The organism is Agrococcus sp. Ld7 (assembly GCF_045064095.1).
In the GTDB taxonomy this organism is placed as follows: domain Bacteria; phylum Actinomycetota; class Actinomycetes; order Actinomycetales; family Microbacteriaceae; genus Agrococcus.
In genome coordinates, this window is sequence record NZ_JBISGY010000038.1 from 1 (window position 1) to 57671 (window position 57671).

Sequence of the window (57671 nt, forward strand, 5' to 3'; positions counted from 1 at the left end):
CCGGCCCCACCTCGCCCCCGGGCCCCGGCCTGCCGCGAACCGGACCTCAGTTCGGCGCGCGGACCCAAGATCTCGGGTCCGGATGCCGAACTTGGGTCCGGATGCCGGACCGGGATGCGGAGGCTCGGCGCTCAGACCTCGATGAGGCGGTGCTCGTAGGCGAGCGCGATGAGCTGCACGCGGCTCGCGACGCCGAGCTTCGTCAGGATCGCGCGCATGTGGGTCTTCACGGTGGTCTCCGCGACCCACAGCTGCGTCGCGATCTCAGCGTTCGAGCGACCGCGAGCTGCGAGGGCGAATAGCTCTCGCTCCCGCTGCGTGAGCTCAGCCAGGATCGAGGTGTCGGGCGCGGGCCGCACGGGGGCGAATGCCCGCAGCAGGTCGAAGGTTTCGGCGGGCGCGATCACCTGCTGCCCGTCCACCACTGCGCGGATCGACTGCACGAGGAACTCGGGCCGAGCATCCTTGAGCAGGAAGCCGCTCGCGCCCGCTCGCAGCGCATCCACCACTGCCCGGTCCTGCCGAATCGTCGTCAGCACGATCACGTGCGGGGGCGGCTCCGGCGACGCACGCCGGATCGCAGCGGTGGCGGTGACGCCGTCGAGCACCGGCATGCGGATGTCCATCAGCACGACGTCGGGCTGCAGCTCGCGTGCGCGCGCGATCGCCTGCTCGCCGTCGAGGGCTGTGCCCACGACCTCCAGCCCCTCCTGGCTCTCGAGGATCATGGTCAGGCCCTGGAGGAAGAGCTCCTGATCGTCGACCAGCAGCAGCCGGATCACTGCGGCGCCCGGTCGGGCGCGGCGGGGTTGCGGATGCGCCCGTCGGGCAGCCGGGCGGGCGTCAGATCGACCGTGGTCGCCTGCGACCACGCGCGCGTGGGCTGCGCGTCGCCCGCTGGGCGATCCGACTGCGGGTGCCGCTGCTCGTACAGCCGCGTCGCCTCGACGATCCAGGGCGCCACGACATCCTCGGGCCGAGGCTGCGTCTGCACGGGCAGCGTGAAGAGCTGCTCCTCGGTGAGCGGCGGGGTCGGCTCGTGGCTGATCGGTTCATACGGCAGGTAGGCGCTCACGACGAAGCTGTCGCCGTCGGCGTCGATCTCGACCGTGCCGCCGGCCAGGCGCGCGCGCTCGTGCATGCCGGCGATGCCGCGACCGGCGGGCTTGAGCGCCCCGCGGTCGTGGATGGGGGAGGCAACGGCGAGCGAGAGGCCCGGCCCTGTCCAGGTCAGCGCGACGACGATGTCGATGTCGGCGCCACCGTGACGCAGCGCGTTCGTGAGGCTCTCCTGCACGATGCGGTACGCCGCGATGTCTGCCAGCCGCGCGAGGTGCCCGTGCGCGCCGATGTCGTGCAGTGCCACGCGTGGGCCCGCGGAGCGCAGCTGCGCGACCAGGCCCGGGATGTCGGCGCTTGTCGCCTGCGGCCGGCGCGCGTCGTCGTCGACCCGCTCGAGCAGTTGCCGCACCTCGACGAGCGCGAGACGCGCCGTGTCGCTGATCGTGGTGAGCACCGGGTCGATGCGCTCCGGATGCTGCGTGTGGCTCAGGCGCAGGCCCTCGGCCTGGGCGGCCAGCACCGCGAGCGAGTGCGCCATCACGTCGTGGAAGTCGTGCGTCAGATCGGCGCGCAGCCGCTCGTCCCGCAGCTCACTCTCGACCACGGTCGTGCGCGCGACGGCCTGCTGCTTCGCCGACTCGGCACCCGCCGCTTCGACGATCGCTCGGGCTGCGAGCGTCGCGCCCCACGTGAGCACGGCGAGGATGCCCCAGAACACGCCCCAGAACAGAGCATCCGTGGGTCCCAGCCAGTCGAAGCCGCCGACCCGCTCTCGCAGGGAGCCGGCGATCGCCAGCGCCGCGATGATGGTGGCCATGAGGGGGATCGTGAGCCAGCCACGGGAACGCAGGCTCTCGACGCCCCACATCGCCACCGACGCGGCGGCAAGCGCGATCAGCATCGGGAACCAGCCGGTCCGAGGCGCGAGGCTGCCGAGGATCGCGGCGACCAGCGCCGCCCAGAAGGCGGTCCTGGGGAAGGCGCGGGCGACCGCGAACGCTCCGCAGGCGCCGAGCAGCGCCAGCACGCCCATCGCGTCATCGGCGAACAGTGAGCGCTGCAGCTGCGCGACGGCGACCACCAGAGCGATCGGCGCGGGCCACCAGCGGGCGGCCCGGCGGAGAAAGAGGGTCGTGGTCATGGCCACAGGCTAGGCCGGTGCGCACGGCCGGTGCACCGCATCCGCCGCCATCTCGTCCCGAAGGACGAGACCGATGCCCCGCCGGACGAGCCGTTGCGGGATCGTGACTGTCAAGAGCCTAGGTTTTCGCCGTGTGCGGACTAGGTTGGAGCACACGCACGCTCGCCGCGGAGTCGCGGTGTGCGCGAACGGTCCCACAAGGAAAGGTCCAGCACCGTGATCTCACCCGTACAGCGGCGTCTGCTCGCAGGCCTCGCCGGAGGCGCAGCCATGACGCTCGTGCTCACCGGCTGCGTGCAGAGCCAGCGCACCGACGACGGCGATGCCGAAGGCACCGCCGCCGCCAGCGACGTCGACTCGACGTTCATCTTCGCCGGTTCGTCGGACCCGTCGGGGCTCGACCCCGCGTTCGCCAACGACGGCGAGTCGTTCCGCATCTCGCGCAACATCTTCGAGGGCCTCATCGGGGTCACCCCCGGCACCGCCGACCCCGAGCCCCTGCTGGCCGAGGACTGGACGACGACCGAGGACGGCCTGTCGACCACCTTCAACCTGAAGTCGGATGTCACCTTCCACGACGGCACCGAGTTCAACGCGGAGGCCGTCTGCACGAACTTCGAGCGCTGGTACAACTGGACCGGCATCGCCGCGACCGAGAGCCTCTCCTACTACTACGGCTCGCTCTTCGGCGGCTTCGCAGGCGACGAGAACGCGCTCTACGAGTCCTGCTCCGCAGACGACGAGCTCACGGCCACCGTGAACCTCACCCGCCCGTTCTCCGGCTTCATCCCCGCGCTGTCGCTGCCGTCGTTCGCGATGCAGAGCCCGACCGCCATGGAGGAGTACGGCGCCGATGATGTCGGTGGCTCGGAGGAGGCACCGGAGTACAGCGAGTACGCCGAGGCGCACCCGACCGGCACGGGCCCGTTCACGTTCGACTCCTGGAACCCCGGCTCAGAGGTCGTCCTGCAGGCCTACCCCGACTACTGGGGCGAGCAGGGTCAGGTGCAGGAGGTCATCTTCCGGGTGATCGATGACCCGACCGCGCGCCGCCAGGCGCTCGAGGCCGGCGACATCGACGGCTACGACCTGGTCGCGCCCGCCGACACCGCGGCGCTCGATGAGGCTGGCTTCAACGTCATGCAGCGCGACCCGTTCACGGTCCTCTACCTGGCCTTCAACCAGCAGGTCGAGGAGTTGCAGGACCCGCTCGTGCGCGAGGCGATCGCACACGCGATCGACCGTGACGCGCTCGTCACCCAGGTGCTCCCGGAGGGCACGCAGCCGGCGACGCAGTTCATCCCGCCGGTCGTCAACGGCTACAACGAGGACGTGACGACGTACGACTACGACCCCGCGCGTGCCGAGGAGCTGCTCGCCGAGGCTGGCTACGAGGACGGACTGGAGCTGACGTTCAACTACCCGGTGAACATCTCGCGCCCGTACATGCCGAACCCGGAGGAGATCTTCGTGGCACTCTCGGGCCAGCTCGAGCAGGTCGGCATCACCGTGACGCCGGTCGCCGACGAGTGGGTCGACTACCTCGACAAGATCCAGGGCACCGACGACCACGGCATCCACATCCTCGGTTGGACGGGTGACTACAACGACACCGACAACTTCGTCGGCGTCTTCTTCGGCCAGCAGGGCAACGAGTGGGGCTTCGACAACCCCGAGCTGTTCCAGGCGCTCGAAGAGGCACGGCAGATCCCCGACCTCGAGGAGGCGGGGGAGCGCTACCAGGAGATCAACGAGCAGATCGCGCAGTTCCAGCCCGGTGTGCCGCTCGCGCACCCGGCGCCGTCGCTGGCGTTCGACCCGCGCGTCACGTCCTACCCGGCGAGCCCCGTCAACGACGAGGTGTACAACATGATCGAGCTGAGCGAGTAGTCTCGATCGGTCACGCGGATGCCGTGGGGCGACTCGTCCCACGGCATCCGTTGCGCCCGGCCCCGGCCGGCCATCCCAGAATCCACTGACGGAGAGACGACGTGCTGCGAACCATCGGCAGACGCCTGCTGCTGCTGATCCCGACGCTGTTCGGGCTCACCGTGCTGCTGTTCTTCTGGGTGCGGGCACTGCCGGGAGGTCCGGCCGCTGCGCTGCTCGGCGAACGCGCGACACCGGAAGCCATCGAGCGGATCAACGAGGCCTACGGATTCAACCGGCCGCTGCCGGAGCAGTACCTCACCTGGCTCGGCAAGCTCGTGCAGGGCGACTTCGGCAACTCGATCGAGACCCGTCGGCCGGTGCTCGAGGAGTTCACCAACCGCTTCCCCGCAACGCTCGAGCTGTCGGTGCTGGCCCTGATCCTCGCGGTGGGCATCGGCATCCCGCTCGGCTACTGGGCGGCGCGCAACCACGGCCGACTCTTCGACCATCTCTCCGTCGGCCTGAGCCTGCTCGGCATCACCGTGCCGGTCTTCTTCCTCGCGTTCATGCTCAAGTGGCTGTTCGCGGTGCAGCTCGGCTGGCTCCCGACCACCGGGCGTCAGGATCGGAGCGTCGATGCCACGCATGTGACGGGCTTCTACATGCTCGACGGCTTCCTGACCGGGGAGTTCGATGCGAGCTGGAACGCGTTCATCCACCTGCTGCTGCCGGCCATCGCGCTCGCGACCATCCCGCTGGCGATCATCGTGCGCATCACTCGCGCATCCGTGCTCGAGGTGGTGAACGCCGACTACGTTCGCACCGGACGCGCGAAGGGCGTCTCGCAGCCCCTCATCCGCAACCGCTTCGTGCTCCGGAACGCCATGCTGCCGGTGGTCACGACGATCGGATTGCAGGCGGGGCTGCTCGTCTCGGGGGCGGTGCTCACCGAGACGGTGTTCGCCTTCCCAGGGATCGGGGCGTTCCTCGCCAACGCGATCTTCGCGCGCGACTTCCCGGTGCTGCAGGGCTTCGTGCTGTTCATCGCGGTCGCGTACGCGCTCATCAACCTGCTCGTCGACATCTCCTACAGCTTCATCGACCCGAGAGTGAGGATCCAGTGAGCGCCGCAGACGTCCTCCCCCCGGCATCCGAGCCGGATGCCGCCGACGCGAGCGCACCGCGCCGCAGCGGCAGCTTCTGGGGCGATGTCCTCCGCCGCGTGCGCAAGAACCCGGCAGCCTGGGTCGGCGGCATCATCGTGCTGCTGTTCATCCTCGTGTCGGCCTTCGCGCCGCTGCTCGCGCCCTACCCAGAGCTCGCCACGCCCGCTCGCGAGTTCCTGCGACCCACCTCGCTGCCGGGCATCGGCGACATCCCGGAATTCCCGCTGGGCATCGACCGCTTCGGCGGGGACGTGCTCTCGAAGCTCATCTGGGGTGCGCAGGCTTCGCTCATCATTGGCGTCGTCTCGACGTTCTTCGGGCTGCTCGGCGGCATGGTGCTCGGCGCCCTCGCCGGCGCCTTCGGCGGCTGGGTCGACAGCGTGATCATGCGCTTCGTCGACATCCTGCTGTCGGTGCCGCACCTGCTGCTCGCGGTCTCGATCGCCGCGATCCTGGGCCGCACGCCGCTCGCGATCATGATCGCCATCGGTGTCGCTCAGGTGCCGATCTTCGCGCGCCTGCTGCGCTCGTCGATGCTCGGCCAACGGGGCTCGGACTACGTGCTCGCTGCCCGCACGCTCGGGCTCGGCACCGGTCGCGTCACCATGACGCACCTGCTGCCCAACTCGGTCGGCCCCGTCATCGTGCAGGCCACGCTCACCCTCGCGACCGCCGTCATCGACGCCGCTGCGCTGTCCTTCCTGGGATTGGGCGGCGGGCGCCCCGAGACAGCGGAGTGGGGCCGCATGCTGACCTACGCGCAGAATGAGCTGGCGATCGCGCCGTCGCTCGCGTTCCTGCCGGGTGTCTGCATCATGATCACCGCGCTCGGCTTCACCCTGCTCGGCGAGTCGCTGCGCGAGGCCATGGACCCCCGCACGCGCAAGCGCTGACCGCCGCTCCTCGGCAGCCCGCAGCCAGGCCCGTAGGTCGAGAAGCCCGCGCGCAGCGCACGCGTGACCCTCGTAGGTCGAGGAGCCCGCGCGCAGCGCGGGCGTCACGAGACCGGACGGTCCCCGCCGCCCCAGCCGCTCAGCTTGCGATCTTGAGCTCGTTGCCCGGGATCGATGCGAGCAGCGTGCGCGTGTACGGGTCGCGCGGATTCGTGAAGATCTCCTCCGACGTCGCGGCCTCCACGAGCTTGCCGTTCTGCATCACCGCGACGTAGTCGCTGATGAGGCGCACGACGGCGAGGTCGTGCGAGATGAAGAGGTAGCTGAGACCGAGCTCCCGCTGCAGGTCGCCCAGCAGCCGGAGGATCTGATCCTGCACGAGCACGTCGAGCGCCGAGACCGGCTCGTCGCACACGATCACGTCGGGGCTGAGCGCGAGCGCGCGGGCGATCGCAACGCGCTGGCGCTGCCCACCCGAGAGCTCCGACGGGTAGCGGCGCGCCATGTCGCTGGGCAGGGCGACCTGGTCGAGCAGCTCGCGCACTCGCCGCTCCCGATCTGCGCGCGAGCCCTTCTTGTAGAACGACAGCGGCTCCTCGATGATCTTCTCGATCGTGAACATCGGGTTGAGCGACGAGTACGGATCCTGGAACACCGGCTGCACGCGCTGGCGGAACGCCTTCTGCTCCTCGCGCGAGAGCCCGAAGACGTCCTTGCCCTCGAAGCGGATCGTGCCGCTCGTGGGCTCGAAGGCTTTCAGCAGCATCCGCGCCGTCGTGGTCTTGCCCGAGCCGGATTCGCCCACGATCGAGACGGTGGTGCCGCGCGGCAGCGAGAGCGAGACGTCGTCCACGGCCTTGAAGGGCTCGCGGCTGCCCCGCACCGGGAACTCCTTCGTCACGTTCTCGAACTCGACGATCGTCTCGCGCGCCGAGCTCTCGGCTTCCGCCGGAGCCGCCGCATCCCGATCCTTGGTCGCGAAGTCTGCCGGGCGCAGGCGCGCCATCGCGACCGACGGGGCCGCCCTCACCAGCGACTGCGTGTACGGATGCTGCGGGTCCTCAAGGATCTGCCGCGCCGGCCCCTGCTCGACCACGCGGCCCCGATGCATCACGACCACCTGCGAGGCGCGCTCGGCCGCGAGACCGAGGTCGTGGGTGATCAGCAGCACGGACGTGCCGAGCTCGCGCGTCATCGAGTCGAGCTGGTCGAGGATCGTGCGCTGCACCGTGACGTCGAGCGCGCTGGTGGGCTCATCGGCGATCAGCAGCTGCGGGCGGCAGGCGAGGCCGATGGCGATGAGGGCACGCTGCCGCATGCCGCCGGAGAACTCGTGCGGGTACTGCTTCGCGCGGGCAGCTGCGTCGGGGAGGCCCGCCGCCTCGAGCGTCTCGACCACCTTCTCTGTGACGTTCTTCCGGTTGGCGAGGCCGTGCGCGAGCAGCGTCTCGGCGACCTGCGTGCCGATCTTCGCGACCGGGTTCAGGTTCGACATCGGATCCTGCGGCACGAGCCCGATGCGCCCGCCGCGGATGGGCCGCATCTTGGCCTCGTTGGCGCCCACCAGCTCTTCGCCGTCGAAGCGGATGCTGCCCGCGGTCACGCGGCCATTGCCGGGCAGCAGACCGATGATCGCCATGGCGGTCGTCGACTTGCCGGAGCCCGACTCACCCACGATCGCCAGCGTCTCGCCGGCCGACAGCGTCAGGTTCGCCTCGTGGACCGCGGTCACCACGCCGTCCTGCGTGGTGAACTCGATCTTCAGGCCAGAGACTTCCAGCAGAGGCTTCGACGCGTCGCTCATGGCGACCATCCTGCCCTGTCGTCGACGATTCTGCTGACTCAGCGCACCGAGATCACGAGCTTGCCGCGCACGTGCCCGCCCTGCAGCGTCTCGAAGGCCTCGTGCACCCGATCGAGCGGATAGACCTGCTGCACCTCGACGTGCACGTCCCCGGCGTCGATGAGGCGACCGATGATGCCGAGGTTGGCGCCGTCGGGCTCGACCTTCACCGAGGATGCGCGCAGCCCGCGCGCGGCAGTCGCGGCCGCGTAGTCGGGCCACGACCCGGTGGGCACGTTGAGGTACAGACCGCCGTGCTTGAGCACGTCGAGCGAGCGAGATCCGGTGTCGTCCTGCACGTTGCCGATCAGGTCGACCACCACGTCGACCTTCTGCAGCACGTCCTCGAAGCGGTCCTTGCGATAGTCGACCACCTCGTCGGCACCGAGACCGCGCACGAAGTCGATGTTGCGCTCCGAGGCGGTGGCCGCGACGTGGGCACCGAAGTACTTCGCGAACTGCACCGCGAAGTGACCGACACCACCGGCGCCGGCGTGGATGAGGATGCGCTGACCAGCGCGCGCCTTGGCGATGCGCACCACCGCGTCCCAGGCCGTGAGCGCGGCGCACGGCACTGCAGCAGCCTCCTCGAAGCTGAGCGACTCGGGCTTCGGTGCGAGCGCCAGGCTCGGCACCGCGGCCTGCTCCGCGAAGCTGCCGCGCGTGCGCCAGTGGTCGACGAGCCCGAACACGGCGTCCCCCGGCTGCACGTCGTGCGCCTCATATGGCGCCTCTGCCACGACTCCCGCCATGTCGCCGCCGGGAATCCACGGCAGCAGCGGCTCGACCGCCTTCGCAGCGCCCTTGCCGATGGTCGTCTTGTAGTCGATCGGGTTCATCCCGGCGGCGTGCACATCGACGATCACCTCGGTGCCGAGCTTCAGGGGCGCCTCGATCTCGCCGATCTCCACCTGGTCGGTCGGGCCGAATGCCCTCACCAGCACTGCTCGCATCTCGTCTCCTCCTGCGTCGCCTCGACGGTATCGCAACCCCTCGACGAGCTGGGGGACGTGTGACGGCGTATGACTCGCTGGAGCACCCGCCGCTACAGTGCTGATGTGCTCCAGCGCCTCCGCTCCACCGATGCGCTGCTCGCGGTGCTCGCGACGGGCTGCATCGTCGCCGGCGCCGTCGTGATCGGGCACGCGCGCGCAGCCGCCGGACGGTTCCTCTACATCTCGGAGCTCGGCGCCCTGACGATGCCCACAGCCGCAAGCTTCCAGGTCGGCTTCGTGCTCGTGATCGCCGGCATCCTCGTCGTCGCGGTCGTGCTGCGCGACGTCCGCACGCGGCTGCCGCTGCTGCGGCGCTGGGCTCCGGCTGCGGCGCTGGTCACCGCCGGCGGCTGCTTCCTCGTCGCGGCGGCAGTGCCCTGCTCCATGGGCTGTCCATCGCTGCTGTCCGATGGTGCCCAATGGCGCGATTGGGTGCACATCGCTGCGGCGGTGCTCGGGTTCGCCGCCGGCTGCGTGGCGATGCTGCAGTTCGCGGCCGCCGGTGACCGATGGGTGGCGCGCCTCTCCATCGTCGACGGGCTTGCCGTCGCCACCATCGCCGCGACGGGAGGCATCATCTCGCTCGCCAGGGGCAACACCGACATCGGTTCCACGCTCGAGTACATTGCGGCGGGGATCGGCCTCGTGTGGCTGCTCGCGATGGGCGTCGTGCACGCCCTGCCGCAGCGACCGGTCCCGGCGCCCGCTCCCGCTCTCGACGACGCTGGGCTGGCTAGCGGATACCGGTGAGGAAGTTGCCGAGCTGCTGCTGGAACCACCGCATCATCGCGTCCTCGCCGTCGTCCCTCGCGGGCGAGACGAGCATCCGCGTGCCGAGCTCGTCTGCCCACGCCTGTGCGACGTGCAGGGGATGCACCGGGTCGCGCGGGCTCGCCAGCACCACGGTCGGGGCCGGGATGCGCGGGTCCAGAGGCAGTGCCAGCGCGTTCCGCGGGATCTCGGTCAGTCGGATGCGGCGCTCGGCCGCCTGCGGCTGCGTCACCTGCGTCTCGAGGTAGCGGGCGTGCGCGAGCGACTCGTGCGCGATCGAGCGCCACGCGCCGGAGGCTCGCAGGTGCGCGAGGGCGCGCTGCGGGCTGTGCTCGCCCAGCAGCCGCCCGATGAGCGGGAAGACGGCGAGGTTGGGCGGCAGCGGCTGGTGCGTGAACGCGGGGCGAACGATTGCGACGCGATCGAGTGGCAGGGTTCCGGATCGGGCGATGATGGTCGCGAGCGCAGCGCCCAGTGAGACGCCGACGATCGAGACCGGTGAGCCGTCTCCCACCTGGATGAGTGCGCTCGTGACATCGGCGGCCATCGCCTCGAGCGCGAAGTCCTCGGGCTCGCCGAGCCGCCCGTCGGCGCCGTGCGCGCGCAGATCAGGAGCGAAGATCCGAACCCCGGCCGGCACAGCCCCGGCGAGGTACTCGCGCAGCGCGCTCGAGTCGGAGCCGAGCCCGTGGAGCGCCAGCAGCATCAGCGGCGCAGCAGCTCGAGCAGCAGATCCGCGCGATTGACGAGCGCCGCGATCTCGTCCTCGTCGCGCTCGACCCACTGGTGCTTCGGTCGGCCGATGGGGACGAACTCGTGGTGCTCCTCCCAGACGAACAGCGTGCGCTCGGCACCGAGCACATACTGCTGCCACCAGATCTGCCGCAGGTACGACTTCGGGATGCGGTCGAAGGGCTTGGAGGTCGTCTTGATCTCGGCGAGCACGGCACCGTCGTCGCTGATGCAGTCGGGCGTGGCGAGGTGGCGGCGATCGGGCACCGAGTGGAAGAGCGCATCGGAGGGCGAGAGGGAGAAGTGATCGTGCACCCAGCTGGCGATGTGCGGCTCGCGGGCGCGGCCGTGCTCGGTGAACGCGTTGCCGGTGAAGCCGCGCAGGCTGAACTTGTCGCGCGCGACGGTCTCGATCGAGCGCTGCGTGCTGAGCTTCGCCGCGTCGGTCGCGGTCACGCCCTGCGAGCGTGCGCGCAGCCAGGCGATGCGGTCGCTCGAACGGGCGACGATGCGCTGCACGTGACCCGAGATGACCACGCGCGGCGCTGCCGGGTGCGGCGCGGTCGCGACGGGTGCGACGACCGTCCTGCGCGCGGCCGGTGCTGCGGCCGCGAACGGTGCCGCCGCGATGATCGACACTGTCTCGGACGGAGCCGTCGGCTCGAACGTCTCGGCGAGATCGCCGAAGATGTCGAGCTGCAGATCCACCCGCTCATCGTCCCACGAAGCACCGCCGCCGCGGACCCGGCGCGCCCTCGGGACGCATCCGCCCGCGAGCCGCGAGCACTGCGCCTGCACGCGAGTCCGCAATCGGCCGGGGTAAAAAGGAGACGCACAGGAAGGGCATAGAATGAGTGCGGATCGATCCATAGGAGACTCTGGCGCAATGGAACGCATGACCGACACCGCTCAGCAGCAGCTGCGGGCTCAGCCCCGCCTCACCCGCCAGGACGGCTCGCCCATCCGCGTCGTCGTCGTCGACGACGAGCAGAGCCTCGCAGACCTCGTCGCCATGGGCCTCAAGTACGAGGGATGGGATGTGAAGACCGCGGCCAATGGCCAGCAGGCGTTGCAGGCCGTGCGCGAATTCCGCCCCGACGCGGTCGTGCTCGACATCATGCTTCCCGACATCGACGGGCTCACAGTGCTCCAGCGCCTGCGCTCAGCCGGATTCGACGTCCCGGTGCTCTTCCTGACCGCCAAGGACTCGCTCGACGACCGCGTCGCCGGGCTCACGGCCGGCGGTGACGACTACGTCACGAAGCCCTTCGGGCTCGAGGAGGTCGTGGCGCGGCTGCGCGGGCTGATCCGCCGCACGGCAGCAGCGGCCGAGGAGTCGAGCGTGCTCTGGGTCGGCGACCTGATGATGGATGAGGACTCCTACGAGGTGCGCCGTGGCGGTCAGCAGGTCGATCTCACCGCGACCGAGTTCGAGCTGCTGCGCTACCTCATGCGCAACCCGCGTCGCGTGCTCTCCAAGGCGCAGATCCTCGACCGTGTCTGGTCCTACGACTTCGGCGGTCGCGCGAGCGTCGTCGAGCTCTACATCTCCTACCTGCGCAAGAAGATCGACACGCTCGGGCCGGCCATGATCCACACCGTGCGCGGCGTCGGCTACCAGCTGCGCGCGGCCGAGTGATCGGCGGGAGCTCCGCGGCGTGACCCAGGCCGCGACATCCGCCGCCCAACTGGGCAGGCGCATCCAGAACCCGTCGTCGTGGTCGCTGCGTCGACGGCTGCTCGTCGTCGTCGCGCTGCTGTTCGCGGTGCTCACCGCGGCGGTCGCCATCGCGAGCGTCATGACCATGCGTGTGGTGCTCGAATCCCGCGTCGACGAGCAGCTGCAGGAGCTCTCGGATCGCACCTCCGTGGCCGTCGAGCGCGCGCTGGCCACAGGGGTGAAGCAACCGCTCGACCCGCGGATGTCGGGCGCGCTCGTGGTGGTCGAGCACGACGGCGATCTGCTGGACTACTTCGTCTTCACGCGCACCGGCACCCGACAGGCGCTCGCGACGACGGATGTCGATGCGGTCATGGATGCGCCCGTCGGTGCACCGGCCAACGCCGCGCTGCCCGGATACGGCAACTACCGCGTCATGGCGACCGACGTCGGCGAGGCGCGCGTGATCGTGGGGATGTCGCTCTCCGACACCAACCAGACGCTCGCAGCACTGGCGTTCGTGATCGCCGTCGCGGCGATCGCGGCCGTCACGATCGTGCTGCTGCTGGGCGACGTGATCATCCGTCGGGCTCTGCGCCCGCTCACCTCGGTGATCGCGACCACCGAGCGCATCTCGCAGCTGCCGCTGGCTTCCGGCGACGCACAGCTGACGAACCGGGTGCGCATCGAGGAGCCTGCGAGCGAGGTCGGGCGCGTGCAGGAGTCGATGAACCGCATGCTCACGCACATCGAGGAGGCGTTCGAGGCGCGTGCCCTCAGCGAGCGGCGCGTGCGCCAGTTCGTCGCGGATGCGTCGCACGAGCTGCGCACGCCGCTCGCCGCCGTGCGCGGCTACGCGGAGATCACGCAGAAGCACGAGTCCAACCTCAGCGACGACTCCCGCGCATCGCTCGAGCGCATCGAAGCCGCTGCGCACAGGATGCAGGCACTGGTCGACGACCTGCTGCTGCTCGCGCGGCTGGACGAGGGCCGCGAGATCGAGCGCGGCGAGGTCGACGTGTCGCTGCTGGTGGTCGAGGCGGTCGCCGATGCGCAGGCCGCGGGGGACGGGCATCCGATCTCCCTGGAGCTGCCGGAGGAGCCGGTCATCGTCGGCGGCGACCCCCTGCGCCTGCAGCAGATCGTCGCCAACCTGCTCGCGAACGCCCGTGTGCACACGCCCGTCGGTACGGCGATCGATGTGCACCTGCGGGCGGAGGCGGGCGACGCCGTCATCGACGTGATCGATGCCGGCCCGGGCATCCCGCAGCAGCTGCAGCACACCGTCTTCCAGCGCTTCGCGCGCGGCGACTCCAGCCGCTCCCGCGCCACCGGCTCCTCGGGTCTGGGCCTCGCGATCGTGCAGGCGCTCGTCGATGCGCACCACGGCAGCATCAGCCTCGAGAGTGCGCCCGGGCGCACGGCGTTCAGGGTGCGGCTGCCGCTGTGGCAGCCGGTCGTGCGCGGTGAGGCGTCGGTGAGATCGGATGCCGCCTCGGCCCACGACTAGCCGTCGCGTCACGCGGCACCCGGTTTGCACCACGCAGCCGTGGCGCGGTAGAGTCTTCGCATACCAAAGACCGCTGGTCGCTGGCGCGTGCTCGAAAGGCGCGTGTCAGCCGAAGGTTTGCTCGTGAGAGCGCCGGCCTGCGCAGGTGCGAATGTCCCGTCGAGGACCGAGCTCCGTGCGCTGCCGCCGGAGCTCTTTTTCATGGGTGAGCCAGGGAAGCCGGCAACGAAGCTAGGAGCACCATGGCGAACAAGGAAGCTGCGGTCGCCGAGCTCTCGAATCTCTTCGAGACCTCGAACGCCGTTCTGCTGACCGAGTACCGCGGTCTCACCGTCGGCCAGCTGAAGACGCTGCGCCGTGCGATCAGTGAGCACGCGACGTACGCCGTGGTGAAGAACACGCTCACCAAGATCGCAGCCAACAACGCCGGTATCACGGCGTTCGACGAGTCGCTTGTCGGCCCGTCCGCGATCGCATTCGTGCACGGCGACCCTGTCGCCGTCGCGAAGGAGATGCGTGCCTTCGCCAAGGCGAACCCGGCGCTCGTGGTCAAGAACGGTTTCTTCGACGGGAACCCGCTCACGGCCGACGACGTCGACAAGCTCGCAGACCTCGAGTCTCGGGAGGTGCTGCTCGGCAAGCTGGCGGGCGCCTTCAAGGCCTCGCTGTTCGGAGCTGCATACATGTTCAACGCACCGCTCGCTCAGGCCGTTCGCACGGTCGAGGCGCTGCGTGCGAAGCAGGAGTCCGCGGCCGAATAGGTCGCGGTCGGAACCAGAAACAAGGAGAAGACGATGGCAAAGCTGTCGACTGACGAGCTGCTCGAGCAGTTCAAGGAGCTCACGCTCATCGAGCTCAGCGAGTTCGTGAAGGCATTCGAGGAGACCTTCGAGGTCACCGCTGCGGCCCCGGTCGCTGCTGCTGCAGCTCCGGCTGCCGGTGGTGGCGCTGCTGCTGAGGAGGCTGAGGAGCAGACGGAGTTCGACGTCGTCCTCGAGTCCGCCGGCTCGGCGAAGATCCAGGTCATCAAGGTCGTGCGTTCGCTCACGTCGCTCGGTCTCGGCGAGGCCAAGGCACTCGTCGATGGCGCTCCCGCCAACGTGCTCGAGGGCGCGAAGAAGGAAGACGCTGACAAGGCAAAGGCTGACCTCGAAGAGGTCGGCGCGACGGTGACCGTCAAGTAGTCACCTGCTGCTGCACGAAGGGCCGCGTCCATCTTGGACGCGGCCCTTCGTCATCTGCAGGATGCGGCTGACGGAGCCCACCGGGAGATCCGTGGCGCTGGGGCCACGTGACTGGATGATCCGGCTCTACTGGCTGAGGACCCTGGATCCGGCGAAGCATCTCCCGCGCTCAGGCCATCTTGCGGGATTGTGCAGCCGGATCCGCTGAGCTCCGGAGATCCGGACCGTCCCGTGGCATGCTGGCGAGCATGTCGACGCGAGACACCCCGGCTCAGAACGGCGACCTGCCCGAGATCGGCCGCCCTGCGAACCGGGCGCTGCTGGCCATCGGCGTCACGACGCTCGACCAGGTCGCAGCGATGCCTGAGGCCGAGCTGCTCGCGCTGCACGGCGTCGGACCGCGCGCGATTCGCCTCCTGCGGAAGGCGCTCGAGCAGCAGGGCAGGGGCTTCGGCGCCTGAGGCGCGGTGCACGACGGCGCGCGCGGCGGCATCACGTGCCTCGACGCTGGGTCGCTTCGCTGTCGCGGGGCCGAGTTGCGCAGCGCCATCGATCAGGCGCCGCGCGGAGGGGATCAGCGGCGCGTCGGCCAGCGGGCTGAGCCCCGCGCGACGAACGCGAGCACCCGGTCGCAGAACTGCGCTGCGGCGGGCTCGAGCGCCTCGTCGCAGGCGTCGCAGCCGCAGAGCGGCGCAGCCTCATCCACGTCTCCGCCGAGCGCTGCGCACACGCCGGGGAAGCTCGTCCAAGCCATGCGGAAGGCCGGGCCACCGGCGGGGCGCATCCGCACGGCGCGAGTCTCGTGCGCCTCGGTGGCGTCCTCCTCGGCGACACAGTCGTACTCTGCGAGCAGGTGCGCCACGAGCGCATCGGCAACACGGTGCAGCGGTGCGTAGCGCTCGGGATGCGTGACCCGCGAGTACGCGTCCTCCGGCGGCCCCTCCATGCCCCAGCGGCGTCCGAAGGGGATCTCGCACCCTGCGTCGTCGAGCCATCGACCCGCAGGCAGCGGCGGCATGACGAAGGCGGTGGGAACGGACATCGGCTCATCCTGGCACTTGCGCATCGGGTGATGCCGAGCAGCGGGGCCGGGGCGGCAGAGTGTTGCCGACGCGCGGCGCTACGGTTGCCCCTATGAGCATGCGGATGGGCGGACGCGTCGCGATGCGCGATGAGAAGGCGCAGCGGCGGGTCAACGCAGACGCTCCCCGCGTGCCCGACCTGGGCAAGCGCATCCTCGCCCTGTTCGCACCCCACAAGCGCCAGATCATCCTCACCATCGCACTCGTGGGGGTGGTGGCGTCGATCTCGGTGTTCCCACCGCTGCTGACGCAGCGCGTGTTCGATGAGGCGCTCTTCCCGCCCGCAGGCGGCGTCGACCTCGGGCTGCTGTGGACGCTGGTGGGCATCATGGTGGCGCTGTGGGTCTCCGCGAGCCTGCTCGGCATCTGGCAGACGTGGATCACCTCGCGCGTCGGCAACCGGGTGATGGGTCAGCTGCGCACGTCGCTCTTCGACCGGCTGCAGGGCATGGAGCTCGCGTTCTTCACCCGCACGAAGACGGGCGTCATCCAATCGCGATTGCAGAACGACGTCGGCGGTGTCGCCAGCGTGCTCTCGAACACGGTCTCCTCGGTGGTCGGCAACACCGTCACCGTCATCGCCAGCCTCGTGACGATGCTGATCCTGTCGTGGCAGCTCACGATCGCCGCCGTGCTGCTGACGCCGGTGCTGATCATCCTGCAGCGCAGAGTCGGGCAGGTGCGCGCCCGCATCGCCACGAAGACGCAGGAGTCGCTCAGCGAGATGACCGCGATCACGCAGGAGTCGCTGTCGGTCTCCGGCATCCTGCTCGCCAAGGCGTTCGGACGGCAGACCGATGAGTCGCGTCGCTACCGCGACGAGAACGACCGGCAGATCGACCTGCAGGTACGACTGACGATGAGCGGTCAGACCTTCTTCGCACTCGTGTCGATCTTCATCTCCATCCTGCCCGCGGTCATCTACGTGATCGCCGGCTACTTGCTCACCGGGCAGGCACCGGGGGCGGAAGAGGGAGTCACAGCGGGCACACTCGTGGCCTTCACGACGGTGCAGGCGAGGCTGCTGATGCCGCTCATGGGCCTGCTGCGAGTCTCGCTCGACCTGCAGACCTCCTCTGCGCTGTTCGCTCGCATCTTCGAGTACCTCGACCTGACGCCGGCGATCGTGCCCGCTGCCGACCCGGTGCCGCCTGTCGCAGCGCGGCTGGGGGAGGTGGAGTTCGACGCGGTCGAGTTCCGCTACCCGGATGCGCGCGAGAGCGAGGCGAACACCTTGGACGGCGTCTCGTTCACGCTCGACCCGGGCACCTTCGCCGCGTTCGTCGGCCCGTCCGGGGCAGGCAAGACGACCATCGGCTACCTGCTGCCGCGACTCCACGAGGTGACCGGGGGAGCGGTGCGCTTCGCGGGCGTCGACGTGCGCGACATCGAGCCGTCGGCGCTCACCGACCACATCGGCATCGTCAGCCAGGAGCCGTATCTCTTCCACGCGACGATCGCCGAGAACCTGCGCTACGCCAAGCCCGATGCGACCGATGCGGAGCTCGACGTCGCAACACGCTCGGCAAGCATCTACGACACGATCCACCGCTTCCCGGACGGGTACGACACCGTCGTGGGCGAGCGCGGCTACCGGCTCTCCGGCGGCGAGAAGCAGCGCATCGCCATCGCACGCGTACTGCTCAAGGACCCGGCGGTGCTCATCCTCGACGAGGCCACCAGTGCGCTTGACACGGTCTCGGAGCGTGTCGTGCAGGGCGCACTCGACGAGGCCGCCAGGGGCCGCACGACACTCGCGATCGCCCACCGGCTCTCCACGATCCGCGACGCCGACGTGATCTTCGTCGTGGATGCCGGTCGCATCGTCGAGCGTGGCACCCACGTCGAGCTGCTGGCGCTCGGCGGCACCTACGCGTCGCTGTTCGCGCAGCAGGCCGCGCTCTGAGCGACATCCGCGAGTGCCGGCAGTCTGCCGTTCGGAGACTGCGGGCGCCTCGGTGCAGCCCGCCCGCTCAGTGCGGAGACTGCGGGCGCCTCGGTGCAGCCCGCCCGCTCAGTGCGGAGACTGCGGGCGCCTCGGTGCAGCGCGCCCGCTCAGTCGGACGCGTCGGGGGCCATCGCGTCCGGGTCCGGCAGCTCTGCCACGGCGGCGCGCCACCGCAGCGCCAGCTCGTCGACATCGACGGCATGGTCGTCGTAGCGGCATCCCCGCCCGTTCGGCTTCAGCGCGATGCGCTCCACGCGCCAGTGCGGCAGCGCACGTTCCAGCACATCGGCGGGGTAGTCGCCCGAGTGGTTCGTGATGCGCCACCAGGGGACGCCGTCGCCGTAATGCCGCAGGATCGAGCCCACCTGGCGGGGGCCGATGCCGCAGATGGCCGCGATCGCCCCGTATGCGGCCACGCGCCCCGCGGGCACCAGCTCGACGCAGCGCAGCACGCGTTCGATCACCAGCTCGCGGCGCGCATCCATCCACCCATCCTGCCCCGAGCTCCGACCGCCCCGCACAACGCAAGCCCGCCGACAGCAGCTCGCGGCTGCGAGGACGCCTCTTCCTGGAGCGCCCCGAAACTGCCGCCGCTGGCTTGCGTTGTGCGGGGGGGTCGGAGCTCGGGGCAGGATGGGTGGATGGATGCGCGCCGCGAGCTGGTGATCGAACGCGTGCTGCGCTGCGTCGAGCTGGTGCCCGCGGGGCGCGTGGCCGCATACGGGGCGATCGCGGCCATCTGCGGCATCGGCCCCCGCCAGGTGGGCTCGATCCTGCGGCATTACGGCGACGGCGTCCCCTGGTGGCGCATCACGAACCACTCGGGCGACTACCCCGCCGATGTGCTGGAACGTGCGCTGCCGCACTGGCGCGTGGAGCGCATCGCGCTGAAGCCGAACGGGCGGGGATGCCGCTACGACGACCATGCCGTCGATGTCGACGAGCTGGCGCTTGGGGGAGAGCGGTGGGGCGGCTCAGGCGAGCAGCAGACGGCCCACGGCGCGGCGGGCGAGGCGGGCGGATGCATCGGGCAGCGTCGCGTCCGACACGAGGGCGTCGAGCTGCTCCAGCGCGGCGAAGGCGGCGAGGCCCTGCACGCCCCACTTCGAGGCATCCGCGAGCACGACGGTCGTCCTGGCGGCGGCCATGAGCGCACGATTGGTCTCGGCCTCCGCGAGGTTGGGCGCGGTGCAGCCGCGCTCGGCGTCGATGCCGTGCGTCCCCAGGAAGAGCGCATCGAGCCCGATCGAGGCAGCGGTGCGGTTCGCGACCGGGCCCACCAGCGCGTCCGAGCGCGTGCGCTCGCCACCGGTGAGCACCACCTGATCCCGGCCGGGCAGCGCCAGCGCGACCGGCAGCGAGTTCGTCACGATCGTCACGCCGGGCGCGTCGGCGAGCAGGCGAGCGAGGGCGAGCGTCGTCGTGCCGGCGCCGATGCCCACCGCCGTGCCGGGACGGACGAGCGTCGCTGCGACCCTGGCGATGCGCTCCTTCTCGTCGCGATGCAGTCCGGCCTTCGCGAGCGGCGCCGGCTCATCGACGACCCCCGCTCGCACGATCCGGATGCCGCCGCGCACACGCTCGACGCGCTCCTCGGCGACCAGCCGGTCGGCGTCGCGCCGCACCGTCATCGCCGAGACGCCCAGGCCTCGTGCGAGGTCGGTGACGCGGGCGGCTCCCTCGCGCCGCAGGAGCGCGAGGATGCGCTCGCGCCGCTCGACGTCGAGCAGTCCGGCCTCGAGCGCAGCCCCGCCCCGCGCCGCCCGCCCTGATCGTTTCGACTCCATGCGCACACTTTCGCACAGACACGAGCATCAGCGCACGCGCTGCGGCATGATCGAGGGGTGAGTGCCATCAGACAGACCACCGCGCAGCTGGCGGACGGCCGCGACATCGTGTACTTCGACGATGCGGGCACCCAGCCGCGCGAGCGCCGGCTCGACCGCCGAGCGCTCGATGAGCGCCCCGCAACGCCGACGATGCGGCTGGATCCGCTGAGCGCCGAATGGGTGACGATCGCGACCGCCCGGCAGAGCCGCGTGCACCTGCCGTCCGCCGACGCCGATCCGCTCGCGCCGCAGTCGCCGACGAACCCCAGCGAGATCCCGGATGACTACGACGTCGCGGTGTTCGAGAACCGGTCACCGTCGTTCGGTCCTGCGAGCGCCGATGACCTGCAGGAAGAGGCCGCGAGCGACGCTGAGCGTGGAGCAGCGGCGAGCGACGCCGAGCCGGCAGCGGCCGTGAGCCCCGTCGCCATCGGCGCAGCGCGCCCGGCTGTCGGCCGCTGCGAGGTGGTTGCCTTCAGTCCGCAGCACGACGGCTCATTCGGCACGCAGCCGACCCTCCGCGCGCGCACCATCGTCGAGGCGTGGGCCGAGCGCACCCGAGCGCTCTCGGCCGTGCCCGGCGTGCAGCAGGTGTTCCCCTTCGAGAACCGCGGCATCGAGATCGGTGTCACGCTGCCGCACCCGCACGGGCAGATCTATGCCTACCCCTACCTGCCGCAGCGCATCCGCCGCATCGCGCAGTCCGTGGAGGACTACGGGCCGGGGCTGTTCGCCGACATCCTCGACAGCGAGCGGGGCGGCCCGCGCGTGCTGCTCGAAGGCGAGCACTTCACCGCCTTCGTGCCCTTCGCGGCGCGCTGGCCGGTGGAGGTGCAGCTGATGGCGCACCGGCAGGTGCCCGACCTGGCGGCGACGACCGACGAAGAGCGCGCCGAGCTCGCGACCATGACGCTGCGCCTGGCGCGCGGCCTCGACGCGATCTACGACGCGCCGCTACCGTACATCGCCGGATGGATCCAGGCGCCGGTCGCGTCCCACCGTGACGAGGTGCGGCTCACATGGCACGTCACGAGCCCGCGCCGCGCCGCGGACAAGCTGAAGTTCCTGGCCGGCAGCGAGGCCGCCATGGGCGCATGGGTCGGCGACATCGCCCCGGAGGACGGCGCTGCACGACTGCGCGACGCGATCGCCAAGGCCGACGCGTCGAACCCGGTCGAGCCGCTTGGCGGCATCCGCACGGAGGCGACGGATGCGTGACGCGTTCCGGGCAGCCTTCGGGTCCGTGCCGGACGGCGTGTGGTCGGCGCCCGGCCGCGTCAACCTGATCGGTGAGCACACCGACTACAACGGCGGACTCGCGATGCCGTTCGGCATCGATCGCCGCACACGGGTCGCCGTGCGGCTGCGCGACGATGCGCGCATCCGAGTCGCCACGGACTTCGTCGAGGAGGGCATTGCATTCGGCGTCATCGAATCGACGCTCGACACCGCGAGCGAGGCGAGCGGCTGGAGCCGCTACCTGCTGGGTGCGGCGCACGTGCTGCGGCGAGAGCTCGGCGTCGAGGGTTCGGGCTTCGAGGCGCTGGTCTCGAGCGACGTGCCGGTCGGCGTCGGCGTCTCCTCCTCTGCCGCGCTCGAGTCGGCGACCATCGTCGCCCTCGACGAGCTCTGGGGCACGGGGCTCGACCGCCGCGAGATGGTGCGGCTCGGGCAGCTGGTGGAGAACGAGGTCGTGGGCGCCCCGACCGGAACGCTCGACCAATCCGCCGTGCTGCTCGCTGAGCGCGACCACGCCGTGCTGCTCGACTTCCCTGCCGACACCGCCGAGCAGGTGCCGCTGGGATTCGAGGCGGCGCAGCTCGAGATCCTGGTGATCGACTCGCTCGTGCGTCACGACCATGCCACCGGCGGCTACGGCGAGCGCCGGCGGGAATGCGAGCGTGCCGCCGAGATCGCGGGTGTCTCGACGCTGCGTGAGATCAACGCGGCGGATGTCGACGCCTGGGCCGATCGCATGCCCGCGCACGTGCACCGGCGCATGCGACACGTCGTCACCGACACCGAGCGCGCGCGACGCGTCGCCGAACTGGTGCGGCAGGGACGCGCCCGCGAGATAGGGCCCATCCTCACCGATGGGCACGCGTCGCAGCGCGATGACTTCGAGAACTCGGTGCCAGCGATCGACGCGGCTGTCGATGCGGCCGTCGCGGCCGGAGCGCTCGGCGCCCGCATGACGGGCGGCGGCTTCGGCGGGGCGGCGATCGCGCTCGTCGACGTGACCGAGGCCAGCCGCATCGCGAGGGAGACGGCCGATGCCGTCGTGGCTGCGGGTCACGTGCGCCCGGTGATCTTCTCCGTGCATCCGTCCGAGGGCGCGCGACGCGACCCCTGACGGGTGACGCGCCGCGCCGCAGCAGCGGACAGCCGCGCTACAGCAGCGGCTTGCCGCGCTGCTCGGGGATCGTCCAGGCGGCGGCTGCCGCGATCGCGAAGGCGAGTGCGAAGGCTCCGAACAGCACGAGCGGACCACCCGCGCTGAGCAGGAACGGCACCGCGAGCGGCGCGATGATCGAGGCGATGCGGCCGAAGCCAGCCGCGGCGCCCGTGCCGGTGCCTCGCACGTTCGTGGGGTAGAGCTCCGGTCCGATCGCGTAGAGCGCGCCCCACGCGCCGAGGTTGCAGAACGAGAGCGTGCAGCCGGCCGCGATGATCATCGCCTCACTCGACGCGGTGCCGTACCAGGCTGCTGCGCACGCCGACCCGATGAGGAAGACGGTGAGGGTGGGGCGTCGGCCCCACTTCTCGATCAGGAAGGCGGCGGTCGCGTAGCCGGGCAGCTGCGCGACGGTGATGATGAGCGTGAACTCGAACGAGCGCACGAGCGAGAAGCCCTGCTCGACCAGCAGTGAGGGAATCCAGATGAACGCCCCGTAGTACGAGAAGTTGATGCAGAACCACACCGTCCAGAGCGCGATCGTTCGGCGGCGCAGCGACGCCGACCAGATCGAGACAGCGGGCTCGGCTGCGGCGGGTGCGATGCCAGCGACCGCCGGCTCCGCGCGAGCCGACGGCAACGCATCCGGCTGCCTGCCTCGCGAGGGTTCGTCCGGTGCGGGGATGCCCGCCGCTGCTTCGAACTGCCGCACGGTGCGCTCGGCCTCGTCGACGCGCCCCTTCGACAGCAGGAATCGCACCGACTCCGGCATGCCCCAGCGCACCACGATGGAGAAGATCGCCGGTGCCAGACCGATCGCGAGGCCCCAGCGCCAGCCGTCGTCGGAGGCGCTGATGACGAAGGTGCCGATGATCGCCGCCAGGATCCAGCCGACCGCCCAGAAGGCCTCGAGCCAGACCACGACGCGCCCGCGGATCTTCTTGGGCGCGAACTCGCTGATGAGGGTCGAGGCGACCGGCAGCTCCGCGCCCAGGCCCAGCCCCACCAGGAATCGCAGCGCCAGCAGTGCCGCGAGCGAGCCGACCAGGGCGGATGCGCCGGTGGCGATGCCGTAGACGAGCAGCGTGAGCGCGAAGACGCTGCGGCGACCGATGCGGTCGGCGAGCAGACCGCCGACGGTGGCGCCGATCGCCATGCCGACGAAGCCGATCGAGGCGATCCAGCTCGTCTCGATGCTCGTGAGCTGCCACTGCTGCGCGAGCGCGGCGATCACGAAGGAGATGAGGCCGACATCCATCGCATCCAGCGCCCAGCCGATGCCGGCAGTGCCGAGCAGGCGCCCGTGCTTGCGCGTGAAGGGCAGCCGGTCGAGCCGCTCGGAGCGGGTCGGGCCGGTGGTGGGCAGAGCGCTCATGCTGTGGTCTCTCATCGAGGGCGCGGTGTTCGCCGGACGGCACAACGATAGTGCGATGGGCATCCGGCCCGGATAGCGTGGCGGCATGAGCGAGCGCATCGAGATTCCCGACGACGTCGAGCGTGCCGAGATCGATGCCTTCGTCGTGGCTGCTGCGGATGTCGTGTGGGGACTGTGGACCACGCGCGAGGGTCTCGAGCAGTGGTGGTGGCCGCAGTTCGACGATGCCCACTACGAGCTCGATGTGCAGGAGGGCGGCATGTACCGGTTCCGCACCGCGACCGGTGGCTTCGGCGTGCAGGGCCGCTACCTGCAGCTCGACGCGGGGAAGCGCATCGTGCAGAGCTGGGATTGGCTCGGCGGCGGCGAGGAGCTGCAGACCGAGGAGCAGCTCGTCGTGGTCGAATTCCGCGAGACCGGGGACGGCACGCATGTGCGCGTCACGCAGACTGCGCCGCTCGACGAGCTCGACGACCTGCGCGAGGGCTGGCAGGACACCTTGACGCGGCTCGAGGAGCACTTCGACGACTGAGGGCCGTGATCCGTACCCCAGCGGCCGGGCTTCTGCCGTGATCGCGATCGGCGCGGCGAAACGGTCACTTCGTGCCATGCTGACTGCACGGCACGGGTGATGGGAGGCGCGGCATGGCACGACCGGCCAACAGGCGACCGAACATCCGCGACGTTGCCGCGCTCGCAGGCGTCAGCTACCAGACGGTCTCTCGGGCGCTCAATCGTCACCCCAACGTCCGGCCCGAGACGCTTGCCCGCGTCGAGGCGGCAATCCTCGAGCTGGGCTATCAGCCCAATGCTGCGGCGCGGGCGCTCGTGCGGCAGAGCTCGCGAACGATCGGCCTGCTCACGCTGCCGACCACCGACTACGGTCCGCAGACGCAGGCGATCGCCATCGAGACGGCCGCCAGGGACGCCGGCTACCGGATCGTCATGACCATCGCGGTGTCGACCAGCGTCGAGGATCTCGCCGCCGGTCTCCGGTTCCTGCGCGAGACGAGCGTCGATGCGGTGGTCGTGAGCGTCGCCGAGACATCGATGCTCGAGGCGCTCGCGCAGCTGTCGATCGGCGTCCCCTATGTCACGCTCGAGCCCACCGGGCTCGCGTTCGGTCACAGCGTCGCGATCGATCAGCGCCTCGGCGCTCGCTTGGCCGTCGATCATCTCGCCGCGCTCGGGCACCGGAGGCTCTGGCACCTGCGCGGTCCGGCGGGATCCATCGACGCGAGCGCGCGTGCGCGCGGCTTCCAGGATCGCGTCGGCGAGCTCGGCCTGGAGGCAGCCGGCGCCGACGAGGGCGACTGGACGGCCGATTCCGGGTATCGCGCCGGGCGGGTGCTGCTCGAGCAGGGCGCACGGGCGATCGTGGTCGGCAACGATCAGATGGCGCTCGGACTCATGCACGCCTGCCGGGACGCAGGACTGTCGGTGCCGCGGGATGTCTCGATCATCGGCTTCGATGATGTGCCGGAGGCGCCGCACTACCCGACGGCGCTGACGACGGTGCGGCAGGAGTTCGAGGAGGTGGGCGCCGCCGCGATGCGGGTGCTGCTCGATGACCTCTCCGGGCGCGCCGGCCTCGTGCACCTGCGGATCGCGCCGACGCTCATCGAACGGGAATCCACCGCCGCTCCGACCGCCTGAGCGCTCACGATCAGCGGCGCACGTGGCCCGCGGTGCTCGCTCACGTGATCGTCAAGGTCACGGTTGCATCACGGGGTAGCGCTCTTGTGACCGTTTCGCCTACAGTGTTGCCAGCATGGTGCGGGAGGTCCCGCGCCGACGGATCCTGAGGACGACGGAGTCTCCAATGAGTGCACTGCCGAATGCCACTGCCGGCGCCGACCGCGCCCAGCATGTCGTCGGCATCGATTTCGGCACGCTCAGCGGGCGCGCGATCGTGGTGCGGGTCAGCGACGGCGCCGAGCTCGGTGCCGCCGTGCACGAGTACGCGCATGCCGTCATCGACGACCGCTTGCCCGTGTCGGGGGAGCGACTCCCTCCGGAGTGGGCGCTGCAGGAGCCGAACGACTGGCTCGAGGTGCTGCGACGCGCCGTGCCCGCGGCCGTTGCCGATGCCGGCGTCGATCCCACCAGCATCATCGGCGTGGGCACCGACTTCACCGCGTCCACGCCGATGCCGGTCATGCACGATGGCACGCCGCTGTGCCGCATCGACGGCCTCGCGGCGCGTCCGCACGCCTACCCCAAGCTCTGGAAGCACCATGCGGCGCAGGCGCAGGCCGATCGCATCACCGCGCTCGCCGCGGAGCGCGGCGAGCCGTGGCTGCCGCGCTACGGCGGCGCCATCTCGAGCGAGTGGGAGTTCGCGAAGGCGCTGCAGATCCTCGAGGAGGATCCAGAGGTGTACGCGCGCATCGACCGCTGGGTCGAAGCGGCCGACTGGATCGTCTGGCAGCTGGCGGGTCGCTACGTGCGCAATGCCTGCTCCGCGGGCTACAAGGGCATCCTGCAGGACGGCGCGTACCCCTCGAGGGAGTACCTCTCCGCGCTCAACCCGGCGTTCGCCGACTTCGCCGACAAGCTCGACGCCGAGATCGGCCCGCTGGGCTCCAGCGCCGGGCGACTGACCGCGGAGGCGGCAGCGCTCACCGGACTGCCCGCGGGGATCCCCGTCGCGGTCGGCAACGTCGACGCGCACGTCACGGCGCCCGCGGCGAAGGCGACCGCAGCGGGCAGCATGCTGGCGATCATGGGCACGAGCACATGCCACGTCATGTCGAGCGCGACGCTCGCCGAGGTGCCCGGCATGTGCGGCGTGGTCGACGGCGGCATCGTCGATGGACTGTGGGGGTACGAGGCCGGGCAGTCCGGCGTCGGCGACATCCTCGGCTGGTACGTCGACAACCAGGTGCCGCCCGCGATCCACGATGCCGCGAGCGCTGCCGGCCGCAGCGTGCACGAGCACCTCACCGAGCTCGCCTGGCTCGAGCCGGTGGGCGCTCACGGGCTGCTCGCCCTCGACTGGCACAGCGGCAACCGCTCGGTGCTGGTCGACACGAACCTCTCGGGCCTTGTGCTCGGCGTGACGCTGGCCACGCGCCCGGAGCACATCTACCGAGCGCTCGTCGAGGCCACCGCGTTCGGCACCCGCGTGATCGTCGAGGCGTTCAATGCCTCCGGCGTTCCGGTCGAGCGTTTCGTCGCGGCCGGCGGCCTGCTGCGCAACCGTCACCTCATGCAGACCTACGCCGACGTGCTGCGGATGCCGATCTCGGTCATCGCGAGCACGCAGGGTCCCGCGCTCGGCGCCGCGATCCACGCGGCGGTCGCCGCCGGCGCCTACCCCGACACGATCACGGCGGGCGAGGCGATGGGCGCTGCGGATGAGAACGCGTATGTGCCCGACGAGGCCGCCGCAGACGCGTACGACGCCCTGTTCGCCGAGTATCGGACGCTGCACGACCACTTCGGTCGCGGGGGCAACGACGTGATGCGGCGGCTGAAGGCCATCAAGCGCGAAGCGCTCGAGGCGTCGTCGTGAGCGAGGCAGCGATCCGCGCCACGCGCGAGGAGGTCGCCAGCCTGCACGCCGAGCTCGTGCGCGCGGGCCTCGTGGTCTGGACGGGCGGGAACGTCTCTGGCCGGGTGCCGGGCGAGGAGCTCTTCGTCATCAAGCCCAGCGGCGTCTCCTACGACGAGCTCAGCCCCGCGTCGATGATCCTCTGCGACCTCGACGGCGTGCCGGTCCCCGGCAGCGAGGGCTCCGAGCGCACTCCGTCGAGCGATACCGCGGCGCACGCCTACGTCTACCGCCACATGCCGCAGGTCGGCGGCGTCGTCCACACGCATTCCACCTACGCCACCGCGTGGGCGGCGCGTGCGCAGCCGATCCCGTGCGTCATCACCGCGATGGCCGACGAGTTCGGGGGCGAGATCCCCGTCGGCCCGTTCGCGATCATCGGCGACGACTCAATCGGCCGGGGCATCGTCGCGACCCTGACGGGCCATCGCTCGCGCGCGGTGCTCATGCAGAACCACGGGCCCTTCACCATCGGGAGCGATGCGAGGGACGCGGTGAAGGCCGCCGTCATGTGCGAGGACGTCGCGCGCACGGTCCACATCGCTCGCCAACTGGGCGATCCGGTCGCGATCGCGCCCGAGGCCATCGACTCGCTCTTCGACCGCTATCAGCACGTGTACGGCCAGAGCGAGGGGCATCCGCAGTGACCAGCATCATCCCCGACCCCTCGACGCGCGTCGTCTGGTTCCTCACCGGCAGCCAGGGGCTGTACGGCGAGGAGACGCTGCGGCAGGTCGCGGAGCAGTCACGCGAGGTCGCCGCGATGCTCGCGGAGGCCGACGAGGTGCCGGTCACGGTCGAGCATCGCCCGGTGCTCACCTCCCCGGAGGCGATCCATCGCGCCGCGCTCGAGGCCAACGCCGACGAGCGCGTGGTCGGCGTCATCGCCTGGATGCACACCTTCAGTCCCGCCAAGATGTGGATCGGCGGGCTCGGCGCGCTCGCGAAGCCGCTGCTGCACCTGCACACGCAGCACAACGTCGCGCTGCCATGGTCGGAGATCGACTTCGACTTCATGAACCTCAACCAGGCTGCGCACGGTGACCGAGAGTTCGGCTACCTCGCCGCTCGCCTCGGCACGCCCCGCACGATCGTGGTGGGGCACGCATCCGCCACGCGCGTGCGAGCGCAGGTGGGCACCTGGGCGCGTGCGGCGCTCGGCACCGCCGCGCTGCGCACCCTGAAGGTCGCGCGCTTCGGCGACAACATGCGCTTCGTCGCCGTCACCGAGGGGGACAAGACCGAGGCAGAGATCAGGCTCGGTGCGCAGATCAACACCTGGGGCGTGAACGAGCTGGCGGATGCTGTGGCGAACGCGCCGCAGGAGACGGTCCGTGCGCTGGTGGACGAGTACATCGCCAGCTACGACGTGGCGGCGGAGCTGCTGCCGGGTGCGGACCGCCACCAGTCCCTCATCGACGGGGCTCGCATCGAGGTCGGCCTGCGCTCGTTCCTCGAGGGCGGCGGCTTCGGCGCCTTCACCACGAGCTTCGAGGATCTGGGATCGCTGCCGCAGCTGCCCGGCCTCGCCGTGCAGCGCCTCATGGCCGACGGCTACGGCTTCGGCGCCGAGGGCGATTGGAAGACCGCGATGCTCGTGCACGCGGCGTCCCACATGGGCGCGGGTCTACCGGGCGGGGCGAGCCTGATGGAGGACTACACCTACCACCTGGTCGAGGGGGAGGAGCTCATCCTCGGCGCGCACATGCTCGAGGTGAGCCCGTCGCTCAGCAGCGCGCGCGCGCGGCTGGAGGTGCATCCGCTCGGCATCGGCGGCAAGGACGACCCGGTGCGCCTGGTCTTCACCGCTGACGCCGGACCCGCGGTCGTCGTGGCGCTCAGCGACATGCGCGAGCGCTTCCGGATGGTGGCGAACGCCGTCGAGACCGTCGCGCTGCCGGAGCCGATGCCGAAGCTGCCGGTCGGTCACGCCGTGTGGCGTCCCGCACCGGATCTCGCGACCTCGGCGACCGCCTGGCTCACCGCCGGTGCTGCCCACCACACCGTGATGTCGAACCAGGTCTCCATCGACGCGTTCCGTGAGCTCGCCAGGCAGACCGGCATCGAGTTCCTCGCGATCGACGACGCGACCACCGCGGAGGCGTTCGAGCGCGAGGTCCGCTGGAACGCCGCCTACCACCGACTCGCACAGGGACTGGGCTGACGCCCACCCCTTGCCCGCGACCCACGTCGCACCACCCCTCGCCGCATCGCGGCACCCAGGAAAGGAACCACAGTGAAGAAGCACCGCATTCTCGGCGCTGTCGCTGCTGCCAGCATGATCGCGCTCGTCGCGACAGGCTGCGGCCGTGGCGGCTCGGGCGACCCCGAGCCCACCGACGCGGCAGCCGAGCCGGGCGGCCAGGGTCAGATCGTCGGCGTCGCGATGCCGACGCAGCAGTCGGAGCGCTGGATCGCCGACGGCGACAACGTGCGCACGCAGCTGGAGGACCTCGGCTACACCGTCGACCTGCAGTACGCGAACGACGACATCCCCACCCAGGTGTCGCAGATCGAGAACATGATCTCCTCGGGTGCTGAGGCCCTGATCATCGCCTCGATCGACGGCACCACGCTGACCGATGTGCTCGAGCAGGCGGGCGCCCAGGAGATCCCCGTGATCGCCTACGACCGCCTCATCAACGGCAGCCCGAACGTCGACTACTACACGACCTTCGACAACTACCAGGTCGGCGTGCAGCAGGCGACGAGCCTCCTGCAGGGACTCGGCGTGGTCGACGAGAGCGGCGAGCGCACCGACGAGGCCGGCCCGTTCAACATCGAGCTCTTTGCAGGCAGCCCTGACGACAACAACGCGACGTTCTTCTGGAACGGCGCGATCGACACGCTGCAGCCGCTGATCGACGACGGCACGCTCGTCGTGCCCTCCGGCCAGACCGAGTTCGAGCAGGCCGCGATCCTCCGCTGGCTGCCCGCGACGGCGCAGGCGCGCATGGAGAACCTGCTGACCGTCATCGGCGACACGAAGCTCGACGGTGTGCTCTCGCCCTACGACGGCCTCTCGATCGGCATCATCTCGGCACTCACGTCCGGCGGCTACTCGACGAGCGACCTCCCCATCGTGACGGGTCAGGACGCAGAGGTCGGATCGGTGCAGTCGATCATCGCCGGCGAGCAGTACGCGACCATCTTCAAGGACACGCGACTGCTCGCAGAGCAGGCCGTCGCCATGGTGGACGCGCTGCTGCACGGCGAGGAGCCCGAGGTGAACGACACCGAGACATACGACAACGGCGACCACATCGTGCCGTCGTACCTGCTGGAGTCGACGATCGTCACCGCGGAGAACTATGAAGAGGTGCTGGTGGAGTCGGGCTACTACGAGGCGTCCGAGCTCCAGTGACGGAACGGGGCGGGGGCTCACGCTCCCGCCCCGCATCCTCGAACCCCGGCGCTTGCGCCGACCATCATGGGAAAGGGAGGCCCGCCATGACGGCGATCCTCGAGATGCGCAGCATCACGAAGGAGTTCCCGGGCGTGAAAGCGCTCTCCGACGTCACGCTCACCGTCGAGCGCGGCGAGGTGCACGCCATCTGCGGCGAGAACGGCGCAGGCAAGTCGACGCTCATGAAGGTCCTCTCGGGTGTGTACCCGCACGGCACCTACGAGGGCGAGATCGTGTTCGAGGCCGAGCCCGTGCGGTTCCGCGGCATCGGCGACTCGGAGCGGGCAGGCATCGTCATCATTCATCAGGAGCTCGCGCTCAGCCCGCACCTGTCACTCGCCGAGAACATCTTCCTGGGCAACGAGATCGTCGGCCGCACCGGCCTGATCGACTGGCACCGGACGAACGACGAGGCGCAGAAGCTGCTCGCTCGCGTGGGGCTGGGAGACAATCCCGGCGTCCGCGCCAACGAGGTCGGCGTCGGCAAGCAGCAGCTGGTCGAGATCGCGAAGGCGCTCTCGAAGGATGTGAAGCTGCTGATCCTCGATGAGCCCACCGCCGCGCTGAACGACGAGGATTCCGCGCACCTGCTCGACCTCATCCGGCACCTGCAGGGCCAGGGCATCACCTGCATCATCATCAGTCACAAGCTCAACGAGATCAAGGCGATCGCCGACAAGGTCACCGTCATCCGCGATGGCCGGACGATCGAGACCCTCGTCACCGACGAGGTCTCCGAGAACCGGATCATCAAGGGCATGGTCGGCCGCGATCTCGCGTCGCGCTACCCGGAGCGAGACGTGCCGATCGGGGACGAGGCCTTCCGCATCGAGGACTGGCGGGTGCACCATCCGACAGAATCCGATCGGGTCGTCATCCATGACGCGTCGCTGCACGTCCGCGCCGGGGAGGTGGTCGGCATCGCCGGCCTCATGGGAGCCGGTCGCACGGAGCTCGCGATGAGCATCTTCGGCCGCTCCTACGGCTCGCGCATCTCGGGTCGCGCGTTCATGCACGGCGAGCGGGTCGACCTGCGGAGCGTGCCCGGCGCGATCGCGGCGGGCATCGCGTACGCGACGGAGGACCGCAAGCGCTACGGGCTCAACCTGATCGAGGACATCAAGCGCAACATCTCGGCTGCCTCGCTGCACAAGCTCGTCCGCCGCGGTCTCGTCGATGCCGAGGAGGAGATCCTGGTCGCCGAGGGGTACCGCACGAGCATGCGGATCAAGACGCCGAACGTGCAGGCGGTGGTCGGGAAGCTCTCGGGCGGCAACCAGCAGAAGGTCGTGCTGTCGAAGTGGCTCTACGCCGACCCGGACGTGCTCATCCTCGATGAGCCGACCCGCGGCATCGATGTCGGCGCCAAGTACGAGATCTACTCGATCATCAACACGCTCGCCGCCGACGGCAAGGCCGTCATCGTCATCTCGTCCGAGCTGCCGGAGCTGCTCGGCATCTGCGACCGCATCTACACGCTCTCCGAGGGTCGGATCACCGGTGAGTTCCCGATCGCCGAGGCGACCCCAGAATCTCTCATGCAGCGCATGACCCAGGAGAAGGAGGCGGACCATGGCGTCGCCCAGCAATAACACCACCCTCGACCGCGATCTCGCCCCGTCGCCGATGCGATCGGCGGGCTCGTTCCTGCTCTCGCGCGTGCAGCAGATCGGCATCTTCATCGCCCTGATCGTCATCGTGCTGCTGTTCCAGGGCCTGACGGGCGGCCGCCTGCTGACCGCGGGCAACGTCGCGAACATCATCGTGCAGAACAGCTACATCCTGATCCTCGCGATCGGCATGGTGATGATCATCATCGCCGGGCACATCGATCTCTCGGTGGGCTCGGTGGCCGCGTTCGTCGGCGCCGCCACGGGTGTGATGATCGTGGAGTGGGGCTGGCCGTGGTGGCTCGGCATCCTGGTCGGGATCGTGCTCGGCGCCGTGGTCGGGGCGTGGCAGGGCTTCTGGGTGGCGGTGGTCGGCATCCCCGCGTTCATCGTGACGCTCGCGGGCATGCTCATCTTCCGCGGGCTCACGCAGATCACCCTCGGCAACACGCAGATCACGCCGTTCCCGAGCGAGTATCGAGAGCTCGGCGGCGGCTACCTGTTCCCGCAGCTGTTCCCGGCGTCGACCAGCCCGGCGGAGTGGATCACCGTCGGTCTCGGTGTGCTCGCGCTCGTGCTGTTCGTCGGCTCGCAGCTTCGTGCTCGCGTGAAGCGCGTGAAGCTCGGCGTCGAGGGCGAACCGGCGTGGTGGTTCTGGCTGCGCACCGGGTTCGGCGCCATCCTGATCGTGCTGCTGACGTTCCTGCTCGGCATCGCGGACGGGTCGCGCGGCACCCCGATCGTGCTCATCGTGCTCGGGCTGCTGATCGTCGGCTACACCGTGGTGATGAACCGCACCCGCTTCGGCCGCCACATCTACGCGGTGGGAGGGAACCGGCACGCGGCGGACCTCTCGGGCATCCGCTCGAAGCGCATCGACTTCATGCTCTTCGTCAACATGGGGATGCTGGCGGCGCTCGCGGGCATCGTGTTCGCGGGGCGCCTGAACTCCGCGGGTCCCGGCGCCGGCAACCTGTTCGAGCTCGATGCGATCGCCGCTGCCTTCATCGGCGGCGCCGCGGTGCAGGGCGGCATCGGCACCGTGGTCGGCGCCATCACCGGTGGCCTCATCATGGGTGTGCTGAACAACGGCATGTCGCTCCTGGGCGTCTCCACCGACTACCAGCAGTTCATCAAGGGCATGGTGCTGCTGCTTGCTGTGGCCTTCGACGTCTGGAACAAGCGGCGCTCGCGCGCGCAGGGCTGAACGGCTCGGCTGCGGGGCGCTCGTCATGGCGACGGGCGCCCCGTCTCGCGTGCGCGGCGAGGGGATCGTCGATCGAGCAGTCGTTCGCCGGTCTAACGAGGCGTAGGCTGGTGGCCGCTGTCTGAGAGAAACGAGGGAAGCATGCTGCTCGCGATCGTGAACGCCCACGTCGTGCCCGTCGAGGGGGACGACTTCCGGGGCACCATCCTGGTCGAGGACGGGCGCATCCGAGCGCTCGGTGCCGACATCGCGGTGCCGGATGGCGCGACGCTGCTCGACGTGGACGGCGCGCAGGTGACTCCTGGGCTCGTCGACGCCCACGTGCACCTCGGCGTGCACCCGGAGGGCGACGGCAGCGGCGCGAGCGACACCAACGAGATGACGAACCCCAACACCGCGGGCGTGCGCACCGTCGATGCGATCGACCCCTTCGACGAGGGCTTCGATCTCGCGCTCGCCGGCGGCGTCACCACCGTCAACGTGAACCCCGGCTCCGGCAACCCGATCGGCGGGCAGGCGACCACGCTGCACACGCACGGCCGCATCGTCGATCACATGGTGCTGCGCGAGCCCGCGGGCGTGAAGAGCGCACTGGGGGAGAACCCGAAGCGGGTCTACGGCGAGAAGAAGATCACGCCCTCGACTCGCCTGGGCACGGCGAAGATCATCCGGGACGCCTTCGTCGCGGCGCAGAACTACCAGCGACGGCACGCGGACCCCGACAATGATGAGCGTCGCGACGTCGACCTCACGATGGAGGCGCTCAGCAAGGTGCTGCGGCGGGAGATGCCCTGGCGGCAGCACGCCCATCGAGCGGACGACATCGTCACGGCGCTGCGGCTGCAGGCGGAGTTCGGCTATGACCTGGTCATCGACCACGGCACCGAGGCGCACGTGGTCGCCGACCTGCTGGCCGAGCGGGGCGTGCCCGTGCTCATCGGCCCGCTGTTCACCACCAAGTCGAAGATGGAGCTGCGCGGCCGCTCCATCGCGAACCCGGGCAAGCTCGCGGCAGCCGGTGTCGAGATCTCCATCATCACCGATCACCCGGTCATCCCCATCTCCTTCCTCGTGCACCAGGCGTCGCTCGCCGTCCGCGAGGGACTCGACCGCGACACCGCACTGCGCGCCATCACCATCAACCCGGCGAAGGTGCTCGGTGTCGCCCACGAGGTCGGCTCGCTCGCGGTCGGCAAGCGCGCCGACCTCGTGGTGTGGAGCGGCGACTGGATGGACCCGATGGCGCGTCCGCGCACCGTGCTGATCGACGGGCGCGTGGTCTTCGAGCACGATGCGGCGACCGGCGAGGAGCACGTCGCATCGCGTCACGAGGTGCCGCTGCGTCTGACGCAGGAGTGACGACCGAGTCCGGCGTCGCCTTCAGCCGGCGGCACCGCGTCATCACCCTGATCGTCCTCGGCCTGCTTGCTGGGCTCGGGCCCTTCACGATCGACCTCTACCTGCCGGCGTTCCCGGCGGTCAAGGACGACTTCCAGACCACGGATGCCGCCGTGCAGCTGACCCTCTCGGCGACGACCCTCGGGTTCGCGATCGGGCAGCTGGTGGTGGGCCCGCTCTCCGACCGGATCGGACGTCGCAAGCCGCTGCTCATCGCGACCAGCGTCCACGTGCTCGCGAGCGTCGCGGTCGCGATGGCTCCCGACCTGCTGACGCTCTCGCTCCTGCGCATCGTCCAGGGCTTCGGCGCTGCTGCCGGCACGGTCGTGGCGATGGCGATGGTGCGTGACCTGTTCGGCGGCAAGCAGCTGACGACGGCACTCTCCAGGCTCGCCCTCGTGATCGGCATCGCACCCATCGCGGCGCCCGTGGTCGGCTCCTGGCTCGTCGGCATCATGCATTGGCGCGGGCTGTTCTGGGTGCTGGCGGGCTACGCGGCGCTGGTGATCGTGCTGCAGCTGCTCTTCCTGCGCGAGACGCTGCCGCCGTGGCTGCGCCAGGCGCCCGGGCACTCGACCCTCAGGCAGCGCTACCGCGCGGTGCTCACCGACCGCGTGTTCATCGGCGTCGCGGTCATCGGCGCGAGCATCTTCGGCGGCATGTTCGCCTACATCTCCACCTCGTCGCTGCTGCTCCAGGAGGTCTACGGCTTCTCGCCTGCTGAGTTCGGCATGGTCTTCGCCGTCTGCTCGGTCGGAGTGCTCGTCGGCACGCAGGTGGCCGGACGAGCAGCCAATCGCTTCGGGCCCCAGTGGGTGCTGGCGGTCTCCACGTCGCTGCTGGTGGTCGCTGCGGCGCTCGTCGTGACGCTGGACGTGGCGGGCTTCGGCGTTGCCGGGCTGGTGCCGCCGCTCGTGCTGTACGCGTTCGCATTCGGCCTCTCCATGCCGTGCGTGCAGACGCTCGCGCTCGCCAGTCACCCGAACGAGGCGGGGACCGCGGCGTCGCTGCTCGGCGCGCTCAACATGTCGATCGCCGGGGCCGTCAGCCCGATCGTCGGCCTCTTCCAGATCGAGGACGCCGTTCCGATGGGCGTCATCATGCTCATCTGCGGCGTGCTGGCCACCGGCTCGCTCTGGCTGATCGTGCGCCCGCGCACCGTGCCCGCCATCCACTGAACCGTCCGCCCGGCGGCCGTAGGATGTCGCTATGACTGACGAGCTGGCGCGGGTCCAAGCAGAGATCGAGGCGGCCAGGCAGGCGCAGCGCGAGGCCGAGGCGCGACTTGCGGCGCTGCAGGACAGCGAGCGCCTCGCCGAGCAGCAGGCGTCCGCCTCCGAGGAGACCACGGAGCCCGACGAGGCGCCGGTCGAGGAGCGGGGCAGCGGCGGGCCGCTGGATGCGGCGGCCGTCGCCGAGATCCGCTCGGGCTACGCGTTCGCCGAGGCGGCGCTCGAGATGGGCGCGCTCGTCAACGGGGAGGCCGACCCGGAGACCCAGATCCGCATCCCGCTGCAGATGGTCAACCGCCACGGCCTCATCGCGGGTGCCACGGGTACGGGCAAGACCAAGACGCTGCAGGTGCTGACCGAGCAGCTCTCCGCCGCTGGCGTGCCGGTGTTCGCCGCCGACATCAAGGGAGACCTGTCCGGCATCGCGACGCCAGGAGCGTCGAGCGACAAGCTGCTCGCACGCACCTCCGGCATCGGCCAGGCGTGGACGCCCCGGGCAGCCCCCGTGGAGTACTTCGCACTGGGCGGCATCGGCCACGGTGTGCCCGTGCGCGCGACAGTGCTCGACTTCGGGCCGACGCTGCTGTCGAAGGTGCTCGGCCTCAACGACACCCAGGAGTCGAGCCTCGGGCTCATCTTCGCCTACGCCGACCAGGCGAAGCTGCCGCTCGTCGACCTCAAGGACCTGCGCGAGCTGCTGCTCCACCTCACCGGGGATGCGGGCAAGGAGGAGCTGCGACAGCTGGGCGGCATCTCCTCCCAGACCGCCGGGGTGATCCTGCGGGAGCTGACGGCGTTCAGCGCCCAGGGCGCCGACGTGTTCTTCGGCGAGCCCCAGATGGACACGCGAGAGTTCTTGCGCGTGACGCCGGACGGCCGCGGGGTCGTCAGCCTGCTCGAGGTGCCCGGCGTCGCCGATCAGCCGGCGCTCTTCTCGACCTTCCTCATGTGGCTGCTGGCCGACCTGTTCGAGGACCTGCCCGAGGTCGGTGACATCGACAAGCCGAAGCTCGTCTTCTTCTTCGACGAGGCCCATCTGCTGTTCAAGGACGCGTCGAAGGACTTCCTCGCCGCCATCGTGCAGACCGTGCGCCTCATCCGCTCGAAGGGCGTCGGCATCTTCTTCGTCACCCAGACCCCGAAGGACGTGCCGGGCGAGGTGCTCGCGCAGCTCGGCTCCCGTGTGCAGCACCAGCTCCGCGCGCACACGCCGGATGCCGAGAAGGCGCTGCGTGCGACGGTGCGCACCTATCCGAAGAGCGCCTACGACCTCGAGCAGGTGCTCACGGGCCTCGGGATCGGCGAGGCGATCGTCACCGTCATGAACGAGCGGGGTGCGCCGACGCCCGTGGCCTGGACGCGGCTGCGCGCCCCGGAGGGCTCGATGGACCCGACACCGGAGACGGAGATCGAGCGCACGGTGACTGCCTCCGCGCTGCTGCCGAAGTACGGGGAGGCAGTCGATCGCGAGTCCGCGTACGAGATGCTGCAGGCGAGGCTGCAGGCTGCCGAGCGGGCGGAGCAGGATGCAGCGTCGCGGGCGGCCGCAGCCGAGGAGGCTGGGCGGTTGGAGGCGGACGCGAAGCGCAATCGCTCGACCCGCTCATCGACCTCCGCCACGGGTGGCAACGTCATCACCGATTTCCTCGGCTCCAGATCCGGCCAGGCGATGATCCGCGACGTCGTGCGCGGCATCTTCGGCAACTGGCGCCGATGAGCGCGACCCCGCACACGTCCAGGGACGTCCGCCCGCGCGTCATCGGTGCGCTCCGCCTCAACCGCGTGCAGCTGATCGTCGCCGGCATCCTCGCCGTCGTGCTCGCCGTGGTGATCGCGGTCGATCACTCCATCTTCGGGCTGCCGTGGGTCACGCTCGCCGCGCTCACGATGACCGCAGCGACCGTGCTCGCTGTGGTCGACCGACGCGTTGCCGGCGTGACGATGTCGATCATCGTCCCGGCGCTCGACCTCGCGGCCTTCGCCGCGCTGTTCGCCGAGCCGCTCGTCCCGCGCAACGTCGCGATCCTGATGGTGATGCCTGCGTTCTGGCTCGGCGTGACCGCTGGCCGATTGGGCATCGGCATGGTCATGGGCGCCAGCGGCGTCCTCGCCGCGGTCATGGCCGTGCGGGCGACGGACTCGGTCGGCGTGGTCCTGGCAGCGAACGCGGTCGGAGCCGTCCTGGTGCCGATCTCGCTGATCTCGACGGCATGGTTCGCCTACAACTACTCGCGCACCATCGAGCGCCAGCAGCTCGCCATCCTGAAGCGCGAGCGCGAGAAGGCAGCGCTCGCGAAGGAGCGCGCCGCCGATGCGACCCTGCTCGACGCCATCTTCGAGACGGCGCGCGTTGGGCTGCTGCTGATCGACGCGGACGGCAACGTGAAGCGCGTCAACTCCACCCTCGCGCAGCACCCCGTGCTGGCTGGCGACTCGCTGACCGAGCTGCGCAAGCTGCGCATCCGGGATCTGGAGTCCCGGCGCGAGATCGCTGAGTCCGCATCCCCGTTCATGCGCGCGGCCCGCGGGGAAGCGTTCGACAATGTCGTGTTCTGGATCGAGCGCGCGGACCGGGACACGGCCATGTCGGCGGTCACCGTGTCATCGCGCCCGATCGTCATCGACGGCGAGTTCCACGGGTCGATCGCGTCGGTCGACGACGTGACGACCTACATGCGGATGCTGGAGGATCGTGATGACTTCGTCGCGCTCGTCTCCCACGAGCTGCGAACGCCGCTCACATCGATCGCGGGCTTCCTCGAGCTGGTGCTCGACGAGGAGCTGCCGGAGTCGCTCCGATCCTGGCTGCTGATCGTGCAGCGCAACGGCGACCGGCTGCGAGCGCTCGTCGAGGACCTGCTGATCGTGGGCGAGATGAGCCGCGGCGAGGTGCGACTCGAGCACGAGTCGGTCGATCTGCGCATGCTCGCCGCGGAGGCCGTGCACACGCTCGACCATCGCGCTCGGCGGCGCGGTGTGCGGCTGCGGCTCCTGGAAGGCGGACCGGCGGTCGTGCAGGCAGACCCGCGTCGGATCACGCAGGTGATGGAGAACCTGATCTCGAACGCCATCAAGTACACGCGCGACGATGGCACCGTGGACGTGCACGTCGACGCTGACGGACGGGAGCACTGCGTGCGGGTCGTCGACGACGGCGAGGGCGTGCCGGCCGCGGAGGCGCTGCGCGTGTTCGAGCGCTTCTACCGATCGACGAGCGCGCGTTCCTCGGGCGTGCAGGGCGCGGGCCTCGGCCTGTGGATCTGCCGGATGATCATCGACGCGCACGGCGGATCGATCTCGTTCGCGAGCGAGCCTGGCAAGGGCTCAGCCGCGTCCTTCCGGCTGCCCGCCCGCGGCTGACGCCGTCGCGTCGTCGGCGAATCCGGTGCGGGTCATGACGCCCCACACCTGCGCGCGGCCGGTCAGGCCCGCCCACCAACCCTGCAGGCGCCACACGGCGGTGAGCTGCCGGTAGCCGAGGTTCTCCGCGACGATCGCGACGAGCGTCGCGCCGAGGTCGCGCCAGCGCTCGTAGCGGTGGAAGCTCGCCTCCTCGACGATCACCGCGGTCACGGTGACGAGGGCGCCGTAGCCGTACGAGGCGAGCAGCAGCAGCAGGGCCATCTGCGGGTCGACCGCCCCCACGGCGAGGCCGAGCACGACGAGCACGAGGCCCACGAGCTCGAACAGCGGCGCCAGCAGCTCGAACAGCCAGTAGTAGGGGAGCGCGAGCCACGCGATCCGACCGTAGCGCGGATTGCAGAGCATGCCGCGGTACTTCCACAGCACCTCCCACAGGCCTCGGTGCCAGCGACGGCGCTGGCGAGCCAGCACCGGCAGCGTCGACGGCGCCTCCGTCCAGCTGACGGGCTCAGCGACGAACTCCACGCGCAGATCCTTGCGACCGTCGCGGATCCACCGCTGGATGCGCATCACGAGCTCGAAGTCCTCGCCGATCGCATCCGGGTCGAGCCCGCCCAGCTCGAGCAGCACATCGCGGCGGAACATGCCGAAGGCGCCGGAGATGAGCACGAGCGCGCGCAGATCCGACCAGGCCGTGCGGCCGAGCAGGAACGCGCGCAGGTACTCGACGACCTGGATGCGCGCGAGCAGCTGCTTCGGCATGCGCATCTCGACGATCCGGCCGCCGGAGACGCGGCTGTTGTTGACGATGCGCACGACACCACCGGTGGCCACGACGCGATCCGGATCATCGGCGAAGGGCTTCGACACCGACAGCAGGGCATCCGGTTCGAGGATCGAATCGGCATCGACCATCACGATCAGGTCCTTGCTGGCGACATCGAGGCCCGCATTGATGGAGTCGGACCGGCCGGAGTTCTCCTTGTCGACAACGATCAGCGGCACGACGCCCCCGCGAGAGCGCCAGATCCCGAGCACCTTGCCACGGATCGGGACGCGGGAGGGCTGATCGCGGTCGTCGAGCACGAGGTCGTAGGTGTCGCGCAGCACCTGCATGGTGCCGTCGGAGCTGCCGTCATTGATCACGATGACCTCGTGGTCCGGGTAGCGCAGGTCGAGCACCGAGCGCACGCTCGTGCCGATGACCGCCGATTCGTTGTACGCCGGCATCAGCACGGTCACGCCCTGGCTCAGCGGCGAGGCAGCCATGGCGTCGTCACCGCGGTGATCCCGCGTGCGCAGGTAGCGCGCGAAGTGCCGGGCGGCGAGCAGCACCAGCAGCATCATCGCCGTGTTCGCGAGCAGGAAGTAGATCGCTGCCGGCCAGGCGAGCACCGCGAAGGTCGCCTCGAGCGCGTCGTGCAGCCAGGTCATGCTGCCGTCTCCCGACGACGGAGGCCGGCCGCGCGCCGGATCGCGAACGATCCCTCGCGATCGATCCGCGTCATCGCAGCAGCCGTCCAGGCGGCGGGCATGGTCGCGAGCGTCCGTGCGGCAGCCTCCCCTCCGCCGAGGTCGTCGGCGAGCGCCACCGCGAGCAGCGCGGGCACCGCAGCTTCTACCGGCATGCGGCGGAGGGATCGGGCGGCTGCGAGCCTCACCGAGTGCTGCTCGTCATCCAGCAGGCGCGTGAGCGCTGCTCCGGAACCTGGCACCTGCAGCAGACCCGCGACCCTGGCCGCTCCGTGGCGGATGCCCGCATCGTCGTCCGTCAGCGCCGTGCGCACCCGATCGCTCGCTGCGCGGCCCTGCTCGAGCAGGGCGGATGCAGCGACGCTGTTCGGCACCCCGCTGCCGAGCGCGAGCGATTCGACGACGAGGTCGACAGCGGAAGGATCGGAGAAGCCGCCCAGCGCTCGCACCGCGACGGTGCGCACCTGCGGTGACGTGTCCGCCGCGAGCCGGCAGAGCGCGTCCAGCGCCCCGGGGGGCTGCAGCAGACCGAGGGCCTCCGCGGCGTCCGCGCGGAGCGAGGGGCGTCGATCGAAGCTCGCAGCCAGCACACGTTCGGTGAGACCGGCGGCGTCGCCCATCATGCGCAGTCGGTCGGCCGCTTCGCCCGTGACGTCGCGCAGCATGTGGAAGACCGTGCGTCGCACGTGACGCTGCTCGCCGTCCGCGAGAGCCCGCACGCGGGCCAGCAGCGGATCCATCTCGTCGGCCTCGGCGACCGTTGCCGTCAGCACGAGCGGTCGGACGCGGCGATCGAGCTCCACGCGGCGTCGCTGGCCTCGATGCCGCATGGTTCGCAGCACCAGCAGCGACACGAGCATGGCCACGACCACGACTGCAGAGACCACGGTGATCGCCAGCATGAAGGCGGGCGGCAGCGGGGTCATTCGACGGCGGCGGTGATGCGCGCGAGCAGAGCCCGAGGGCTGAACGGCTTCGTGACGTAGTCGTCGGCGCCCGCGGCGAAGCCCGCCTCGATGTCCTTCTCCTGACCTCTCGCCGTGAGCAGGATGACCGGGGTGCGGTCCCCCGCATCGCGGATGGTCCGCAGCACGTCGACGCCGGACATCCCGGGCATCATGACGTCGAGCACGATCACGGACCAGCCGCCTTCGCGCACCGCGTCGAGCGCCTCGGAGCCGTCGGCCCGGGTGACGACGTCGAGGCCCGCAGCCTCGAGCTTGATCGCGACGAGGTCGCGGATGTCGCGGTCGTCATCGACGACCAGGATGCGGGCGCTCACGATGTGGCTCCCGCGCACGCCGTCAGCGACGGCGGACTGCTCTGGCGCATGCGTGCTCCAACGTGACGAGTCGGCGGTGTAGCTCCACGCTACATGGTGCGCGGCACGCATGTATTCGGTGGCGGAGGATAGGGGATTCGAACCCCTGAGGGCTTGCACCCAACACGCTTTCCAAGCGTGCGCCATAGGCCACTAGGCGAATCCTCCGTGCTGACCCCGAAAGGTCAACCCTGCGATTCTAGCCCCATCGAGAACGGGGGCGGGAACCGAAGTCCCCGCCCCCGTCATCGTGCGATGGTTCAGCCGCAGATCGCGTACTCCGCGACCGAGGCCGACAGCGTCGCCTCGTCACCGAGCAGGATCACCGGCGGCTGGTCAAGCCGCAGGCTCTCCGTCACGATGGCCGAGTTGATGCAGGTCGGACGCGTCAGGTACAGCGGCGAGCCCTCGGCTGCTGCGAGCGCCGAAGCACTCAGAGCGTCCGGGAACTTCAGCCCGCTGGCGATGTACATCGCCGGCACCGGGCCCTCGAAGAACGCCTGATTCACGAGCACGGCCGTCTGGAAGCGGTCCGAGCCTGCAAAGCGGTGCACCGTGAGCGCCTCGTTGTCGAGGTCGAGCTCGATGCCGTTCGACATCGAGTTCTGGTCGCCCTGGAGGTACACGTTCTGTGCGCCGAGACGGTCGAGCTCCGCCAGCGTTGCGTCATCCGCACCGCTCGCGCGCCCGTCCACGAGCAGGATCGGCGCGCCGATCTTGCCAGCTGCAGCCCCCGCCGACAGCGCGTCGGGGAAGTTGCGACCCGTCGCGAGGAAGGCGCTGTCAGCACCCTCGAAGGCGTACTGCGCGACCAGACGGCTGGTCTCGTAGCGGTTGGCGCCGCCCAGACGGACCACGTCGGATGCGATGGCCTCGAGCTCCGCGGCGACCGCCGCCGAGACCGAGGGCTCGCCGCCGACGATCACGATGCGGTCGGGCGACAGGCGCTCGATCTCCTCCAGCACGGCGGACGGCACTGCATCCGGCCGCGTCAGCAGCAGGGGAGCGTCGTCGCTGGCGGCAGCGGGAGCTGCTGCCAGGCCATCCGGGAACTTCAGGCCGCTGGCGACGTAGACGACGTCAGCACCATCCGGGTAGCCCTGCTGCGAGACCTCGACCGACGTCTCGAACCGGTTCCCGCCCGCGAGGCGGTCGGGAGCGGGCAGCGTGGCCTCGCCGGTCGTGACGTGCACGTAGGTCTGCTCCTGCGAGCCGCTGTAGCCGATGACGCCCAGGTACTCGGCGTCGAGGTCGAGGCCGCGCCACTCAGCTGCGAAGCTGAACGGCTCGCCGGTCTCGCCCATCACCGACGCGGGGTCGGTGCTGAACGCGCCCTCCTGCTGGCCGTCGCCCACACCCACGGTGTCGACGGTGAACTCCATCGGAGTGCCCGCGTCGCCTGCGGAGTAGAGCACGACGATGACGCGATACTGCCCGGCTGCCGGAGCCTCGAGCAGGATCTCCTCATCTGCCGCTGCGGTGCCGCCGACCCACTGCTCGACCGGCGTCCCGTTCTCCAGACGCTGGAGGTAGAGGTCGAGGTCGCTGGAGTTGTCGACTGCGTCGAGCGTGATGTAGCGCGCAAGCTCGCCCGCGGGGATGGTGAGCGGGTAGACGAACTGGTTGCCCGCCTCTCCCGCGTCGCTTCCCAGCTCGACGAACGGCGCCAGGCCGTTGGCGTCGAAGGCGATGGTGCCTTCGATGCCGGAGACACCCGAGATCGGAGTTTCACCCGACGTGCCCGTGCCCTCGACCCAGCTCGGCACCGCGATGGCAACCGGGCGGACCGCGAGCGGCGAGCGAACCGTGTGCTCAGCACTCGTCCAGGTGAGCGAACCCGTCGACCACGAGCCCAGGGCTGCGTCGGTCGTCGTGAACGTCACCTCGTAGGTGGCCGTCTCGCCGGCAGCGCCGAACGAGAGCGTCGCAGGCGAGACCTCGACGTCGACGCCCGGCATGCCGGAGGTCGAGAAGGTGTAGTCGCCTGCCTCGAGGGCGGTCACCGTGCGGGTGACCGTCTGCGTGCCGGCGAGCGAGCCGACCGCGATCGACGCGATGTTGACGTCGCTCGGGTCGATGGCGCTGCCGACCCACTCTTCCGGCAGGCCGTAGCCGAGGCCGCGGAGGTAGCCGAACCAGTCGGTGGTGCCGTTCTGGTAGATCAGGCCCGCGTCCATCATCGACTGGGTGTTCACGTGGCCTGCGCCCTGTGCCCACACGTCGGTCGAGGCGGAGCCGTCGTCGTTCAGCGTGTCGGTGGCCGTCGTCATGAGTGCGGACTTGACCTCTGCCGGAGTGGCGTTGGGGTGCGCACCCAGGTAGATGGCTGCCAGTCCCGCGACGTGCGGGGCTGCCATCGACGTGCCGGAGAGGAACCGGTAGGTCGGCTCGCCGTCCGCAGGGTTGGGGCCGGCGGCGATGATGCCGACACCGGGAGCCGCGACATCGGGCTTGATGACGTCGCTGCCCTCAGCCAGGGCCGGGCCGCGCGACGAGAAGCCGGCGACGATCGGCGCCACGGTCTCGATGCCCGAGGAGTTCCCTGCCTCGAGCGTCACCTCGGCACCGGGCGTCTGTGCGGCAGCGAGGAGCTGGTCGCGGTACTCGGCATCGAGGTGGACCGTCGGGATGACGTGGTCATCGAGGTCGATCGAGCTGGGCGAGACGTTGACGAGCACCGATCCGATGCCGCCAGCGGCAGCAACCTCAGCGGACTTGTCCACGCGCGCGATCACGCCGCGGTCGCAGAGCACGATCGCGCCGGCAGCCAGGGCCGGGTCGAGCGTTCCCTCCATGCACAGCGCTGCCTCGTCGGCGTCCTCTCCCGCTGCGGCGATGTCGCCCGCGTAGATGAACGGCCCCGTGACGGGCTCGGCGTCGTCACCCATGGGAACGGTCACCGAGGCGCCCGGCAGCTTGGTGCCGTCATCGAGGATGACGGTCGCCTCGTAGTTCGGGATGCTCGACGCGGCCACCGTGGTGTACCAGGGCGCCGCGTGGTCGAGCGTCGACGCGTCGGGACCGGAGTTGCCGGCCGATGCCGAGACGAACACGCCCGCAGCTGCGGCACCGAGGAACGAGATGTCCGTGGGCGTCGCGACCGAAGTGGCAGCGCCGCCGCCGATGGAGTAGTTGATGACGTCGACGCCATCTTCCGTGGCCTGATCGATCGCCTGGACGAGGTCGCTCGTCGCGCAGCCGTCGTCGTCGGTCGAAGCGGGGTCCGGGCCCGACCAGCAGACCTTGTAGGCCGCGATGCGGGCCTGGGGTGCGACACCCGACATGGTGCCGATGTCCTGGCCGCCAGCGGTCTCGATGGGCACGTCGGCGTTGCCTGCCGCGGTGGAGGCGGTGTGCGAGCCGTGGCCGTCGCCGTCACGGGGCGACAGGTACTCGCCCACGTCCGCGCCGCCGATCCGGTCGGCGCCGAAGCCGTCCACGTAATAGCGGGCCCCGACGATCTTCGTCGAGCAGTCCTCGGCGGTGAACTGCGGTCCGGTCTCGCAGACGCCGACGAAGGTGTTGCCGTCGCTCTTCTCGAAGACGATGTCGCTGCCGTCGCGGTAGGGCTCTGCGCCGGCGGTGGTGCCGAGCGGCTCGCCTGCGAACAGCGGGTTCTCGGGGGCGATACCGGTGTCGAGGACACCGACGACAACGCCGTCGCCGGCCTCGTCGACGCCGCCGACCTCCGTCCAGAGTCCCTCGAGGTCGAGGAACTCATTCGCGGGGCTTGCGGTGATCTGGAGGATCTCGTCGGGGAAGATCTGGGAGACGCGAGCGTCGCGCGCGAGCTCGAGCGCCTGGTCGGCGGTCAGATCGGCGACGAAGCCGTTCATGGTGACCGTCAGGTTCGCCGCGATCTGCGCGCCGATGTCGCTCGCCACGGCCGACTGCCGGTTCTCGAGGTGGGCGGTGTACGCCGCAGCGGCCGAGGTGGAGACATCGATGTCTGCCGTGCCGGTCGGTGCGGTGCGTGCCAGGTTCGGGAGCCCGCCGCGATAGGTCGCGAGCGCGTCTCCGTCCAGCACGACGATGTAGCGGCCGTTGTCGAAGCCGCTGGTATCGATCGAGACAGGTTGCTCGACCGGCGCAGCGCTCGCCGAGGCCGCACCGAGCACCGACGCCCCCGCGCTGAGCGCGAGGGCGGTGGTGAGTGCGAGGCCACGGCGAAGACGCACACGCCGAGGGGTGTGGGTGTTCACAGATGATCCTTCGTTCGTGACGAAGCCCCACGCAGAGCGGCGGGGCGGATGCGCTCGAATCTATGGGCGGGCTGTGGTTGGCGATACTGGCCGGGGAGAAGCGTTACCGTTTCGTGACATCCGGAGCCCGCACTAGCCTGAGACGGTGCCGACCAGAATTGTCATCGCCTCCCCGGAGGGCCACGCAGGCAAGTCGATCATCGCGCTGGGGCTGGTGGAGGCGCTCAGCCGCCGCGTCGAGCGCGTCGGGGTGTTCCGGCCGATCGCGCGCTCCGCGCAGCAGCGCGACCGGGTGCTGGAGCTGCTGCTCGCGCACGAGGCCGTCGAGATGACCTACGACGAGGCGATCGGCACCACCTATGCGGCCGTGCACGACGATGCCGACGAGGCGCTCGCGACCATCGTCGATCGCTATCACCGCATCGACGAGCGGTTCGACGCGATCGTCATCGTCGGCTCCGACTACACCGACGTCGGCAGTCCCACGGAGCTCGGCTTCAACGCGCGCGTCGCCGCGAACCTCGGGGCCTCGGTGCTGCTCGTGCTCGGCGGGCGCGATCCGGAGACGGACGCGCCCAGGACCGCCGACGAGCTCCGGCAGCTCGCCGATGTGACGACCGCAGAGCTCTCGCACGCCCACACCTCCATCGCGGGCGTGGTCGTCAACCGGGCGGATCCCGCCGCGATCGCGGCGATCCCCGGTGCACTCGAGGAGGCCGTGCCGGAGGGCGTGCCGATCTGGTCGATCCCGGAGGACGCACTGCTGAGCGCTCCGAGCGTCGGGTCGCTGTTCGAGGCGGCTGACGCGACGCTCGTGCGCGGCGATGCGGAGCTGCTGGCGCGCGAGTCGCTCGGCACCGTGGTCGCAGGCATGTCGATGGAGCACGTGCTCGAGCGGCTCATCCAGGGCGGCATCCTCGTCACTCCGGGTGACCGCTCCGACGTCGTCGTCGGCACGCTGCTGGCGCAGCAGTCCGACACGTTCCCGTTCATCGCGGGGATCATCCTCAACGGCGGCTTCGAGCTGCACCCCGCGGTGCAGCGGCTGCTCGACGGCCTCGAGCTCGCGGTGCCCATCGCACTGAGCCCGCACGGGACCTACGAGACGGCGCGACGCATCGCCACCACCCGCGGCTCGCTCATCGACGGCACGCAGCGCAAGCGCGACGCTGCGCTGGCGCTCTTCGAGGAGCACATCGATGCTGCGGCGCTGCTCGAGCGGCTCGAGGTGGCGACGACCGATGTCGTCACGCCGCTGATCTTCGAGCACCGCCTCGTCGAGCGCGCCCGCGCGGACGTGCGGCACATCGTGCTCCCCGAGGGTGAGGACGATCGCATCCTGCAGGCCGCCTCGACCGTGCTCGCGCGCGGCATCGCCGAGCTCACGATCCTGGGCGACGCCGCCGCGATCCGTCAGCGCGCGTCCGCGCTCGGCCTGGATCTGGCTGCGGCCCGCATCGTGGCCACGGACGACGCCGAGCTGCGCCCGAAGTACGCCGCGGAGTACCAGCGGCTGCGTGCGCACAAGGGTGTGACGTTCGAGCAGGCCATGGAGCGACTGCTCGACGTCAGCTACTTCGGCACCCTCATGGTGCACACGGGCGACGCCGACGGCATGGTCTCCGGGGCCGCCCACACCACCGCGCACACGATCAAGCCCTCCTTCGAGACCATCAAGACCGCTCCCGGCGTCTCGGTCGTCTCCAGCGTGTTCCTCATGGCGCTGGCCGATCGGGTGCTCGTCTACGGCGACTGCGCCGTCATCCCCGAGCCCACCGTCGAGGAGCTCGCTGACATCGCGATCTCGGCCGCGCAGACAGCGCGGGAGTTCGGCATCGAGCCGCGGGTCGCGATGCTCTCCTACTCGACGGGGGCCTCCGGCACGGGCGCAGAGGTCGATCGCGTGCGCGCGGCGACCGAGCTGGTGCGAGCGCGGGCACCCGAGCTGCTGGTGGAGGGGCCGCTGCAGTACGACGCTGCTGCGGATGCCGCGGTCGCGAGGCAGAAGATGCCCGATTCGCATGTGGCCGGCAGGGCGACGGTGTTCATCTTCCCCGACCTCAACACCGGCAACAACACCTACAAGGCCGTGCAGCGATCCGCCGGAGCGCTCGCGATCGGCCCGGTGCTGCAGGGCCTCAACAAGCCGGTGAACGATCTCTCCAGGGGAGCGCTCGTGAGCGACATCGTCAACACCATCGCGATCACCGCCATCCAGGCGCAGGGCGCGGCGCACGGGGGCACCCCGTGACCGGTTCGGTCTTCGTCATCAATGCGGGCTCGTCGAGCCTCAAGTACCAGCTGGTCGATGTCGACTCCGGGCGTGCGCTCGCGAGCGGCCTCATCGAGCGCATCGGTGAGACGACCGGCGCTGCCACGCACCTGGTGCCCGGCGCAGCGGATGTCGTCGAGCAGCGGGTCATCACCGACCACGCGCACGCCTTCGGCTGGGTGCTGCAGCAGTTCGATGCCCACGGGCCCGACCTGCATGCGGCGGGTCTGATCGGGATCGGGCATCGCGTCGTGCAGGGCGGTGCGCGCTTCGACCGCGCCGTGCGCATCGACGGCGACGTCGCGCAGCAGATCGAGGACCTCGCGCCGCTGGCCCCGCTCCACAACCCCGCCAACCTGCAGGGCATCCGCGCGGCCCGCGCGGCATTCGCCGGCTTCGAGCACGTGGCGGTGTTCGACACGGCCTTCCACATGACGATCCCGGCCGCCGCGCACCGCTACGCGCTCGAGGAGCGCGTTGCGGCCGACCACCGCATCCGCAAGTACGGCTTCCACGGCACGAGCCACCAGTTCGTCTCGCGCCGCCTCGCTGAGCTGCTGGGCAAGCCGCTCGAGGACGTCAACTCGATCGTGCTGCACCTCGGCAACGGCGCGTCGGCGACCGCCGTGCGCGGCGGCGCGAGCGTCGAGACGTCGATGGGCATGACGCCGCTGGCCGGCCTCGTGATGGGCACCCGCTCCGGCGACATCGACCCGGGCGTGGTGTTCCACCTGCACCGCGTCGCGGGCCTGTCCGTCGATGAGATCGACACGCTCCTGAACAAGCGCTCCGGGCTGCTCGGCATGACCGGGACCGGTGACATGCGCGACGTGCTGCAGGCGGCGGCGGCGGGGATCCCGCGTGCGGTCGAAGCGCTCGAGATCGTCGCGCATCGGCTGCGCGGCACGGTCGGCGCGTACCTCGCGCATCTCGGACGCACCGACGCGATCGCGTTCACCGCGGGGATCGGGGAGCACGCCGCGAAGGTGCGCGAGCTCGGGCTCGCGGGACTGGAGGGCCTGGGCATCGAGATCGACGCGGAGCGCAACGCCGCCAGCGGCGAGCGCCGCATCTCGACCGATCGCTCCGCGATCGAGGTCTGGGTGGTGCCGACCAACGAGGAGCTGGAGATCGCTCGCCAGGTCGCCGCGCTGGTCGGCTGATCAGGGTTCGGCCAGTGCGCCGATCGCGAAGCTGCTGAGCTGCTCGGTCGGCAGCGACTGGCCGCCGTGCTGGGCTGAGAAGCCGTCGGAGGCATCCGTGCCGCAGATCGCGAGGATGCGGTCCGGCCCGCCCGGGTGCCGCGGGATCCACGCGGTCACGTCGTAGACGGTGCCCTCGATCGCCACCCAGCAGGATGCGGAATCGGCGTGCTGGGCGACCTCGGCAATGTCGATCTCGGTCGCGCCCGCGCCCGGCTCGGCGGTGGCGCCGGGGGTGATCGCCGTCGGCGTCTCGACGGGCGGTGCGACTCGGTCCTGCCACACCTGCGCGGCGCCGGTGTGCCCGGCGAGCACGCTGACGATGATGGCGCCCACCGCGATCGATGCCAGCACCGTGCCGACGATCAGGCCGATGACGCCGGTCGGCCGGTTGCGCCGATCGGCCTTGCCCTGCCAGAGCCACCATGCGAGCGTCGCTGCGAAGAGGATCGCCGCCATGATGAGCACCCAGTTGCCCAGCTGCTCGTGCTGGCCGGGCGATCCCACGCGCTCGGCAAGCGCCTCGCCCGACAGCTTGGCGACGAGCGCGCCGACCGCCGCCACCCCCAGCACCGCGACGGTCGGCCATGCGAGCGACGTGCGCCAGCTCGGCACCAGCAGGGTCAGCACCACGCCGATGGCGCCGAGCGGCAGCAGCACCACCGGCACGTGCACGGCGAGCGGATGCAGCGGCAGGCCGAAGGCGAGGTCGAATGGGCTGGCCGGATCGGCGAGCGGGAGCATGCGGCAACGCTACATGCGCTCGCTTCGCGAGGACGGCGACTCTTCGGTACGATGGTGGCGGCTCCCCGCGTGGCGCCATCCAGGCCAACTCCCCCAGGTCGGAGACGAAGCAAGGGCAACCGGGCTCTGGCGGGTGCGCGGGGGGTCCTTCTCGTCTTGCGGCGGGTCGCGGCTGTGGACGCGTCCTCGCGAGTCAGCGGTGGCAAGTAGCCTGGATCGCATGGTCGCCGCCCTCTACCGCCGCTATCGGCCGGAGTCGTTCTCTGAGCTCATCGGGCAGGCGCACGTCACCGATCCGCTGCGCACGGCCCTGCGCGCCGACCGCGTCAACCACGCCTACCTCTTCTCCGGGCCGCGCGGCTGCGGCAAGACCACGAGCGCCCGCATCCTCGCCCGCTGCCTGAACTGCGCCGAGGGGCCGACGCCCGACCCGTGCGGCACGTGCGACTCGTGCGTCGAGCTCGGTCGCGACGGCAGCGGATCGCTCGACGTGGTCGAGATCGACGCAGCGAGCCACGGCGGTGTCGACGACGCCCGAGACCTGCGCGAGCGCGCCACCTTCGCGCCCAGCCGTGACCGCTACAAGGTCTTCATCATCGACGAGGCGCACATGGTGACATCCGGCGGCTTCAACGCGCTGCTGAAGATCGTCGAGGAGCCGCCCGAGCACATCAAGTTCATCTTCGCCACGACCGAGCCTGACAAGGTCATCGGCACGATCCGCTCGCGCACGCACCACTACCCGTTCCGCCTCATCGCGCCCGCGCCGATGCTCGAGTACGTGCAGCAGCTCTGCGTCGAGGAGGGCGTCGAGGTCGCGCCAGGCGTGCTGCCCCTGGTCGTGCGCGCCGGCGGCGGCTCGGCTCGCGACACCCTGAGCCTGCTCGACCAGCTCATCGCGGGCTCTGAGGCGCACGTCACCTACGAGAGCGCCGTGGCGCTGCTCGGCTTCACCCACGGCGAGCTGCTCGACGAGATCATCGGGGCGCTGTCGGCGACCGATGCGTCGAGCCTGTTCGCGGCCATCGACCGGGTGGTGCAGACCGGCCAGGATCCGCGCCGCTTCGTCGAGGACCTGCTCGAGCGGCTCCGCGATCTCATCGTGGCGCATGCCGCGGCCGACCCCGCCGCGATCCTGCACGGCGTTCCGGAGGCAGAGCTGGCGACGCTCGTGACGCTGGCGGCCGGCTTCGGCGCGGCAGAGCTCTCGCGTGCCGCCGACATCGTGGCGAAGGCGCTCACCGACATGGCGGGCGCGACGAGCCCGCGCCTCCACCTCGAGCTGATGGCCGCGCGCCTGCTCGTGCCGGAGACCGGCGACGTCGAGGTCGGCACGCTCGCGCGCGTGGAGCGCATCGAGCAGCGGCTCGACGGTGCCGTGCCCGCCGTCGCGCCGGCCGCATCCGCCGCACCCTCCGCTGCACCTGCCCGTCCGGCGCAGCCCACTCCGGAAGCGGACCCCACTTCACCAGCCGGACCCGAGATCGCGGGTCCGCCTCCCGAAACGGGGTCCGGGATGGCGTCGCGCGACTCGGCGCCGGACGCTTCGCCGGCGCCGGCACCCTCGCCCGAGACGGGGGACGGTCCGCTGATCGTGGCGCCGGCGGCACCCATCACGCTCGGGCAGCTGCGCGACGCGTGGGACGAGGTGCTGCAGGCACTGGCCGACGAGCATCGCGGCGCCTGGATGCTCGTGTCGAACACGACGCCCATGGATCTGCGCGACGGTGACGTGCTCGTGCTCGGCTTCCAGTCGGATGCCGACGTGCAGCGCTTCCGCGACTCGCAGGCGGGCAAGCCCAGCGTCGCCGACGTGCTGCGCACCGCGATCCGGCAGCTGCTGGGCATCGAGGTGAAGTACATCGCTCGCCCTGCCCCGGCCGCTCGCAGCGCGAAGGAGCAGGCGCCCGTCGACGACGACGTGCACCGAGCCGCGGCCGCCACGACTCCCGCGGCGGGTGCTGCGACGCCGGTGCCGCCGGGAGCGTCGTCGGCTGCTGCGGGCGCACGCGCGAGCAGCGGTGCCCCAACAGCATCGCCACGGGATCGAGGGACCGGCGCATCCTCGGCACCCGCGACCCCCGCCGCGCCGGAATCCGCACCAGCGACAGCATCGGTGCGCGGCGCGGGGCAGCCGCCCGAGCCTGCCGGGTCCGTCACGGGGTGGGCCGTCGCAGCGATCCCCAGCGACGCCGAGGCGCCACCCGAGGATCTGCCGGAGCAGCCGCTGCCCGACGAGCCCGAGCCCGACCCGTTCTCGTTCGTCTCCGCTCCCGACGCGCCCGTGCCGGTCGTGACCGCATCCGCCCCCGTCCCCACTGCCGCAGCGCAAGGCCCGTCGCTCGAGGAGCTCGCGCAGAGCGCGCCAGCACCCGAGCCCGCGCTGTCGGCAGCACAGGCGGCCCGCTACGGCGAGTCGGTCGTTCGCGAAGAGCTCGGCGCCGAGCTGATCGAGGAGCGCCCGCGGGTGCGAGGGGAGCGCTGAGATGTACGACGGCATCGTCCAGGATCTGATCGACGAGCTCGGCAGGCTGCCGGGCGTCGGGCCGAAGTCGGCTCAGCGGATCGCATTCCACATCATCCAGACCGAGACCTTCGACGTCGATCGGCTGGCGACCATCCTGCAGACCGTGCGCCAGCGCGTGCGCTTCTGCGTCATCTGCGGCAACATCGGTGAGGAGGAGCGGTGCGCGATCTGCCGCGATCCGCGCCGCGTGCCGACGACCATCTGCGTCGTCGAGGAGGCGAAGGACGTCGTCGCGATCGAGCGCACCCGCGAGTACCGCGGGCTCTATCACGTGCTGGGCGGCGCCCTGAACCCGATGCAGGGCATCGGGCCCGACCAGCTGCGCGTCGCATCGCTCATGACGCGGCTGCAGGACACGGCGGTGGAGGAGATCATCATCGCGACCGACCCGAACGTCGAGGGGGAGGCCACGGCGACCTACCTGATCCGCTCGCTGCTGCCGATGGGTGTGCGCGTGTCGCGGCTCGCGAGCGGCCTGCCCGTCGGTGGTGACCTCGAGTTCGCCGACGAGATGACGCTGGGACGAGCGTTCGAGGGCCGTCGCACCGTCGAGCGTTGATCCCGGAGCGCTCACCCTCGCGGTGTGCGCGCAGGAATGTAGGTCGAGGAGCGCGCGGCGCAGCCGCACGCGTGACGAGACCCGAGCCGCCGCAACCACCCGCGCCACGCTCACGCCCGCAATCCGCCTTCGTCGCGACCCCGCAGCACCGCCCGACGGCACCCACGGCACCTACCCACGCCTAGACTTGCAGGGTCCAGGGGTGTAGAGGAGCGACGTGAGCCTCATCGTGCAGAAGTACGGCGGGTCCAGTGTGGGCGACGCCGAGGGGATCAAGCGCGTCGCGAAGCGGATCGTCGAGACGCGCAAGCGCGGCGACGACGTCGTCGTGGTGGTCTCCGCGATGGGCGACACGACCGACGAGCTCCTCGACCTCGCGCATCAGGTCGTGCCGAGCCTGCCGAAGGGCGGCCGTGAGCTCGACATGCTGCTCACTGCGGGCGAGCGTATCTCGATGGCGCTGCTCGCGCTCTCGATCAAGTCGCAGGGCGCAGAAGCTGTCTCGTTCACGGGAAGCCAGGCGGGCATGCTCACCGACGACAAGCACGGCTCCGCCCGCATCGTCTCCGTGACGCCAGGACGCGTGCGCGATGCGCTCGATCAGGGCCGGATCGCGATCGTGCAGGGCTTCGCGGGTTTCAACAAGGTCACCGGCGACATCACGACTCTCGGCCGCGGCGGCTCCGACACCTCGGCAGTGGCGCTGGCCGCCGCGCTGCAGGCGGATGTGTGCGAGATCTACACCGACGTCGCCGGGGTCTTCTCTGCCGATCCCCGCGTCGTCCCCCGAGCCCGCCGCATCCCTCGCGTCACGAGCGAGGAGATGCTCGAACTCGCCGCCGGCGGTGCGAAGGTGCTGCACATCCGCAGCGTCGAATACGCGCGCCGCCATGGCGTCACCCTCCACGTGCGCTCGTCGTTCACGAACGACGAGGGCACCATCGTGTACGACCCAGAGAGAGCGGGGTCCAAAATGGAAGAGCCGATGATCGTGGGCGTCGCCCACGACCTGTCAGAGGCCAAGATCACCGTTGCCGGTACGCCTGACGTGCCCGGCACCGCGGCCCGGATCTTCACGATCGTTGCCGACACCGGCGCGAACATCGACATGATCGTGCAGAACGTCTCGGAAGCCGTGACCGGTCGCACCGACATCTCGTTCACGCTGCCGAAGGAAGAGGCCGGCACCGTGCTCGAGGCGCTGGAATCGCAGCGCGAGGCCGTCGGGTTCGAAGAGCTGCACTACGACGACCAGATCGGCAAGCTCGCCCTCGTCGGTGCGGGGATGCGCACGAACGCGGGTGTCTCGGCGCGGCTGTTCCGCGCGCTGTCCGAATCGGACATCAACATCGAGATGATCTCGACCTCCGAGATCCGCATCTCCGTGGTCACGCGCGCCGATCAGCTCATCGACGCCGTGAAGGTCGTGCACTCGGCGTTCGACCTCGACGCTACCGAGGATGCGGTCGTGCACGCGGGGACGGGCCGATGATCCGCCAGCTGCGCGCCGAGGCCGGCGACGCGCGCCCCGTGCGGATCGGCGTCGTCGGCGCCACCGGTCAGGTCGGCAGCGTCGTGCTGCGGCTGCTGGCCGAGCGCGACGTCGCCATCGACGAGCTGCGGATGTTCGCCTCGGCGCGCTCCGCCGGCAGGACGATCGAGTTCCGCGGCGCTCCGGTCACGATCGAGGACGCCGATCGGGCCGACCCGGCCGGGCTGGACATCGTCATCTTCTCGGCCGGAGGCTCGACCTCGAAGCGCCTGGCGCCGAAGTTCGCCGACGCCGGGGTCATCGTGATCGACAACTCCTCCGCCTGGCGCATGGACCCTGACGTGCCGCTCGTCGTCTCGGAGGTGAATCCGCACGCGATCACCGGTGCCGTCAAGGGGATCATCGCGAATCCGAACTGCACGACCATGGCCGCGATGCCCGTGCTGAAGCCGCTCGATCTGGCGGCCGGCCTCGTTCGTCTCGTCGTCGCGACGTACCAGGCGGTCTCCGGCTCCGGTGTCGCGGGTGTCGAGGAGCTGCGCGGTCAGCTCGAGCAGGCGCAGGGCCAGGGCCCCGAGCGGCTGGCGCACGACGGCTCCGCGATCGACTTCCCCGAGCCCGCCGTCTACACGCAGACCATCGCGCACAACGTGCTGCCGCTGGCGGGGGCGATCGTCGACGACGGCTCCGCCGAGACCGACGAGGAGCAGAAGCTGCGCAACGAGTCGCGCAAGATCCTGCAGCGTCCTGAGCTCCGGGTCGCCGGCACCTGCGTGCGCGTGCCCGTGTTCACCGGCCACTCACTCGCGATCCACGCGGAGTTCGAGCGCGACCTGAGCCCGGCGCAGGCACGAGAGCTGCTCGCGAGCGCACCCGGTGTGCAGCTCGTCGACGTGCCGACGCCGCAGCAGGCGGCCGGCGTCGACCCGTCGCTCGTGGGACGCATCCGCGCCGATCAGTCGGCCGAGCCCGGCAAGGGACTCGTGCTCTTCGTGGTCAACGACAACCTGCGCAAGGGTGCCGCGCTCAATGCGGTGCAGCTCGCAGAGCTCGTGGCGCAGCGGCTCGACTGAACGTTGCGCGGATGCCGGAGGGGTGGAGCCCATACGGCTCCGCCCCTCTGTCATCCCGGCCGCCTGCTCAGGCGGGGTGGTCGTCCCCGGCGGAGCGATCGTCGCTGTCAGCGACAGCTCCTGCAGACGCGTCCGAGTCCGCTGCGAACGCCCCGCCGCCGCCGGTGAAGCCCTGACCGTCGGCACTGTGCGCACCACCAGCGTGCTCGCTGGCGACGCGCTCGGTGCTGGTCTTCTGCGCGGTGTCCTTCTGCTGCGCGACGCTGGACCCGCCGCCGTCCGAGGTCGCATCACCGCCGGAGCCCACGCGCTGCTCGACCCAGTGCTTCGCGTCCGCGGCCTTGACGCCGATCGTCTGCCCCGCGTCCTGCGCGTGGTCACCGAGGTGCTCCGCCTGATCCTTGACCCAGCCGGCCGCATCGCCCAGCTTGTCCTTCGCGTCACCCAGCTTGTCCTTGGCGTCGTCCAGGATTCCCATGAGTGGCTCCTCTCGTCGATGCCGACAGCATCGCTGCCGGGCGCGCCCATGGTAGGCCTGCGCTGCTGGCGGATACCTGGGGGTACGGTCGTCCATTCTCGAGCCGTGTTCTAGAATCGGGATGTGACGAAGACGATTGATGTAGCCCTCATCGGTGGAGGCATCATGAGCGCGACGCTCGGTGCCCTGCTCCACCGCCTCGAGCCGACCTGGACGATCGAGGTCTTCGAGCGGCTGCCGGAGGTGGGACTGGAGTCGTCGAACCCCTGGAACAACGCGGGCACCGGGCACGCGGGACTGTGTGAGCTCAACTACATGCCCGAGGGCGAGGACGGCGCCATGTCGACCGCCAAGTCCGTGGAGATCAACGAGCAGTTCCAGCTCTCGCGCCAGTTGTGGGCGGCGCTCGTCGAGGACGGCACGCTGCCCGATCCGACGTCCTTCATCGTGCCGACGCCGCACATGACCTTCGTCTGGGGAGAGGACAACGTCGATTACCTGCGGCGACGCTGGGAGCTGCTGGCAGAGGAGCCGCTGTTCGCGGGCTTCGAGTACTCGGAGGACGCGGAGGTGATCAGGAGCTGGGCGCCAATGCTGATCCCCGGTCGCAAGAAGTCGCAGCCGATCGCCGCAACGCGCTCGACCGATGGCACCGATGTCGACTTCGGCTCGCTGACGAGACAGCTGTTCGGCAACCTCCGCGCCGATGGCGTGAGCATCCAGACCGGCGTCGCCGTGACCGGTCTCAAGCGCAATGCGGAGGGCGAGTGGCGCCTGAAGCTGCGGCGCGAGGTGGGGCAGTCGGTCGGCTACGCGCAGGCACGCTTCGTCTTCGTCGGCGCCGGTGGCGGCGCGCTGAAGCTGCTGCAGCAGTCGCGCATCCCGGAGGCGAAGGGATTCGCCGGGTTCCCGATCTCGGGCGCGTTCCTGCGCTCGGACGACCCCGATGTCGTCGCACGCCACACCGCGAAGGTCTACGGCAAGGCGAGCGAGGGCGCGCCGCCGATGTCGGTGCCGCACCTGGACACCCGTGTGGTGGACGGCGAGACCAGCCTGCTCTTCGGGCCGTACGCGGGGTGGAGCCCCAAGTACCTGAAG

Annotated in this window: 47 protein-coding genes, 1 tRNA gene, 1 other RNA gene and 1 pseudogene (1 of these 50 running past the window's edge); 33 read left to right on the forward strand and 17 right to left on the reverse strand. The window is 70.3% G+C overall.

Annotated elements, in window-relative coordinates; translation table 11 throughout:
• Positions 1-131 precede the first annotated feature (131 nt).
• Entirely contained in the window at positions 132-782 is a 651-nt protein-coding gene (locus ACJJVL_RS14135; protein ID WP_405219746.1) for a response regulator, read from the reverse strand.
• Positions 779-2203, reverse strand: coding sequence for a sensor histidine kinase (locus tag ACJJVL_RS14140; protein ID WP_405219749.1), 1425 nt, complete (start codon positions 2201-2203; stop codon positions 779-781). The genes ACJJVL_RS14135 and ACJJVL_RS14140 overlap by 4 nt, the downstream gene beginning before the upstream one ends.
• Before the next feature lie 270 nt (positions 2204-2473).
• On the opposite strand from ACJJVL_RS14140, the gene ACJJVL_RS14145 reads away from it, so the two are divergent.
• The 3 genes from ACJJVL_RS14145 (at position 2474) to ACJJVL_RS14155 (ending at position 6134) form a co-directional block, all read left to right on the forward strand.
• Positions 2474-4093 (forward strand): ABC transporter substrate-binding protein, encoded by a 1620-nt coding sequence (locus ACJJVL_RS14145; protein WP_405219752.1) that lies wholly within the window; start codon positions 2474-2476, stop codon positions 4091-4093.
• Positions 4094-4194: 101 nt separating this feature from the next.
• Positions 4195-5199 (forward strand): ABC transporter permease, encoded by a 1005-nt coding sequence (locus tag ACJJVL_RS14150; protein WP_405219755.1) that lies wholly within the window; start codon positions 4195-4197, stop codon positions 5197-5199.
• A complete protein-coding gene (locus ACJJVL_RS14155) occupies positions 5196-6134 on the forward strand; it encodes an ABC transporter permease (protein WP_405219758.1) in 939 nt (312 codons plus the stop codon). Before ACJJVL_RS14150 ends, ACJJVL_RS14155 begins: the two co-directional genes overlap by 4 nt.
• A gap of 139 nt (positions 6135-6273) precedes the next feature.
• Here ACJJVL_RS14155 and ACJJVL_RS14160 read toward each other — a convergent pair whose 3' ends face one another.
• On the reverse strand, positions 6274-7938 hold the full coding sequence (locus tag ACJJVL_RS14160; RefSeq protein ID WP_405219760.1) for an ABC transporter ATP-binding protein: 1665 nt from the start codon (positions 7936-7938) through the stop codon (positions 6274-6276).
• A gap of 38 nt (positions 7939-7976) precedes the next feature.
• Positions 7977-8930 carry an NADP-dependent oxidoreductase gene (locus ACJJVL_RS14165; protein WP_405219763.1) on the reverse strand — a complete coding sequence of 318 codons (954 nt, stop codon included), beginning with the start codon at positions 8928-8930 and terminating at the stop codon, positions 7977-7979.
• Between the two features lie 105 nt (positions 8931-9035).
• Here ACJJVL_RS14165 and ACJJVL_RS14170 point away from each other — a divergent pair, with 105 nt between their 5' ends.
• The gene (locus tag ACJJVL_RS14170) at positions 9036-9722 is read left to right on the forward strand and encodes a DUF998 domain-containing protein (RefSeq protein ID WP_405219766.1); all 687 of its coding nucleotides are present in this window, start codon (positions 9036-9038) and stop codon (positions 9720-9722) included.
• On the opposite strand, the gene ACJJVL_RS14175 is transcribed toward ACJJVL_RS14170, so the two are convergent.
• Entirely contained in the window at positions 9706-10449 is a 744-nt protein-coding gene (locus ACJJVL_RS14175) for an alpha/beta hydrolase (protein ID WP_405219769.1), read from the reverse strand. The genes ACJJVL_RS14170 and ACJJVL_RS14175 overlap by 17 nt on opposite strands.
• Positions 10449-11183 carry a YqaJ viral recombinase family protein gene (locus tag ACJJVL_RS14180; protein WP_405219772.1) on the reverse strand — a complete coding sequence of 245 codons (735 nt, stop codon included), beginning with the start codon at positions 11181-11183 and terminating at the stop codon, positions 10449-10451. The genes ACJJVL_RS14175 and ACJJVL_RS14180 overlap by 1 nt, the downstream gene beginning before the upstream one ends.
• 187 nt (positions 11184-11370) lie before the next feature.
• On the opposite strand from ACJJVL_RS14180, the gene ACJJVL_RS14185 reads away from it, so the two are divergent.
• The 5 genes from ACJJVL_RS14185 (at position 11371) to ACJJVL_RS14205 (ending at position 15290) form a co-directional block, all read left to right on the forward strand.
• The gene (locus ACJJVL_RS14185; RefSeq protein ID WP_092917692.1) at positions 11371-12114 is read left to right on the forward strand and encodes a response regulator transcription factor; all 744 of its coding nucleotides are present in this window, start codon (positions 11371-11373) and stop codon (positions 12112-12114) included.
• A 19-nt stretch (positions 12115-12133) separates the two neighbouring features.
• A complete protein-coding gene (locus ACJJVL_RS14190) occupies positions 12134-13645 on the forward strand; it encodes a sensor histidine kinase (protein ID WP_405219776.1) in 1512 nt (503 codons plus the stop codon).
• A 242-nt stretch (positions 13646-13887) separates the two neighbouring features.
• Positions 13888-14406 carry a 50S ribosomal protein L10 gene (gene rplJ, locus ACJJVL_RS14195; protein WP_405219779.1) on the forward strand — a complete coding sequence of 173 codons (519 nt, stop codon included), beginning with the start codon at positions 13888-13890 and terminating at the stop codon, positions 14404-14406.
• A gap of 33 nt (positions 14407-14439) precedes the next feature.
• Positions 14440-14829, forward strand: coding sequence for a 50S ribosomal protein L7/L12 (rplL, locus tag ACJJVL_RS14200; RefSeq protein ID WP_405219782.1), 390 nt, complete (start codon positions 14440-14442; stop codon positions 14827-14829).
• Positions 14830-15077: 248 nt separating this feature from the next.
• Positions 15078-15290 (forward strand): hypothetical protein, encoded by a 213-nt coding sequence (locus ACJJVL_RS14205; RefSeq protein ID WP_405219785.1) that lies wholly within the window; start codon positions 15078-15080, stop codon positions 15288-15290.
• A gap of 113 nt (positions 15291-15403) precedes the next feature.
• Here the strand turns inward: ACJJVL_RS14205 and ACJJVL_RS14210 are convergent, their stop codons facing one another.
• Positions 15404-15871 (reverse strand): DUF6226 family protein, encoded by a 468-nt coding sequence (locus ACJJVL_RS14210; RefSeq protein ID WP_405219788.1) that lies wholly within the window; start codon positions 15869-15871, stop codon positions 15404-15406.
• Between the two features lie 92 nt (positions 15872-15963).
• Here ACJJVL_RS14210 and ACJJVL_RS14215 point away from each other — a divergent pair, with 92 nt between their 5' ends.
• Positions 15964-17817 carry an ABC transporter ATP-binding protein gene (locus tag ACJJVL_RS14215; RefSeq protein WP_405219791.1) on the forward strand — a complete coding sequence of 618 codons (1854 nt, stop codon included), beginning with the start codon at positions 15964-15966 and terminating at the stop codon, positions 17815-17817.
• 149 nt (positions 17818-17966) lie between these two features.
• Here the strand turns inward: ACJJVL_RS14215 and ACJJVL_RS14220 are convergent, their stop codons facing one another.
• Positions 17967-18344 (reverse strand): MGMT family protein, encoded by a 378-nt coding sequence (locus ACJJVL_RS14220; protein WP_405219794.1) that lies wholly within the window; start codon positions 18342-18344, stop codon positions 17967-17969.
• 156 nt (positions 18345-18500) lie between these two features.
• On the opposite strand from ACJJVL_RS14220, the pseudogene ACJJVL_RS14225 reads away from it, so the two are divergent.
• Positions 18501-18677 (forward strand): annotated as a pseudogene (locus ACJJVL_RS14225) (MGMT family protein); the annotation flags it as partial.
• A 156-nt stretch (positions 18678-18833) separates the two neighbouring features.
• Here ACJJVL_RS14225 and ACJJVL_RS14230 read toward each other — a convergent pair.
• Complete coding sequence (locus ACJJVL_RS14230; protein ID WP_405219797.1) at positions 18834-19646, reverse strand: DeoR/GlpR family DNA-binding transcription regulator; 813 nt, start codon at positions 19644-19646, stop codon at positions 18834-18836.
• 57 nt (positions 19647-19703) lie between these two features.
• Here ACJJVL_RS14230 and galT point away from each other — a divergent pair, with 57 nt between their 5' ends.
• Positions 19704-20906: a galactose-1-phosphate uridylyltransferase gene (gene galT, locus ACJJVL_RS14235; protein ID WP_405219800.1), complete on the forward strand. Its 1203-nt coding sequence runs from the start codon at positions 19704-19706 to the stop codon at positions 20904-20906.
• A complete protein-coding gene (gene galK, locus ACJJVL_RS14240; protein ID WP_405219803.1) occupies positions 20899-22041 on the forward strand; it encodes a galactokinase in 1143 nt (380 codons plus the stop codon). Before galT ends, galK begins: the two co-directional genes overlap by 8 nt.
• A gap of 37 nt (positions 22042-22078) precedes the next feature.
• Here galK and ACJJVL_RS14245 read toward each other — a convergent pair whose 3' ends face one another.
• Entirely contained in the window at positions 22079-23458 is a 1380-nt protein-coding gene (locus ACJJVL_RS14245; RefSeq protein WP_405219806.1) for an MFS transporter, read from the reverse strand.
• Between the two features lie 85 nt (positions 23459-23543).
• On the opposite strand from ACJJVL_RS14245, the gene ACJJVL_RS14250 reads away from it, so the two are divergent.
• The 12 genes from ACJJVL_RS14250 to ACJJVL_RS14305 all read left to right on the forward strand — a co-directional run bounded on the left by ACJJVL_RS14250 (position 23544) and on the right by ACJJVL_RS14305 (position 39227).
• Positions 23544-23990, forward strand: coding sequence for an SRPBCC domain-containing protein (locus tag ACJJVL_RS14250; RefSeq protein ID WP_405219808.1), 447 nt, complete (start codon positions 23544-23546; stop codon positions 23988-23990).
• Positions 23991-24103: 113 nt separating this feature from the next.
• A complete protein-coding gene (locus ACJJVL_RS14255; protein WP_405219811.1) occupies positions 24104-25114 on the forward strand; it encodes a LacI family DNA-binding transcriptional regulator in 1011 nt (336 codons plus the stop codon).
• Between the two features lie 166 nt (positions 25115-25280).
• On the forward strand, positions 25281-26975 hold the full coding sequence (araB, locus tag ACJJVL_RS14260) for a ribulokinase (protein WP_405219814.1): 1695 nt from the start codon (positions 25281-25283) through the stop codon (positions 26973-26975).
• Positions 26972-27661: an L-ribulose-5-phosphate 4-epimerase gene (locus ACJJVL_RS14265; protein WP_405219817.1), complete on the forward strand. Its 690-nt coding sequence runs from the start codon at positions 26972-26974 to the stop codon at positions 27659-27661. The genes araB and ACJJVL_RS14265 overlap by 4 nt, the downstream gene beginning before the upstream one ends.
• Complete coding sequence (gene araA, locus ACJJVL_RS14270; RefSeq protein WP_405219820.1) at positions 27658-29178, forward strand: L-arabinose isomerase; 1521 nt, start codon at positions 27658-27660, stop codon at positions 29176-29178. Before ACJJVL_RS14265 ends, araA begins: the two co-directional genes overlap by 4 nt.
• Before the next feature lie 72 nt (positions 29179-29250).
• Entirely contained in the window at positions 29251-30378 is a 1128-nt protein-coding gene (gene chvE, locus ACJJVL_RS14275; protein ID WP_405219823.1) for a multiple monosaccharide ABC transporter substrate-binding protein, read from the forward strand.
• An 86-nt stretch (positions 30379-30464) separates the two neighbouring features.
• On the forward strand, positions 30465-32012 hold the full coding sequence (mmsA, locus tag ACJJVL_RS14280) for a multiple monosaccharide ABC transporter ATP-binding protein (RefSeq protein WP_405219826.1): 1548 nt from the start codon (positions 30465-30467) through the stop codon (positions 32010-32012).
• Complete coding sequence (mmsB, locus tag ACJJVL_RS14285; protein ID WP_405219829.1) at positions 31993-33237, forward strand: multiple monosaccharide ABC transporter permease; 1245 nt, start codon at positions 31993-31995, stop codon at positions 33235-33237. Before mmsA ends, mmsB begins: the two co-directional genes overlap by 20 nt.
• 141 nt (positions 33238-33378) lie before the next feature.
• Positions 33379-34596 carry an amidohydrolase gene (locus ACJJVL_RS14290; protein ID WP_405219831.1) on the forward strand — a complete coding sequence of 406 codons (1218 nt, stop codon included), beginning with the start codon at positions 33379-33381 and terminating at the stop codon, positions 34594-34596.
• Entirely contained in the window at positions 34593-35813 is a 1221-nt protein-coding gene (locus ACJJVL_RS14295) for a multidrug effflux MFS transporter (protein WP_405219834.1), read from the forward strand. Before ACJJVL_RS14290 ends, ACJJVL_RS14295 begins: the two co-directional genes overlap by 4 nt.
• A gap of 31 nt (positions 35814-35844) precedes the next feature.
• Positions 35845-37584 (forward strand): helicase HerA-like domain-containing protein, encoded by a 1740-nt coding sequence (locus tag ACJJVL_RS14300; RefSeq protein WP_405219837.1) that lies wholly within the window; start codon positions 35845-35847, stop codon positions 37582-37584.
• On the forward strand, positions 37581-39227 hold the full coding sequence (locus ACJJVL_RS14305) for a sensor histidine kinase (RefSeq protein WP_405219840.1): 1647 nt from the start codon (positions 37581-37583) through the stop codon (positions 39225-39227). Before ACJJVL_RS14300 ends, ACJJVL_RS14305 begins: the two co-directional genes overlap by 4 nt.
• On the opposite strand, the gene ACJJVL_RS14310 is transcribed toward ACJJVL_RS14305, so the two are convergent.
• The 5 genes from ACJJVL_RS14310 to ACJJVL_RS14330 form a co-directional block, all read right to left on the reverse strand.
• The gene (locus tag ACJJVL_RS14310) at positions 39192-40664 is read right to left on the reverse strand and encodes a glycosyltransferase (protein ID WP_405219843.1); all 1473 of its coding nucleotides are present in this window, start codon (positions 40662-40664) and stop codon (positions 39192-39194) included. The two genes, ACJJVL_RS14305 and ACJJVL_RS14310, sit on opposite strands and share 36 nt — an antisense overlap.
• Positions 40661-41629 carry a HEAT repeat domain-containing protein gene (locus tag ACJJVL_RS14315; RefSeq protein WP_405219846.1) on the reverse strand — a complete coding sequence of 323 codons (969 nt, stop codon included), beginning with the start codon at positions 41627-41629 and terminating at the stop codon, positions 40661-40663. Before ACJJVL_RS14315 ends, ACJJVL_RS14310 begins: the two co-directional genes overlap by 4 nt.
• Positions 41626-41985: a response regulator transcription factor gene (locus ACJJVL_RS14320; protein WP_405219849.1), complete on the reverse strand. Its 360-nt coding sequence runs from the start codon at positions 41983-41985 to the stop codon at positions 41626-41628. Before ACJJVL_RS14320 ends, ACJJVL_RS14315 begins: the two co-directional genes overlap by 4 nt.
• A 119-nt stretch (positions 41986-42104) precedes the next feature.
• Positions 42105-42192 (reverse strand) — tRNA-Ser (locus tag ACJJVL_RS14325).
• Positions 42193-42284: 92 nt separating this feature from the next.
• Entirely contained in the window at positions 42285-46226 is a 3942-nt protein-coding gene (locus tag ACJJVL_RS14330) for a cell wall-binding repeat-containing protein (RefSeq protein ID WP_405219852.1), read from the reverse strand.
• 145 nt (positions 46227-46371) lie between these two features.
• Here ACJJVL_RS14330 and pta point away from each other — a divergent pair, with 145 nt between their 5' ends.
• Complete coding sequence (gene pta, locus ACJJVL_RS14335) at positions 46372-48477, forward strand: phosphate acetyltransferase (protein WP_405219854.1); 2106 nt, start codon at positions 46372-46374, stop codon at positions 48475-48477.
• Positions 48474-49661: an acetate/propionate family kinase gene (locus tag ACJJVL_RS14340; protein ID WP_405219857.1), complete on the forward strand. Its 1188-nt coding sequence runs from the start codon at positions 48474-48476 to the stop codon at positions 49659-49661. The genes pta and ACJJVL_RS14340 overlap by 4 nt, the downstream gene beginning before the upstream one ends.
• Here ACJJVL_RS14340 and ACJJVL_RS14345 read toward each other — a convergent pair whose 3' ends face one another.
• Positions 49662-50444 (reverse strand): cytochrome b5-like heme/steroid binding domain-containing protein, encoded by a 783-nt coding sequence (locus ACJJVL_RS14345; protein ID WP_405219859.1) that lies wholly within the window; start codon positions 50442-50444, stop codon positions 49662-49664. It abuts the gene before it with no gap.
• A gap of 56 nt (positions 50445-50500) precedes the next feature.
• Here ACJJVL_RS14345 and ffs point away from each other — a divergent pair.
• The 5 genes from ffs (at position 50501) to ACJJVL_RS14370 (ending at position 56095) form a co-directional block, all read left to right on the forward strand.
• An RNA gene (gene ffs / locus ACJJVL_RS14350) (signal recognition particle sRNA small type) lies at positions 50501-50597 on the forward strand.
• A 67-nt stretch (positions 50598-50664) separates the two neighbouring features.
• Positions 50665-52929: a DNA polymerase III subunit gamma and tau gene (locus ACJJVL_RS14355; RefSeq protein WP_405219862.1), complete on the forward strand. Its 2265-nt coding sequence runs from the start codon at positions 50665-50667 to the stop codon at positions 52927-52929.
• Position 52930: 1 nt separating this feature from the next.
• Positions 52931-53530 carry a recombination mediator RecR gene (gene recR, locus ACJJVL_RS14360; RefSeq protein ID WP_405219866.1) on the forward strand — a complete coding sequence of 200 codons (600 nt, stop codon included), beginning with the start codon at positions 52931-52933 and terminating at the stop codon, positions 53528-53530.
• Positions 53531-53747: 217 nt separating this feature from the next.
• The gene (locus tag ACJJVL_RS14365) at positions 53748-55022 is read left to right on the forward strand and encodes an aspartate kinase (RefSeq protein ID WP_405219869.1); all 1275 of its coding nucleotides are present in this window, start codon (positions 53748-53750) and stop codon (positions 55020-55022) included.
• Positions 55019-56095 carry an aspartate-semialdehyde dehydrogenase gene (locus ACJJVL_RS14370; protein ID WP_405219872.1) on the forward strand — a complete coding sequence of 359 codons (1077 nt, stop codon included), beginning with the start codon at positions 55019-55021 and terminating at the stop codon, positions 56093-56095. The genes ACJJVL_RS14365 and ACJJVL_RS14370 overlap by 4 nt, the downstream gene beginning before the upstream one ends.
• Positions 56096-56162: 67 nt before the next feature.
• Here ACJJVL_RS14370 and ACJJVL_RS14375 read toward each other — a convergent pair whose 3' ends face one another.
• The gene (locus ACJJVL_RS14375) at positions 56163-56573 is read right to left on the reverse strand and encodes a hypothetical protein (protein ID WP_405219875.1); all 411 of its coding nucleotides are present in this window, start codon (positions 56571-56573) and stop codon (positions 56163-56165) included.
• A gap of 123 nt (positions 56574-56696) precedes the next feature.
• Here ACJJVL_RS14375 and ACJJVL_RS14380 point away from each other — a divergent pair, with 123 nt between their 5' ends.
• Positions 56697-57671, forward strand: the 5' portion of a protein-coding gene (locus ACJJVL_RS14380) for a malate:quinone oxidoreductase (protein ID WP_405219878.1). The gene runs 543 nt beyond the window's last position; the window shows 975 of its 1518 coding nt (coding positions 1-975); it begins with the start codon at positions 56697-56699; its stop codon lies off the right edge, out of view.

Coding starts and splice junctions, on each gene's coding strand:
- ACJJVL_RS14140 (WP_405219749.1), bottom strand. CDS start 2,203: ATGACCACGACCCTCTTTCTCCGCCGGGCCGCCCGCTGGTGGCCCGCG.
- ACJJVL_RS14145 (WP_405219752.1), top strand. CDS start 2,474: ATGACGCTCGTGCTCACCGGCTGCGTGCAGAGCCAGCGCACCGACGAC.
- ACJJVL_RS14160 (WP_405219760.1), bottom strand. CDS start 7,938: ATGAGCGACGCGTCGAAGCCTCTGCTGGAAGTCTCTGGCCTGAAGATC.
- ACJJVL_RS14165 (WP_405219763.1), bottom strand. CDS start 8,930: ATGCGAGCAGTGCTGGTGAGGGCATTCGGCCCGACCGACCAGGTGGAG.
- ACJJVL_RS14175 (WP_405219769.1), bottom strand. CDS start 10,449: ATGCTGCTGGCGCTCCACGGGCTCGGCTCCGACTCGAGCGCGCTGCGC.
- ACJJVL_RS14185 (WP_092917692.1), top strand. CDS start 11,371: ATGACCGACACCGCTCAGCAGCAGCTGCGGGCTCAGCCCCGCCTCACC.
- rplJ (WP_405219779.1), top strand. CDS start 13,888: ATGGCGAACAAGGAAGCTGCGGTCGCCGAGCTCTCGAATCTCTTCGAG.
- rplL (WP_405219782.1), top strand. CDS start 14,440: ATGGCAAAGCTGTCGACTGACGAGCTGCTCGAGCAGTTCAAGGAGCTC.
- ACJJVL_RS14205 (WP_405219785.1), top strand. CDS start 15,078: ATGTCGACGCGAGACACCCCGGCTCAGAACGGCGACCTGCCCGAGATC.
- ACJJVL_RS14210 (WP_405219788.1), bottom strand. CDS start 15,871: ATGTCCGTTCCCACCGCCTTCGTCATGCCGCCGCTGCCTGCGGGTCGA.
- ACJJVL_RS14215 (WP_405219791.1), top strand. CDS start 15,964: ATGAGCATGCGGATGGGCGGACGCGTCGCGATGCGCGATGAGAAGGCG.
- ACJJVL_RS14220 (WP_405219794.1), bottom strand. CDS start 18,344: ATGGATGCGCGCCGCGAGCTGGTGATCGAACGCGTGCTGCGCTGCGTC.
- ACJJVL_RS14230 (WP_405219797.1), bottom strand. CDS start 19,646: ATGGAGTCGAAACGATCAGGGCGGGCGGCGCGGGGCGGGGCTGCGCTC.
- galK (WP_405219803.1), top strand. CDS start 20,899: ATGCGTGACGCGTTCCGGGCAGCCTTCGGGTCCGTGCCGGACGGCGTG.
- ACJJVL_RS14245 (WP_405219806.1), bottom strand. CDS start 23,458: ATGAGCGCTCTGCCCACCACCGGCCCGACCCGCTCCGAGCGGCTCGAC.
- ACJJVL_RS14250 (WP_405219808.1), top strand. CDS start 23,544: ATGAGCGAGCGCATCGAGATTCCCGACGACGTCGAGCGTGCCGAGATC.
- ACJJVL_RS14255 (WP_405219811.1), top strand. CDS start 24,104: ATGGCACGACCGGCCAACAGGCGACCGAACATCCGCGACGTTGCCGCG.
- araB (WP_405219814.1), top strand. CDS start 25,281: ATGAGTGCACTGCCGAATGCCACTGCCGGCGCCGACCGCGCCCAGCAT.
- mmsA (WP_405219826.1), top strand. CDS start 30,465: ATGACGGCGATCCTCGAGATGCGCAGCATCACGAAGGAGTTCCCGGGC.
- mmsB (WP_405219829.1), top strand. CDS start 31,993: ATGGCGTCGCCCAGCAATAACACCACCCTCGACCGCGATCTCGCCCCG.
- ACJJVL_RS14290 (WP_405219831.1), top strand. CDS start 33,379: ATGCTGCTCGCGATCGTGAACGCCCACGTCGTGCCCGTCGAGGGGGAC.
- ACJJVL_RS14300 (WP_405219837.1), top strand. CDS start 35,845: ATGACTGACGAGCTGGCGCGGGTCCAAGCAGAGATCGAGGCGGCCAGG.
- ACJJVL_RS14305 (WP_405219840.1), top strand. CDS start 37,581: ATGAGCGCGACCCCGCACACGTCCAGGGACGTCCGCCCGCGCGTCATC.
- ACJJVL_RS14310 (WP_405219843.1), bottom strand. CDS start 40,664: ATGACCTGGCTGCACGACGCGCTCGAGGCGACCTTCGCGGTGCTCGCC.
- ACJJVL_RS14315 (WP_405219846.1), bottom strand. CDS start 41,629: ATGACCCCGCTGCCGCCCGCCTTCATGCTGGCGATCACCGTGGTCTCT.
- ACJJVL_RS14345 (WP_405219859.1), bottom strand. CDS start 50,444: ATGCTCCCGCTCGCCGATCCGGCCAGCCCATTCGACCTCGCCTTCGGC.
- ACJJVL_RS14355 (WP_405219862.1), top strand. CDS start 50,665: ATGGTCGCCGCCCTCTACCGCCGCTATCGGCCGGAGTCGTTCTCTGAG.
- recR (WP_405219866.1), top strand. CDS start 52,931: ATGTACGACGGCATCGTCCAGGATCTGATCGACGAGCTCGGCAGGCTG.
- ACJJVL_RS14370 (WP_405219872.1), top strand. CDS start 55,019: ATGATCCGCCAGCTGCGCGCCGAGGCCGGCGACGCGCGCCCCGTGCGG.
- ACJJVL_RS14375 (WP_405219875.1), bottom strand. CDS start 56,573: ATGGGAATCCTGGACGACGCCAAGGACAAGCTGGGTGACGCGAAGGAC.